At 66.9% G+C, this 56,463-nt stretch carries 58 protein-coding genes (2 of these 58 cut by a window edge); 9 read left to right on the forward strand and 49 right to left on the reverse strand.

Going from position 1 to position 56,463, the window contains the following annotated elements:
* On the reverse strand, positions 1 to 864 hold the 5' portion of the coding sequence (locus ACFQQD_RS00815) for an ABC transporter permease (RefSeq protein ID WP_378085214.1). 168 nt of this gene lie to the left of the window's left edge; only the first 864 of its 1,032 coding nucleotides appear in the window; it begins with the start codon at positions 862 to 864; its stop codon lies beyond the left edge, outside the window.
* Between the two features lie 43 nt (positions 865 to 907).
* The gene (locus tag ACFQQD_RS00820) at positions 908 to 2,500 is read right to left on the reverse strand and encodes an ABC transporter substrate-binding protein (protein WP_378085216.1); all 1,593 of its coding nucleotides are present in this window, start codon (positions 2,498 to 2,500) and stop codon (positions 908 to 910) included.
* 344 nt (positions 2,501 to 2,844) lie between these two features.
* Between ACFQQD_RS00820 and ACFQQD_RS00825 the strand changes: the two genes are divergently transcribed.
* The 3 genes from ACFQQD_RS00825 (at position 2,845) to ACFQQD_RS00835 (ending at position 5,293) form a co-directional block, all read left to right on the forward strand.
* Entirely contained in the window at positions 2,845 to 3,849 is a 1,005-nt protein-coding gene (locus ACFQQD_RS00825) for a 2-hydroxyacid dehydrogenase (protein ID WP_378085218.1), read from the forward strand.
* A 77-nt stretch (positions 3,850 to 3,926) separates the two neighbouring features.
* Positions 3,927 to 4,352 carry a universal stress protein gene (locus tag ACFQQD_RS00830; protein ID WP_378085220.1) on the forward strand — a complete coding sequence of 142 codons (426 nt, stop codon included), beginning with the start codon at positions 3,927 to 3,929 and terminating at the stop codon, positions 4,350 to 4,352.
* Positions 4,353 to 4,450: 98 nt separating this feature from the next.
* The gene (locus ACFQQD_RS00835; RefSeq protein ID WP_378085222.1) at positions 4,451 to 5,293 is read left to right on the forward strand and encodes an IclR family transcriptional regulator; all 843 of its coding nucleotides are present in this window, start codon (positions 4,451 to 4,453) and stop codon (positions 5,291 to 5,293) included.
* Between the two features lie 20 nt (positions 5,294 to 5,313).
* On the opposite strand, the gene guaB is transcribed toward ACFQQD_RS00835, so the two are convergent.
* Both guaB and ACFQQD_RS00845 read right to left on the reverse strand, forming a co-directional pair.
* Positions 5,314 to 6,858, reverse strand: a complete 1,545-nt coding sequence (gene guaB / locus ACFQQD_RS00840; protein ID WP_378085224.1) for an IMP dehydrogenase — start codon at positions 6,856 to 6,858, stop codon at positions 5,314 to 5,316.
* 175 nt (positions 6,859 to 7,033) lie between these two features.
* Positions 7,034 to 7,879 (reverse strand): class E sortase, encoded by an 846-nt coding sequence (locus ACFQQD_RS00845; RefSeq protein WP_378085226.1) that lies wholly within the window; start codon positions 7,877 to 7,879, stop codon positions 7,034 to 7,036.
* Positions 7,880 to 8,063: 184 nt separating this feature from the next.
* On the opposite strand from ACFQQD_RS00845, the gene ACFQQD_RS00850 reads away from it, so the two are divergent.
* Complete coding sequence (locus ACFQQD_RS00850; RefSeq protein WP_378086066.1) at positions 8,064 to 9,440, forward strand: dicarboxylate/amino acid:cation symporter; 1,377 nt, start codon at positions 8,064 to 8,066, stop codon at positions 9,438 to 9,440.
* A gap of 90 nt (positions 9,441 to 9,530) precedes the next feature.
* Here ACFQQD_RS00850 and groL read toward each other — a convergent pair whose 3' ends face one another.
* The 7 genes from groL to ACFQQD_RS00885 form a co-directional block, all read right to left on the reverse strand.
* Positions 9,531 to 11,123, reverse strand: coding sequence for a chaperonin GroEL (groL, locus tag ACFQQD_RS00855; RefSeq protein ID WP_378085228.1), 1,593 nt, complete (start codon positions 11,121 to 11,123; stop codon positions 9,531 to 9,533).
* A 156-nt stretch (positions 11,124 to 11,279) separates the two neighbouring features.
* Positions 11,280 to 11,576 carry a co-chaperone GroES gene (gene groES, locus ACFQQD_RS00860; protein ID WP_378085230.1) on the reverse strand — a complete coding sequence of 99 codons (297 nt, stop codon included), beginning with the start codon at positions 11,574 to 11,576 and terminating at the stop codon, positions 11,280 to 11,282.
* Positions 11,577 to 11,783: 207 nt separating this feature from the next.
* Positions 11,784 to 13,100 carry a hypothetical protein gene (locus ACFQQD_RS00865; RefSeq protein WP_378085233.1) on the reverse strand — a complete coding sequence of 439 codons (1,317 nt, stop codon included), beginning with the start codon at positions 13,098 to 13,100 and terminating at the stop codon, positions 11,784 to 11,786.
* Entirely contained in the window at positions 13,097 to 13,597 is a 501-nt protein-coding gene (locus tag ACFQQD_RS00870) for a hypothetical protein (RefSeq protein ID WP_378085235.1), read from the reverse strand. The genes ACFQQD_RS00865 and ACFQQD_RS00870 overlap by 4 nt, the downstream gene beginning before the upstream one ends.
* A gap of 64 nt (positions 13,598 to 13,661) precedes the next feature.
* Positions 13,662 to 14,990 carry a hypothetical protein gene (locus ACFQQD_RS00875; RefSeq protein ID WP_378085237.1) on the reverse strand — a complete coding sequence of 443 codons (1,329 nt, stop codon included), beginning with the start codon at positions 14,988 to 14,990 and terminating at the stop codon, positions 13,662 to 13,664.
* Positions 14,987 to 15,346 carry a DUF6507 family protein gene (locus ACFQQD_RS00880; protein WP_378085239.1) on the reverse strand — a complete coding sequence of 120 codons (360 nt, stop codon included), beginning with the start codon at positions 15,344 to 15,346 and terminating at the stop codon, positions 14,987 to 14,989. Before ACFQQD_RS00880 ends, ACFQQD_RS00875 begins: the two co-directional genes overlap by 4 nt.
* Before the next feature lie 162 nt (positions 15,347 to 15,508).
* Positions 15,509 to 16,051: a hypothetical protein gene (locus tag ACFQQD_RS00885; RefSeq protein WP_378085241.1), complete on the reverse strand. Its 543-nt coding sequence runs from the start codon at positions 16,049 to 16,051 to the stop codon at positions 15,509 to 15,511.
* A gap of 135 nt (positions 16,052 to 16,186) precedes the next feature.
* On the opposite strand from ACFQQD_RS00885, the gene ACFQQD_RS00890 reads away from it, so the two are divergent.
* From ACFQQD_RS00890 to ACFQQD_RS00900, 3 genes are all read left to right on the forward strand, one after another.
* On the forward strand, positions 16,187 to 16,666 hold the full coding sequence (locus ACFQQD_RS00890; RefSeq protein ID WP_378085243.1) for a MarR family winged helix-turn-helix transcriptional regulator: 480 nt from the start codon (positions 16,187 to 16,189) through the stop codon (positions 16,664 to 16,666).
* Position 16,667: 1 nt separating this feature from the next.
* Entirely contained in the window at positions 16,668 to 17,996 is a 1,329-nt protein-coding gene (locus ACFQQD_RS00895; RefSeq protein WP_378085245.1) for an MFS transporter, read from the forward strand.
* A 147-nt stretch (positions 17,997 to 18,143) separates the two neighbouring features.
* Positions 18,144 to 19,463, forward strand: a complete 1,320-nt coding sequence (locus tag ACFQQD_RS00900; RefSeq protein ID WP_378086068.1) for an SAM-dependent methyltransferase — start codon at positions 18,144 to 18,146, stop codon at positions 19,461 to 19,463.
* A 25-nt stretch (positions 19,464 to 19,488) separates the two neighbouring features.
* Here ACFQQD_RS00900 and ACFQQD_RS00905 read toward each other — a convergent pair whose 3' ends face one another.
* The 5 genes from ACFQQD_RS00905 to ACFQQD_RS00925 form a co-directional block, all read right to left on the reverse strand.
* Complete coding sequence (locus ACFQQD_RS00905; protein ID WP_378085247.1) at positions 19,489 to 20,244, reverse strand: ABC transporter ATP-binding protein; 756 nt, start codon at positions 20,242 to 20,244, stop codon at positions 19,489 to 19,491.
* Positions 20,241 to 21,443 carry an iron chelate uptake ABC transporter family permease subunit gene (locus tag ACFQQD_RS00910; protein WP_378085249.1) on the reverse strand — a complete coding sequence of 401 codons (1,203 nt, stop codon included), beginning with the start codon at positions 21,441 to 21,443 and terminating at the stop codon, positions 20,241 to 20,243. Before ACFQQD_RS00910 ends, ACFQQD_RS00905 begins: the two co-directional genes overlap by 4 nt.
* Positions 21,436 to 22,437 (reverse strand): ABC transporter permease, encoded by a 1,002-nt coding sequence (locus ACFQQD_RS00915; RefSeq protein ID WP_378085251.1) that lies wholly within the window; start codon positions 22,435 to 22,437, stop codon positions 21,436 to 21,438. Before ACFQQD_RS00915 ends, ACFQQD_RS00910 begins: the two co-directional genes overlap by 8 nt.
* A gap of 12 nt (positions 22,438 to 22,449) precedes the next feature.
* Complete coding sequence (locus tag ACFQQD_RS00920) at positions 22,450 to 23,505, reverse strand: siderophore ABC transporter substrate-binding protein (RefSeq protein WP_378085253.1); 1,056 nt, start codon at positions 23,503 to 23,505, stop codon at positions 22,450 to 22,452.
* A 141-nt stretch (positions 23,506 to 23,646) separates the two neighbouring features.
* Positions 23,647 to 25,323 carry a glycoside hydrolase family 3 N-terminal domain-containing protein gene (locus ACFQQD_RS00925; protein ID WP_378086070.1) on the reverse strand — a complete coding sequence of 559 codons (1,677 nt, stop codon included), beginning with the start codon at positions 25,321 to 25,323 and terminating at the stop codon, positions 23,647 to 23,649.
* 391 nt (positions 25,324 to 25,714) lie between these two features.
* On the opposite strand from ACFQQD_RS00925, the gene ACFQQD_RS00930 reads away from it, so the two are divergent.
* The gene (locus tag ACFQQD_RS00930) at positions 25,715 to 26,950 is read left to right on the forward strand and encodes a glutamate--cysteine ligase (protein WP_378085255.1); all 1,236 of its coding nucleotides are present in this window, start codon (positions 25,715 to 25,717) and stop codon (positions 26,948 to 26,950) included.
* A 19-nt stretch (positions 26,951 to 26,969) separates the two neighbouring features.
* Here ACFQQD_RS00930 and ACFQQD_RS00935 read toward each other — a convergent pair whose 3' ends face one another.
* The 9 genes from ACFQQD_RS00935 to ACFQQD_RS00975 form a co-directional block, all read right to left on the reverse strand.
* A complete protein-coding gene (locus tag ACFQQD_RS00935; protein ID WP_378085257.1) occupies positions 26,970 to 28,328 on the reverse strand; it encodes a hypothetical protein in 1,359 nt (452 codons plus the stop codon).
* A complete protein-coding gene (locus ACFQQD_RS00940; protein WP_378085259.1) occupies positions 28,328 to 29,602 on the reverse strand; it encodes a hypothetical protein in 1,275 nt (424 codons plus the stop codon). The genes ACFQQD_RS00935 and ACFQQD_RS00940 overlap by 1 nt, the downstream gene beginning before the upstream one ends.
* Before the next feature lie 174 nt (positions 29,603 to 29,776).
* On the reverse strand, positions 29,777 to 30,295 hold the full coding sequence (locus ACFQQD_RS00945; RefSeq protein WP_378085261.1) for a hypothetical protein: 519 nt from the start codon (positions 30,293 to 30,295) through the stop codon (positions 29,777 to 29,779).
* Positions 30,296 to 30,635: 340 nt separating this feature from the next.
* Complete coding sequence (gene tsaD / locus ACFQQD_RS00950; protein ID WP_378085263.1) at positions 30,636 to 31,802, reverse strand: tRNA (adenosine(37)-N6)-threonylcarbamoyltransferase complex transferase subunit TsaD; 1,167 nt, start codon at positions 31,800 to 31,802, stop codon at positions 30,636 to 30,638.
* A gap of 51 nt (positions 31,803 to 31,853) precedes the next feature.
* Positions 31,854 to 32,180 carry a sensor histidine kinase gene (locus tag ACFQQD_RS00955; RefSeq protein WP_378086072.1) on the reverse strand — a complete coding sequence of 109 codons (327 nt, stop codon included), beginning with the start codon at positions 32,178 to 32,180 and terminating at the stop codon, positions 31,854 to 31,856.
* Between the two features lie 158 nt (positions 32,181 to 32,338).
* Positions 32,339 to 32,677 (reverse strand): hypothetical protein, encoded by a 339-nt coding sequence (locus tag ACFQQD_RS00960; protein ID WP_378085265.1) that lies wholly within the window; start codon positions 32,675 to 32,677, stop codon positions 32,339 to 32,341.
* Between the two features lie 239 nt (positions 32,678 to 32,916).
* Complete coding sequence (locus ACFQQD_RS00965; protein WP_378085267.1) at positions 32,917 to 33,459, reverse strand: hypothetical protein; 543 nt, start codon at positions 33,457 to 33,459, stop codon at positions 32,917 to 32,919.
* Positions 33,460 to 33,486: 27 nt separating this feature from the next.
* Positions 33,487 to 34,566, reverse strand: coding sequence for a hypothetical protein (locus tag ACFQQD_RS00970; protein ID WP_378085270.1), 1,080 nt, complete (start codon positions 34,564 to 34,566; stop codon positions 33,487 to 33,489).
* Entirely contained in the window at positions 34,553 to 36,613 is a 2,061-nt protein-coding gene (locus ACFQQD_RS00975; RefSeq protein WP_378085272.1) for a flagellar biosynthesis protein FlhA, read from the reverse strand. Before ACFQQD_RS00975 ends, ACFQQD_RS00970 begins: the two co-directional genes overlap by 14 nt.
* 369 nt (positions 36,614 to 36,982) lie before the next feature.
* Between ACFQQD_RS00975 and ACFQQD_RS00980 the strand changes: the two genes are divergently transcribed.
* The gene (locus ACFQQD_RS00980) at positions 36,983 to 38,077 is read left to right on the forward strand and encodes a hypothetical protein (RefSeq protein WP_378085274.1); all 1,095 of its coding nucleotides are present in this window, start codon (positions 36,983 to 36,985) and stop codon (positions 38,075 to 38,077) included.
* A 151-nt stretch (positions 38,078 to 38,228) separates the two neighbouring features.
* Here the strand turns inward: ACFQQD_RS00980 and ACFQQD_RS00985 are convergent, their stop codons facing one another.
* The 24 genes from ACFQQD_RS00985 to fliS all read right to left on the reverse strand — a co-directional run.
* Positions 38,229 to 39,341 (reverse strand): flagellar biosynthesis protein FlhB, encoded by a 1,113-nt coding sequence (locus ACFQQD_RS00985; RefSeq protein ID WP_378085276.1) that lies wholly within the window; start codon positions 39,339 to 39,341, stop codon positions 38,229 to 38,231.
* On the reverse strand, positions 39,338 to 40,099 hold the full coding sequence (locus ACFQQD_RS00990; protein ID WP_378085278.1) for a flagellar biosynthetic protein FliR: 762 nt from the start codon (positions 40,097 to 40,099) through the stop codon (positions 39,338 to 39,340). The genes ACFQQD_RS00985 and ACFQQD_RS00990 overlap by 4 nt, the downstream gene beginning before the upstream one ends.
* A gap of 16 nt (positions 40,100 to 40,115) precedes the next feature.
* Entirely contained in the window at positions 40,116 to 40,388 is a 273-nt protein-coding gene (gene fliQ, locus ACFQQD_RS00995; RefSeq protein ID WP_378085280.1) for a flagellar biosynthesis protein FliQ, read from the reverse strand.
* 48 nt (positions 40,389 to 40,436) lie between these two features.
* Positions 40,437 to 41,258: a flagellar type III secretion system pore protein FliP gene (gene fliP, locus ACFQQD_RS01000; RefSeq protein WP_378085282.1), complete on the reverse strand. Its 822-nt coding sequence runs from the start codon at positions 41,256 to 41,258 to the stop codon at positions 40,437 to 40,439.
* A complete protein-coding gene (locus ACFQQD_RS01005; protein ID WP_378085284.1) occupies positions 41,255 to 41,743 on the reverse strand; it encodes a FliO/MopB family protein in 489 nt (162 codons plus the stop codon). Before ACFQQD_RS01005 ends, fliP begins: the two co-directional genes overlap by 4 nt.
* Before the next feature lies 1 nt (position 41,744).
* Positions 41,745 to 42,488, reverse strand: a complete 744-nt coding sequence (locus ACFQQD_RS01010) for a FliM/FliN family flagellar motor switch protein (protein WP_378085286.1) — start codon at positions 42,486 to 42,488, stop codon at positions 41,745 to 41,747.
* Entirely contained in the window at positions 42,485 to 43,396 is a 912-nt protein-coding gene (locus ACFQQD_RS01015) for a flagellar motor switch protein FliM (RefSeq protein ID WP_378085288.1), read from the reverse strand. The genes ACFQQD_RS01010 and ACFQQD_RS01015 overlap by 4 nt, the downstream gene beginning before the upstream one ends.
* 122 nt (positions 43,397 to 43,518) lie before the next feature.
* Positions 43,519 to 44,382 (reverse strand): flagellar motor protein MotB, encoded by an 864-nt coding sequence (locus ACFQQD_RS01020; protein WP_378085290.1) that lies wholly within the window; start codon positions 44,380 to 44,382, stop codon positions 43,519 to 43,521.
* Positions 44,383 to 45,255, reverse strand: coding sequence for a motility protein A (locus ACFQQD_RS01025; RefSeq protein ID WP_378085292.1), 873 nt, complete (start codon positions 45,253 to 45,255; stop codon positions 44,383 to 44,385).
* Between the two features lie 4 nt (positions 45,256 to 45,259).
* Entirely contained in the window at positions 45,260 to 45,520 is a 261-nt protein-coding gene (locus ACFQQD_RS01030) for a flagellar FlbD family protein (protein ID WP_378085294.1), read from the reverse strand.
* 13 nt (positions 45,521 to 45,533) lie between these two features.
* Positions 45,534 to 46,706, reverse strand: a complete 1,173-nt coding sequence (locus ACFQQD_RS01035) for a flagellar hook protein FlgE (protein WP_378085296.1) — start codon at positions 46,704 to 46,706, stop codon at positions 45,534 to 45,536.
* A gap of 59 nt (positions 46,707 to 46,765) precedes the next feature.
* Positions 46,766 to 47,227: a flagellar hook assembly protein FlgD gene (locus ACFQQD_RS01040; RefSeq protein ID WP_378085298.1), complete on the reverse strand. Its 462-nt coding sequence runs from the start codon at positions 47,225 to 47,227 to the stop codon at positions 46,766 to 46,768.
* Positions 47,228 to 47,295: 68 nt separating this feature from the next.
* Positions 47,296 to 48,147 (reverse strand): flagellar hook-length control protein FliK, encoded by an 852-nt coding sequence (locus ACFQQD_RS01045; protein WP_378085300.1) that lies wholly within the window; start codon positions 48,145 to 48,147, stop codon positions 47,296 to 47,298.
* 578 nt (positions 48,148 to 48,725) lie between these two features.
* Entirely contained in the window at positions 48,726 to 49,490 is a 765-nt protein-coding gene (locus tag ACFQQD_RS01050) for a C40 family peptidase (protein WP_378085302.1), read from the reverse strand.
* A 26-nt stretch (positions 49,491 to 49,516) separates the two neighbouring features.
* Positions 49,517 to 49,939 (reverse strand): hypothetical protein, encoded by a 423-nt coding sequence (locus tag ACFQQD_RS01055; protein WP_378085304.1) that lies wholly within the window; start codon positions 49,937 to 49,939, stop codon positions 49,517 to 49,519.
* Positions 49,936 to 51,288, reverse strand: a complete 1,353-nt coding sequence (locus tag ACFQQD_RS01060) for a FliI/YscN family ATPase (protein ID WP_378085306.1) — start codon at positions 51,286 to 51,288, stop codon at positions 49,936 to 49,938. The genes ACFQQD_RS01055 and ACFQQD_RS01060 overlap by 4 nt, the downstream gene beginning before the upstream one ends.
* The gene (locus tag ACFQQD_RS01065; protein ID WP_378085308.1) at positions 51,285 to 52,025 is read right to left on the reverse strand and encodes a FliH/SctL family protein; all 741 of its coding nucleotides are present in this window, start codon (positions 52,023 to 52,025) and stop codon (positions 51,285 to 51,287) included. The genes ACFQQD_RS01060 and ACFQQD_RS01065 overlap by 4 nt, the downstream gene beginning before the upstream one ends.
* The gene (gene fliG, locus ACFQQD_RS01070; RefSeq protein ID WP_378085310.1) at positions 52,018 to 53,034 is read right to left on the reverse strand and encodes a flagellar motor switch protein FliG; all 1,017 of its coding nucleotides are present in this window, start codon (positions 53,032 to 53,034) and stop codon (positions 52,018 to 52,020) included. Before fliG ends, ACFQQD_RS01065 begins: the two co-directional genes overlap by 8 nt.
* A complete protein-coding gene (gene fliF, locus ACFQQD_RS01075) occupies positions 53,031 to 54,722 on the reverse strand; it encodes a flagellar basal-body MS-ring/collar protein FliF (protein WP_378085312.1) in 1,692 nt (563 codons plus the stop codon). Before fliF ends, fliG begins: the two co-directional genes overlap by 4 nt.
* Entirely contained in the window at positions 54,719 to 55,063 is a 345-nt protein-coding gene (locus tag ACFQQD_RS01080; RefSeq protein ID WP_378085314.1) for a flagellar hook-basal body complex protein FliE, read from the reverse strand. Before ACFQQD_RS01080 ends, fliF begins: the two co-directional genes overlap by 4 nt.
* Entirely contained in the window at positions 55,063 to 55,458 is a 396-nt protein-coding gene (locus ACFQQD_RS01085; protein WP_378085316.1) for a flagellar basal body rod protein FlgC, read from the reverse strand. The genes ACFQQD_RS01080 and ACFQQD_RS01085 overlap by 1 nt, the downstream gene beginning before the upstream one ends.
* A complete protein-coding gene (locus ACFQQD_RS01090) occupies positions 55,458 to 55,793 on the reverse strand; it encodes a flagellar basal body rod protein FlgB (protein ID WP_378085318.1) in 336 nt (111 codons plus the stop codon). The genes ACFQQD_RS01085 and ACFQQD_RS01090 overlap by 1 nt, the downstream gene beginning before the upstream one ends.
* A 209-nt stretch (positions 55,794 to 56,002) precedes the next feature.
* Positions 56,003 to 56,350, reverse strand: coding sequence for a hypothetical protein (locus ACFQQD_RS01095; protein ID WP_378085320.1), 348 nt, complete (start codon positions 56,348 to 56,350; stop codon positions 56,003 to 56,005).
* On the reverse strand, positions 56,347 to 56,463 hold the final stretch of the coding sequence (gene fliS, locus ACFQQD_RS01100; RefSeq protein WP_378085322.1) for a flagellar export chaperone FliS. 276 nt of this gene lie beyond the right edge of the window; the window shows 117 of its 393 coding nt (coding positions 277-393); the start codon falls outside the window, past its right edge; it ends in the stop codon at positions 56,347 to 56,349. Before fliS ends, ACFQQD_RS01095 begins: the two co-directional genes overlap by 4 nt.

Consider the following 56,463-nt stretch of genomic DNA (forward strand, 5'->3'; position numbering starts at 1 on the left):
GTTCAGGATGAAGATCGCGATGGCGGTCAGCAGCACACACGCCTGGAGGACGGCGAAGTCGCGCTGGAGGATCGAGTCGATCATCAGCTTGCCGATCCCGGGCCAGCCGAAGATCGTCTCCACGACGACGGCGCCGTTGACGAGGCTGACGGTCAGGTCTCCGGCCACGGTCAGCGCGGGGGCGGCCGCGTTGCGCAGCGCGTGACGGGTGACCACGCGGGTCTGCGAGGCCCCCTTGGACCGCGCCAATTTGATGTACGGCTCGGACAGGGCCGACACCATGGCACCGCGGATCACTTGAACCAGAGCGCCGAAGGGTCTCATGGCCAAGGTGGCGATGGGCAGCACCCATGCCTCAGCGCCGGAGACCCCCGAGGTCGGCACCCAGCCCAGCGTGATCGCGAAGATCCAGATGCCGACGATGGCCAGCCAGAAGTCCGGGATCGACGCGGCGGCCATCGACACGAAGCTCGCAATGCGGTCGACGATGCCGTTGGGTCGCAGTGCCGCCCAGCTGCCGACGATCACGGCGAGCACGATCGCCACGAGGATGGTCATCGCTGCCAGTTGCAGCGTGGCCGGAAAGGCCCGCAGCGCCATGGCTCCGGCCGCCTCTCCCGTCCGCAGCGAGGTGCCGAAATCGAGCTGGAGGACGCCGCCGAAGTAGTCGGCCATCTGCACCCACAGGGGCTGGTCCAGGCCGTTGCGAGCGATGAAGTCGGCTCGCATCTGCTCGGTGGCGTTCAGGGGCAGATAGAGCGCGGCCGGGTTGCCCGTCATCCGGGCCAGGGCGAAAACGCCCACCACGACCACCACGAGAGGCAGCGCGCTGGAGATGATGCGCTTGCGAAGATACGTCAGCATGGGTCCTCCCTCGGGTCCCGGGGATACGGAAAGTGCATCGGGACTACTGCGCCGGGGTGACCTCGGAGAGCCGCAGCTCGTCGCCCGAGGAGGAGTTCGGCTCGTAGTTCACCGCATCCGAGATGCCGAGCATGCCGGTCTGGTGGGCGAGGTGGGCGTACTGGACGACCTCCTCGTTCTGGTACTCGAAGATGTCCTGGTAGGCCTCGGCGCGGGCCTCGCCGCTCTCCTTGCCCGCGGCCGTGATCATCTCGTCGAACTCCTTGGTGCCGAAGGCGCTCTGGGCACCGTCGGAGAGCATGTACTGGTCCACGGTGAAGGCGGCGTCACCGGCCTGGTTGCCGTGCTGTGTCAGATGCAGGATGGCGCCCTCGTCCTCCACGAACGGCCGAACCTGATACTTCAGATGCTGGCTGGTCTCCATCATCTTCAGGTTGACGTTGAGTCCGGCCTGGGCCAACTGCTCTCGCAGGACCTGACCCAACTCGTCGACCTTCGGAAACTGGGCCGAGCGCACGATCAAGCTGATCGGAGCGGAGGTGTCCACGCCGTCGGCCTTGGCCTCCTCGACGAGCTTCTTGGCCTTCTCGGGATCGTAGGGCCATCCCTCCAGCGAGTCGTTGTGGCCGACGACGCCTTCCGGAACCAACTGAGCGGCCACGGTGTCCCGGCCGCCATAGAGGCTGGCCACGATGCCCTCCTTGTCCACGGCATAGTTGACGGCCTGACGGACGCGGAGGTCATTGAAGGGCTCGGACTCGGCGTGCATGCGCAGGGCGATGGTCTCGTTGTTGGGGTAATCCACGCCGAGCTCGCCGATGCTGTCCTCCGGGCTCAGCCCGGTGGCGATCTCCGCCTCGCCGGAGGTGACCATGGCGGCCCGGACCGAGGATTCCTCGCGCCACTGGTACTGGGCCTTCGGGAAGGCCGGGGCGTCTCCCCAGTACTCTTCGAAGGCGGATACCTCGATGTTCTGCCCGGCGTTCCAGGCGTCCAGCTGGTACGGGCCGGTACCGATCGGTTCGCGGACCTTCTCGGTGTCGGAGGTCTCGGCGGGGACGATCTCCAGGAACGACAAGCGCAGCGGCAGAATCGGGTCCGGCTCCGCGGAGGTCACCTCGAGTGTCTGATCATCCACGACCTCGACCTCCAGATCATCGTCGCCGAAGACATAGCCCTCCACGTTGCAGCCCAGATCCGAGTTCACCGCGCGCTCGATGGTGTGGGCGGCATCCTCCGCGGTGAACTCCGAGCCGTCGTGGAAGGTCACCCCGTCGCGCAAGGTGAACGTCCAGGTGGTGTCGTCCTCCGAGGACCACTCGGTGGCGAGCTTGGGCTCGAGGTCACCCGAGGTGGGGTTTCGCTCCACGAGCGGTTCGGTGATGGTGGAGCGGTCCACCACGCCGGTGCTCGTGAGGTTGGCCTCGCACGGCTCCAGCGTCGGCGGTTCTTGCTGGAGCACCACCCGCAACGTGTCCGGAGTGCCGCCGTCACTGGAGCCTCCTCCGGCGGCGTTCTCGGAGTTGGCGACGCCACAGCCCGAGAGGATCAGTCCGGCGCCCGCCGTGAGGGCCAGGGCGGCAAGCGGCAGACGGCGGTGTCCGGCGCGGGTGGTCGCAGTGTGGTGATCACGCATGATGGTCTTCCTTCGAAACGGTGGGCGGGAATCGGTGGGCGAATGGACAACAGCAACCGTGAGGCCGGATTCCGGGAGGCCCGGGTCCCGCCGGTCTACGGATGTAGACGCTGACGTTGAGGTAAAGACCAGCCTGTGATGCCCATCACGGCCCGTCAAGGCTTTCGACAGTCCGATCTTCTCCGGCGGCATGGCGCGGCGGGACAGAACGGCCTCAAAGCATCCCGACGACGGCCGGACTTCCGCATGATTCCGCGGCCGAAGAGGAGTTCATACTCTTGAGGTATTGATCAATGCGTTCTGCGTGTTGGACGCCGCCCACACCACATTCCTAGGGTCAGGTCATGATCACTGACACCTCGTCCGCTGTGAACGCTGCCGCCGACCCTCACACCGCCGGCAGTACGGCGACGCACATCGTGCGCGTCGGGCCGGTGAACCCCCACGTCGCGCAGGTCCTCGACGAGGAGTTCCGGGCTCTGGTGTTACCGACGGACCCGGCCGAACAGAGCGATTTTCTGCAGGAGCACGCCGAGCAGATCCGCATCGCCGTCTGCTCCGGCCGGTTCGGCGTGGGGACAGAGCTCATGCGTGCCCTTCCCTCGCTGGAGGCCATCGTCAACTTCGGCGTGGGCTATGACGCGACGGACGCGCGTCAGGCCGCTGAACGCGGGATCGCCGTGAGCAACACCCCGGACGTCCTCAATGACTGCGTGGCGGACACGGCCCTCGCCCTGTATCTGGACACCTTGCGCCGCTTCACCGCCTCCGACCGGTTCGTCCGCGCGGGACGCTGGTCTTCCGGAGAGGGATTCCCGCTCACCACTCGCGCGAGCGGCCGCACCGTCGGCATTCTCGGTCTCGGCCGCATCGGCGCGGCCATTGCCCAGCGGCTGGAAGCCCTCGGCTGCACGATCCACTATCACAATCGGCGCGAACGCCCGGAGAGCGGATTCACCTATCACTCCTCCGTCCGGGAGTTGGCCCAGGCTGTCGACGTCCTGGTCGTCGCGGCCTCTGGTGGACCGGACAGCGCCGGCCTCGTGGGCGAGGCGGAGTTGGCAGCCCTCGGGCCCGAGGGCCATCTGGTCAACATTGCTCGCGGAACGGTGGTGGACGAACCGGCACTCGTCTCGGCGCTGTCCAACGGCACCATCGCCGGTGCAGGCCTCGATGTCTACGCCCACGAACCACAGGTCCCAGAGACGCTGCTGGGTCTGGACAATGTGGTCGTCCTGCCGCACGTGGGCAGCGGCACTCGCGAGACCCGGGCGGACATGGCCGAGCTGACCCTGGCCAATCTGCGTCAGTTCCTCCGGGACGGCACCCTCATCACACCCATCGGCTGATCGTTCACTCTGTCCGTTCTCGCCGCATCCATCCGCGCCAGACCCGTCCGCTGACCGTTGCCCCTCCGGAGGAATGTATGAACATCGTCGTCGCCATGACCGCCAGCCCTGAAGCCCGCGCCGCGGCGCTCGCGGCGATCGATGAGGCAGCCCTGCGCGGAGCCGACGTCGTGCTGATGCCGGAGCCCGGCACCGTCAGTCACCACACTGCTTCGGAACCTGCCACCGGAACTGCCACTGATCCCGTTTCCGACCCGGAACTGGCCGGCCACGCCGCCGCACACGGCGTCACCCTGCGCCAGGACCCGGTTCCTGACGGCACCGACTTCGGAGACGCCCTCATCGACGCGTCCTACCTCGCGGACACGGCCATGGTGGTGATCGGCCTGCGCCGCCGCTCCCCCGTGGGCAAACTGTTCCTCGGGTCGACCTCTCAGCGGATCCTGCTCGAGGCCGGATGTCCGGTGCACGCGGTGAAGGTCAGCGTCGGGGCTCGCCGCTGAGCGTTGCTGAGCATTCGTGCACGGACTCGGGCCCATGCCGGGCCACGAGTTCTCGCACAGGGCCGTTCTAGGATGGGCCCACCCGTGGAAGGAAGGCGATGAACAGACCCCGCAACACGGCTGTGGATCACGTTGAGGACGTCGCTGAGGACGTCGCTGCACCGCCGTCGCCGTCAGGAGTCCGCGAAGTGAAGTCCGCTGCCCGGACCGTGGAGGTCCTGGAGCTTCTGGCCGAGCGCGGCAACATGCCGGTGACGATCCGCGACCTCTGCGAGCGGATGGGCGCGCCCCGCAGCAGTGTGTACGCCCTGCTGCGCACCCTCGTCGACGCCGGCTGGGTGCGGACGGATCCGCAGAACACCGAGTACAGCATCGGCATCCGGGCACTGCTGGCCGGGACCACCTACCTGGACACCGATTCCACACTCAAGGTGGTCCGGCCGATCCTGGCGTCCGTGGGGAAGTACCTCGACGCCACGGTCAACTTCGGTCGCCTCGACGGCCGGGACATCGTCTACCTCGCGACCTGGGAGGCTCCGGGCCGCGAGCGGGCCGCCCCACGCGTCGGACGACGGCTTCCGGCCCACGCCACCGCGATCGGACAGGCCGTGCTCAGCGCACTCGACCGGCCGGAGACGGGGCTGGTCCCGCCGTTCGAACGGCTCACCTCCCACACGATCACGGATCCGACCGAGCTGCGGCGCGTGTTGCGGGTGGCCCGCGAGCGCGGGTACGCCCGCGAGGACGGACAGAACACCGCGGGCATCGCCTGCGTGGCTGTTCCCATGCCCCAGACGACCACCCCCGACGACGGCGCCGAGCGCACCTTCGACGGCCTGTCCGTCTCCTTCACCGCACCCACACTGACCGCGTCCCGGGTGCGGGAAACCGCCGTGGTGTTGCAGCAGGCCGCCCGTCAGGTGGCCGACGCACTGGGCTAGTCAGCGCTAGTCAGCGTTAGTCAGCGCGAACGGTAGTTCGGTGCCTCGACGGTCATCATGATGTCGTGCGGGTGCGACTCCTTCAGCCCGGCCGGGGTGACGCGCACGAAGCGGCCGTTCTGCTTGAGCTCGGCGACGGTGCGGGCCCCGGTGTAGAACATGGTCTGCCGCAAGCCGCCCACCAACTGGTGCACCACGGCCGAGAGGGGCCCGCGGTACGGGACCTGGCCCTCGATCCCCTCCGGGATCAGCTTCTCGTCATCCGGCACATCGGCCTGGAAGTACCGGTCCTTGGAGTAGGAACGGTTGCCGGACCGCGTCTGCATGGCCCCCAGGGAACCCATGCCGCGGTAGGCCTTGAACTGCTTGCCCTGATAGAACACCAGGTCGCCAGGGGATTCGGCCGTGCCGGCCAGCAGCGAGCCCAGCATCACGGAATCGGCCCCGGCGACGAGCGCCTTGCCGATGTCCCCGGAATGCTGCAGGCCGCCGTCGGCGATCAGCGGAACGCCTGCGGGAATGGTGGCCTTGGCCGCCTCGTAGATGGCGGTCACCTGCGGAACCCCGACGCCGGCCACCACACGGGTGGTGCAGATCGAGCCCGGTCCCACGCCCACCTTGACGGCGTCAGCACCGGCGTCGACGATCGCCTTGGCTCCGGCGTAGGTGGCCGCCTGACCACCGATGACGTCCACGTGGGCCGAGGCGGGATCCTTCTTCAGGGTGGCGATCATGTCCAGCACCCCCTGAGTGTGACCGTTGGCGGTGTCCACCACGAGCACGTCCGCACCGGCCTCGACGAGAGCCATGGCCCGTTCGAAGCCGTCGCCGAAGAAGCCCACGGCGCCGCCGACGCGCAGCCGTCCCTCCTCGTCCTTGGTGGCATCCGGGTACTGGTCGGCCTTGTCGAAGTCCTTGACAGTGATCAGCCCGCGCAGCTTGTTCTGCGCGTCCACGAGGGGAAGCTTCTCGATCCGGTGCTCGGAGAGCAGGCGCACCGTCTCGTCGCGGGAGATGCCCTCCCGCGCGGTCACCAACGGCATTCTCGTCATGGCCGATTCCACGGTGCGCTGGCCGAACTCGGCTTCCGGGATGAACCGGGTGTCCCGGTTGGTGATGATGCCCAACAGCGTGTTGGAGCTGTCCACCACGGGCAGACCGGAGACTCGGTAACGGGCACAGAGGTCGTCCAGCTCGGCGAGCGTGGCGTCCGGTCCCACGGTCAGCGGATCGGTGATCATGCCGGACTCGGAGCGCTTGACGCGGTCGATGTGCGCGGCCTGCTCCTCGATGGACAGGTTGCGGTGAACGATGCCGAGACCGCCCTGCCGGGCCAGGGAGACCGCCAGCGGCGCCTCGGTGACGGTGTCCATGGCGGCCGAGGCGATCGGGGTCTTCAGCGTGATGCGCTTGGTCAGCCGGGTGGAGGTGTCCGCATCGGCCGGAATGACGTCCGTGGCACCGGGCAGCAGCAGGACGTCGTCATACGTCAGGCCGACAAAGCCGAAGGGATCGGCGGCGGTGGCCACCGGTTCATCCGAGGGACCGGAAATCTGTGCACTCACGGGCGAAGGGCCTTTCAGTCAGCGGGGTTGTCACCAGTCTAGGCCCGCCACGGGCGGGTGGACCGCTGGGAGTAGTCGCTGTGAAACACCGACGGGGGCCCGGTCTATTCCGGACGTGGTGCGAGCCACATCTGCGGGTCACCTCTGCGAGTCCGGCACCTCCTGTGGGGTCCGGCTAGGCGAGGGCCGGCGGTATCCCCTCGGACTTCGGCGTCCAATAGTCCGCCTCTGCCCAGACGATGTACCGGTCGGTGATGCCGAAGATCGGGTCGCAGGTCGTCAGGGTGAGGTAGCGACCCTCCGTCGCTCCCTCGAACGGAGGAACGGGATCGAGTACCTCGGACTGCTCGGGCTTCACGATGTCCCGGGCCACCACCCGGTAGACCAGGTAGGCATCCCGGGACTCCACCACGAGGGCATCGCCGTCCTGCAGCTCGTGCACCTTGCGCAAAGGCTTGCCGTGGGTGGTGCGATGGCCGGCGACGCCGGCATTGCCGACAGCGCCGATGGCCTGCGTGCTCTCATAATGACCGACCTGCCCGGTGTCCAGGACCTCATCGCTGTCACTGGAACCGATCGGGACCTCATAGTCGGATCCCCACCGCGGCACATGCAACAGGCCCAGGGTGGAATCTCCCTCGACCACGGGGAAGTCCTCCCGATGCTCGGTCCCGATGCTCACCTCGGCACCCGAGGTCCCTCCGGGGCTGGCGCCGACTTCTCCGCCGAGCTGGTCATCACCCTGAGCGGCGCGCCAGTCGGCGGCGATCTGAGACCGTTCCGACTCGGCGAAGAGGTCCGTCACGAACAACTCCCAGACGGCATAGCCGCCTCCGATGACGCCGAGGGCGATGAGCACGGCCCCGACGACGGACAGGGCCCCCGGCCGACGCCGGGTTCTCCCGGCGCCGGCGCCCGCACCCCTGCGGCCGGGCCGACGTCGTCCCGCATCTGTCTCGTCTGTTGCATCCGCAGCGCGCGGACCCTCGCCCGCGGGCGGTCGCTCCAGGGTGCCGGTCATACTCCGAGATTACCCGGGTGTTCGCTCCACCACAGAGGCTCGAGGCCCGGATCACCGTTCTGTCATCTGACGCAACACCGTTCGTCGTCTGTGGTATAGAGCGGATACCCTTCTGCTGGTGAAATCCTCCACCACTGACTCCTCCACCGACTCCCCCACAGCCCAGCGGCGACTGCCCGGCTGGATGACCAACTTTGGCGTCCAGATCCTCGCGGCCCTCGCACTCGGCCTCATTCTGGGTCTTCTGGCCCGCAGCACCGGCCACACGGCCGAATCGCCGAATGGCCTCGGAAGCACCCTGGAGGTCATCGGCTCCAGCTACGTCTCGCTGTTGCGCGCCGCCGTGGTGCCGCTGGTGTTCTTCGCCGTGGTCGCCTCGATCGCCAATCTGGCCCAGGTGACCAATGCCGCGCGACTGGCCGCCAAGACGCTGCTCTGGTTCGCCGTCACCGCCCTGATCGCCGTGGTCATCGGCATCATCCTGGGTGCGGTTCTGCAGCCGGGCGTCGGAACCGGCCAGCAGGCTCCGGCCGAATACGACGGCAAGACCGGCAGCTGGTGGGCCTTCCTCCAGGGCCTGATCCCGTCCAACTTCCTGGGGCTTTCCGCCAGCACCTCCACCGCCGACGACGGCTCGATGTCCACCGACGTGAGCTTCAACATCCTGCAGATCCTGGTCATCTCGATTGCTGTGGGCGTGGCCGCACTCAAGCTCGGCGAGAAGGCCAAGCCCTTCCTCGACTTGTCGGCCTCCATGCTCGAGGTCATCCAGAAGGTGCTGTGGTGGATCATCCGCATCGCCCCGATCGGCACCGTCGGCCTGATCGGCAACGCCGTGGCGTCCTACGGCTGGGACACCATGGGCACCCTGGCGAAGTTCGTCGTGGCGATCTACCTCGGACTGGCCATCGTGCTGCTGGTGGTCTACCCGGTGCTGACAAAGCTCCACGGGCTGTCCATCCGCCAGTACTTCACGGGCATGTGGCCGGCCTTCCAGCTGGGCTTCGTGTCCCGCTCCTCCATCGGCACCCTGCCGGTGACCCAGCGGGTGGCCGAGCGCAATTTCGGTGTCCCGCGGGCCTACGCCTCCTTCGCCGTGCCGCTCGGAGCCACCACGAAGATGGACGGCTGCGCTGCCATCTATCCGGCCATCGCTGCCCTGTTCGTGGCCCAGTTCTTCGGCATCGACCTGGCCTGGAGCGACTACCTCCTGATCATCCTCGTCTCCGTCCTGGGTTCGGCCGCCACCGCGGGCACCACCGGCGGAGTCGTCATGCTGACGCTGACCCTGTCCACGCTGGGACTGCCGCTGGCCGGCGTCGGGCTGCTGTTGGCCGTGGACCCGATCGTGGACATGGGCCGCACCGGCGTGAACGTGGTGGGTCAGGCCCTGGTCCCCACGCTCGTGTCCAAGCAGGAGGGGCTGCTGGACGAGAAGCGGTACAACGCTCCGCGCTCCGGCGCCAACCTGCTGGCCGATGACGAGGCCCCGCTCGAGACCAACGACGACGGCGGCGCCGGCACCGGCGCCGACCGCGGTCAGGACTCGGTCCGCGTCTGACTTCGGTCTTCCAAAGAAAAAGGGCCCGGGAAGCGGTTGCTTCCCGGGCCCTTTTCGCATCTCTAGGACGCGGTCACTGCTGACGAGTGTTTAGCTCTCGTCGTCCTCGGTCTTGTCCGCCACCAGAGTCTCGGTGGTCAGGACCAGTGCGGCGATGGACGCCGCGTTGGCCAGAGCCGAGCGGGTGACCTTGACCGGGTCGATGACGCCGTCGGCCAGCAGGTCGCCGTACTCGCCGGTCTTGGCGTTGAAGCCGTGGTTGGGCTCCAGCTCCGCCACTCGGGAGGTCACGACGTAGCCGTCCTCGCCGGCGTTCTGGGCGATCCAGCGCAGCGGCTCCACGAGAGCCTTGCGCACGATGCCCACACCGAAGGCCGCATCAGCGGTGAGGCCCTTGACGGCCTCGTCATCGTCCAGAGCGGACAGAGCGTTGATCAGCGCGGTTCCGCCGCCGGCCACGATGCCCTCTTCCAGCGCCGCACGGGTGGAGGACACGGCGTCCTCGATGCGGTGCTTGGCCTCCTTGAGCTCGACCTCGGTGGCAGCGCCGACCTTGATCACGCCCACACCGCCGGCCAGCTTGGCCAGGCGCTCCTGCAGCTTCTCGCGGTCCCAGTCGGAATCCGTGTTCTCGATCTCGGACTTGATCTGCGCCACGCGGCCGGACACCTCATCGGCGGAGCCTGCGCCCTCGACGATGGTGGTGTTGTCCTTGGTGACGGTCACGCGGCGAGCGGAGCCGAGCACCTCGAGGCCGACCTGGTCCAGCTTCATGCCGAGATCCGGGGAGACCACCTGGGCGCCGGTCAGGGTCGCGATGTCCTGCATCATGGCCTTGCGGCGGTCGCCGAAGCCCGGAGCCTTGACGGCCACGACGTTCAGGGTGCCGCGGATCTTGTTGACCACCAGCGTGGACAGGGCTTCGCCCTCGACGTCCTCGGCGATGATGAACAGCGGCTTGGAGGACTCCAGCACCTTCTCCAGCAGCGGCAGGAACTCCTGCACGTTGGAGATCTTCCCGGAGTTCAGCAGGATGTACGGGTTCTCCAGCACGGCTTCCTGACGCTCGGCGTCGGTCACCATGTACGGGGACAGGTAGCCCTTGTCGAACTGCATGCCCTCGGTGATCACCAGCTCGGTGGAGGTGGTGGAGGACTCCTCAATGGTGATGACGCCGTCCGTGCCGACGGTGTCGAACGCGCGAGCCAGCAGCTCGCCGATCTCGTCCGACTGAGCGGAGATACCGGCGACGGCGGCCACCTGGTTACCGGAGACCTCGACGGCGTTCTCGGCCAGGCGCTTCTCGATCGCGCTGACCGCGGCCTCGATGCCGCGCTTGATCTCGTTCGGGGCGGCGCCGGCGGCCACCTGGCGCATGCCCTCGTTCACCAGGGCCTGGGCCAGGACGGTGGCGGTGGTGGTGCCGTCACCGGCGACGTCGTTGGTCTTGGTGGCCACTTCCTTGGCCAGCTGGGCGCCCATGTTCTCGTACGGGTCGTCCAGCTCGACGTCACGGGCGATGGTCACGCCGTCGTTAGTGATGGTGGGGGCGCCCCAGGACTTGTCCAGGACCACGTTGCGGCCCTTGGGGCCCAGAGTGACCTTGACGGTATCGGCCAACTTGTCGATACCTGCCTGCAGTGCGCGGCGGGCCTCATCGTTGAAGGCAAGCTGCTTCGCCATGTACGAAGCTCCTTTCGGTTAAGGAAAGCAAAAGAATCAAAAAGGAAGGTGATGGTGCACGGACGAGATCAGGCCCGGCCGGCTCGGTGCCGGGCCGGGCCTGAACACGTCAGCCGGGGACTGCGTCCGCATGCGGGACGGTCGCCCGGATCAGAGTCACTTGGTGACAGTGGCCAGCACGTCGCGGGCGGACAGCACGAGGAACTCCTCGCCGCCGACCTTGACCTCGGTGCCGCCGTACTTGGAGTACAGGACCACGTCGCCCTCGGCGACGTCGACGGGGATGCGATTCCCCTTGTCGTCGACACGGCCGGCGCCGACGGCCACGACCTTGCCTTCCTGCGGCTTTTCCTTAGCGGTATCCGGGATCACCAGACCGGAAGCGGTGGTCTGCTCGGCTTCCAACGGACGGACAACAATACGATCCTCAAGGGGCTTGATGGAGACAGACACGTCTGTACTCTCCTTCTTTCGGGATGGGCCGGGGCCGTAGAGTCGGGCCGGCCGGCGTCGATGGATTCTGTTGTGCGCCGGAGGCTGGCCAACCGTCGTCGCGGGTGCCGGATGGCAGGTCCTTCAGGCTTAGCACCCGGTGCCCCGGAGTGCCAGAAACGACTCTATGCGGGCTTTAGCACTCGGTCAAGGCGAGTGCCAGAAGCCTCAGCGAACCTGGGCCAGAATCCCGATCTCCCGGACCAACGTGGTCCAGACGTACCCCGAGGGCTCGGCGAGCAGATGCATGCGCCCGTCCCGCACCCCGCGGATCCTCACCTGTCCGGCGGCACCCGCCCCTAGCCACGACAGCTCGCGCTCCAGGCCGGGCATCACGACCCGCCAGGCGAACCACGGCTCGGCCCACAGTCGCAACAGCGCGTCGTCGGCACCCTCCGGGGGCCCGATCTGCGGTCCGTGGTCCAGGCGGGCCTGGAAGCGGTCCAGGTCGATCTGATCCTCCCCGGTCACCACGGTCCAGGCTGGACCCACCCCGGCCCAGGCGGCGATGGCCAGGGGCACCGACTCCTCACGGATCACGTCCACCTGCACGGATCCTGCGGGTACGGCATGACTGGTGTCGTCGTGGACCAGTTGCGCATGAGAGGCCCGAGACGCCACGGTGGCCCCTCCACCGCCGAACCACACGTCCAGTTGGGTGACCTCACCGCGATGGACGCCTTCGACGCGAATCGTCTGCCGGGACTGGGCCACCGGGAGGGTCAGCAGTCGAAACGCCTCCGTGAAGGTCCCGTCCGGATCCATGAGTCCGGTGGCCACCAGCTCGGCTGCCTCCCGATGCGCCGAGTAGGCCTGGGATCGATTCATGGACGGCTGGCCGATGTGGTCGAGAACGAGCCGGAAAGCCGCGTCCGAGAGAACCGGGCCCACGGGAGTGTAGGGCTGGGCGGCGGACACCCGGTCCAGCGTCTCGACGTCCAATCCAGACCGCGCCGCGAGGAACCCGTCCCTGGTGGGTTCCCGCACCGGCTCCGGCATGGGCCCATCCGCCACGGCAGAGTCCGTCAGCAGGGTGTGGTCCAGGACGGCTCGGAAGAGGGGCTCCATGTCCTCGAGCTGGCCGACCGTGCACTGGGCCGTGATCTCGACCGCATGGGCACCGGCGAGCGCGAGCCAGCGCTCCGCGACGATGGTGTGCACGCCGGCATCATAGGCGTACACCTGGCCTCGTGCCAGACGGCCGTGGATCTCTCCCCGATCATGGGCGAGTAGCCGCGCTCCGGGCATGCCACCGATCACTCCGGCGACCGCTTGCGCCCCGAGTGCCGGCAGTGACGCGGAGGTCGGCATCGAGCGCACCACGATCGTCGGGTGGAAGGTCGCCTCGTCCACGTAGGGATGGCGCATGACGAGCAGCTCCGATCCTTCGTCCACCTCCACCCAGTCCGGTGGCCGCGGCACGGAGGCTGCACCCTGAGTGAGGAGCGGCCACGTGGACGGGACATTGGGATCGATGTCGCTCACCGGCCCGGGCCCTCCGAGTCCGATCCATCGATGCCTCCGGCATCACCACCGTCCGCGCGGGACTGAGCGTCGAGACGGGGTGGGGCCTCATCACGGGGCACGCCGAGCCGGCCATAGAGGGCTCCGCCCGGCCGCATCGCCTGTGAGAAGGTGTCCTCGCCCCGGCGCATCTCGTCCTGGGTCTCTTTGACCCACTGTGGCAACAGGAAGCGTGGCATCCAGAACATCCCGATGATGCCGATCAGCATCGAGACGAAAAGCACCGCGGCGAAGACGAGGAACAGCAGCGGCGGCATGGCGTCGCCAACGAGGGGCAGAAAGACCGCCAGGAGGATCATCACACCGATGTACCCGCCGGCCAGGCCCGGCCACCCCGGAAGGAAGGACTTGAGCATGAGCCAGCCCTTGTAGTGGCCGGTGTAGGCGAGGACTCCGCTGGCCACGAGCAGCACGCCCAGGCCCACGGCGATGGCGAAGCCGAGAGGGTTGGATTCCATTGGCCCTACCGTACCCGGTGCCACTGATCACAGCAGGCCAGGCACCCCGTCACTGCGGCGCTCCTCATCCGAAGATCGAGTCCCAGGCGTCCGACACCGCACCGCCGAAGTCCTCGGCCACGTCCGAACCCTTGTCCCAGACCCACTGGGCGCCGTCCTTGACGACGTCATTGAATCCGGTGTTCTCCGCGATCCAACCGATACCCATACCCACGCCGAAGCCGACGACGGTGCCGATCGGCCCGCCGATGAACGTGCCCACGGCGGCACCGGCCGCCCCGTAGCCGAAGTCGAGGGCCACCTGGGTGGTCCCTTGGACGGCGGACATCTCCTGTGCCCTGGCCTGGATCTGTTCAGTGGACCAGTCGGGGTGTTCCATGGCCAGCTCGACGAGCGCCTTATCGTACTCCGACTTGTACGTCAGTCCGGCGGTGACCAGCGTGGCGAGGGGCCCGGCCACCCGAAGGGTCTTCGTCCAGTTATTCCCGTGGCGCAGGGCGTCCTCGAAGTCCAGCAGCCGCCCCTTGACGTCCCAGAACCTCGGCCCGCCGCGGGAATAGCGGTCCGGGTTGAGGTCCACCCGTTCCCGGTAGGCCGGAATATGGCGGTAGGCCCACTCGTTGACGGGGGTCTGCAGGCCCACCCATGACGTGCGAGTACCGGTCTGTTGCACTGTGCGGTGCTCGTAGCGGTAGCCGGAGACCTCCCGACTCGTGACGAACGGCGCGCGGGTCACGTTGCCATCCGCGTCGACGACCCAGTCGGCACTCGGTGCGGTGGTGGTGTAGTCCCAAATGGGGACCTGGTGGCGCTCGACGACGTTGTAGGTGAAGTTCACCCGGTCGAACTCCGTCATCTTCGCAACGGACACCGCCGTACCCGCGGTGAGCCCAGGCGGCGTGAGGCCATCGCTCACGAGAGCGTCGACCGTGATGGCCTCGAGTTTGCCGGAGCACTCCTCAGCCTTGGTGACGAGGTCACCGACCACGGTATTGATGTACTCCTGGACCGAGGTCTCGGTGTAGATGCCCGTGGGTTCGTCGCCGGCGTCGACCAGTCGGTTATGCTCGTCGATCCGGCCGTAGGCCGTGGTGCGTCGCACCTGGAGCACACGGACGTCCTCGGCGAAGTCGCCGATGACGTCTTTGGTCTTCTCAGCGGTGGCCTTGACGACCTCACCGTGCGCGGTGACCAGGTCGTAGAAGTTCAGGACGCGGTCCGTGGCCGTCGACTCGTCCATGGAGAAGTGGGCAGAGAGCCCCTTCCATTCGTTCTCGCAGTCCTCCACACCGTCCTTGAATTCACCCGCCTTCGTGGCGAGGTCTGCGGCGGCCGTCTCCATATCAGCCGGGAGGGGCCAGTCCGTCAATCCGGTCGTATCGAAAGTGGTCACTCGTCCTCCACCACCATGGCGTCGTCGATCTCCAGGTCCGGCGACTGGTGCATGGTCGCGTGCGAGGCCTCCATCATGTTGATGTCCCCGTCCTCGAATGCGGTGACGGCTGACCTCATGCCGCTGTTGCCATTCGCAATTCTGACCTCGGCTGCCTCTGCCTGGACGGCCAGCATGTCGTTCCACACCGAGGTGAGCGCCGTCGTCACGGCCCGCATCTTCGCCGCCTCGATGAGGGACTCCATGTGACCATGTGCCGTCTCGCGGATGGTCGGCAGGTCCTCTGCCTGAGTCTCCACTCGGTTCACGACCCCACGGGCTCCCGCGGGATCGATGTCATAGCCGGTCAGGGACACCGTTCAAGCCTCCAGATCGTGGACGATGGGACTCCGTCAAGTTATCCGATGAGGCGGGGCAGTGCGATGGGGAGTTCTCCCCATGCAGCCCCACGTCGTCGCGCTCTCTTGCTCGCTGCCCTCTGGCCGCATCTCGGCGAGAAGGCGCTTCGGCATGGTTCCTCAGCCGTGTTTGCGTGCCCAGAAGATCCCGAGCGCCGCCACGCACAGTCCCACAAACGCCACGCCCAGGGCGATCAGCGGCCCCGACAGGGGAACCCACACCACGTCTCGGCGCACGGCGCCGGCGGCCTCGGAATCCGAGAGCATGTCCCCGCCGCCGAGCGTGAAGGTGCCGGCCACAAAGATCTGGGCGATGACAGTGATGATGAGGACCAAGGCCGCCACCACACCCACGGCCATCGAGGCGTAGAGCAGGATCTTGCACCACAGCGGGGCTGTCGCCGCCTGCTCGGAGGCACGGGAGCCGCGCCCGACGTCGCCACGCGTCCCGCGAGCGCCCCTGGCGCCCGCCGTCTCGGGGGCCCCATCCTCGGCGAAGTCATGCTCGACCTCGTTCTCACCGGCCCCTGAATGGTCGTCCTCGAACCGGCCGAAGAAGTCAAAGCCGGGCTCGCCGTCCCAGTCATGGTCAGGGTCCAGATGATCCTGATAGCGGCGCGCGGAGTCCGTCGACGGCGAACGCGGGGCGGGGTGCTGAGGCATGGTTCCAGCCTACCGCCGAGCTCCACTCCCGGTCCTCCACCCGAGGCGGTCGGCGATGCTCAGCCGACGTCGGCGACGGCGACCGGTGAGTTAGTGCATAGCTCGGGTATATAGATTGGCTATATAGTTGCCTGCATGCCCTCTCCTTCGGATTCCCACGGCGACTTGGCCGCCCGGCTCATCGCCGCCGGCAGCAGTTTTGCCCGCACCGGTTCCCAGCTCTCGGGCAATCGCAGATCGTTGGTCTCCCTGCGCGTGTTGTCCAACCTGTTCCAGGACGGGGGACTGCGGGTGGGCGAGTTGGCTCAACGCGAGCAGATCGCCCAGCCCTCCATGACCACGGCCGTGAACCGCCTCGAAGCGGACGGCCTGGTCACCAGACGTCCTGATCCGGAGGACGCCCGAGCCGCCGACGTGCAGATCACCGACGCGGGCATCGCCGAACTGATGGCCTTCCGCGCGCGCGCCTCCGAGACCTACCGAGACGCCATCAATGAACTCGACCAGGACGACCGGGAAGCCCTGGATCGCGCCGCCGAGTTGATGGAGTCGCTCGTGCGTCGCTTGAAGACGGCGTCCGCCGATACATCCACCGCCACCACAGGTCAGGAGTGACATGACCCAGACCGACCACCAGCACGCCAGCCAACCTGCCGGTCAGCAGGCCCGGTCCGCGCCACACGGACAGCCGCACGATGATCAGCAGGAGCGACCGCCGCTGTGGCGGCAGCCGGCCTCCGTCTGGGCCATCGCCTTCGCGTGCGCGGTGTCCTTCATGGGCATCGGCATGGTGGACCCCATCCTGCCGGCCATCAGCCATTCGCTGTCCGCGACGCCGTCACAGACCATGTTGCTGTTCACGTCTTACCTGTTGATCACTGCGGTGGCGATGTTTTTCGCGGGCTTCATCTCTTCACGACTGGGCGTGAAGCGCACCTTGTTGCTGGGCCTGGCGCTGATCGTGTTGTTCTCCGCTCTGGCCGGTGGCTCCCAGACCGTGGACCAGATCATCGGCTTCCGTGCCGGCTGGGGACTCGGCAACGCCCTGTTCATCTCCACCGCCCTGGCCGCCATCGTCGGGGCGGCCAGTGGTGGCAGCGCCCAGGCGATCGTCCTCTATGAGTCCGCACTCGGCATCGGCATGGCCCTGGGCCCCCTGCTCGGCGGACTGCTCGGGGATGTCTCCTGGCGGGGCCCCTTCTTCGGCACCGCGGTGCTGATGGCCATCGGCGCCATCGCCATCGTCGCCCTGCTGCGCACACCGACCGCGACGCCGCCAAAGGTGCCTTTCACCGCCGGGCTGGTCGCTCTGGGCCGGCCCGCGCTGTTGGTGCTGGCCGGCGTCGCGCTGTTCTACAACTTCGGGTTCTTCACCCTCCTGGCCTACTCTCCCTACCCCCTGGAGACGGCGGCCGCCGAGGCCGGATTCACGTTCGGCGCCCATGAGCTCGGGCTGGTGTTCTTCGGTTGGGGCGTCATGCTGGCCATCGCCTCGGTGTTCCTGGCCCCGATCCTCACCCGACGGTTCGGGTTGATGCCCGTGCTGTTCACCATGCTGGGAGCGTTGGCGCTCACGCTGGCCGTGATGGGTCTGGCGGTGACGTCCCTGGCCACGGTGATCGTCGCCGTCGTGGTGGCTGGATTGTTCCTCGGCGTGCTCAACACCGCGCTGACGGAAACGGTCATGGAGGCCACGGACCTTCCGCGCAACGTCGCCTCCTCCACTTATTCCGGCGTGCGTTTCCTCGGCGGGGCCATCGCCCCGGCGGTCTCCGGCGGATTGGCTGCCATGGGAGCCGGCGTGCCGTATTGGTGCGGCGCCGCTGCCGTGGTGGTCGCCATCGTGGTGCTGATCATCGGACGGCAGAACCTGCGCCACATCGGCCGTCCGCACGCCACCGCGGCCGAAGAGGCCCAAGCCATCACCGCCGGCGACGACGCCTGATCTCGGGACGTCGCCCGGTACCGTGGAGACGTGCCTACTCCCCCTTCTTCCCCGTCGTCGTCCTCGTCGTCGTCCTCGTCGTTGTCCTCTGCCGGCAGTCCCGGCGAACCGGTAACCGCGCAGCCGGCGAGTCAGGACGACACGGCCCTGGCACCGGTGCTCACTCCGGAGGGATGGCGCCTGCTGAACTCGCTGGAGGGTTACCGGGAGTCGGAGGCCTTGACGTTGTCCACGCGGTTGCGAGCAGAGGGCCACTCCCCTGAGCTCGTCTCCGCCGTGCTGACCCAGTCGAAGCTCCGGTCCCAGGCCGCCACCAAGTTCGGGCCTTTCGCGGACCACATGGTCTTCACCCGAGCCGGGCTGGAACAGGCCACCCGGATGAACATCGCCGCACTGCACGCCGGTCGGTTCGCCGCGGCCGGAGTGACATCGGTGGCGGATCTCGGCTGCGGGCTGGGAGCGGATTCGATGGCCTTGGCCGCCCTCGAGCTGAAGGTGACGGCGGTGGAACGGGACGAGACCGTCGCTGCCGCGGCCACCATCAACCTCATGCCGTTCCCCGACGCCACCGTGGTGTGCGCCGACGCGCAGCGGTGGGTCTCTGATGTGCTGTCCAACCCGGCCGGCGACTCAGGCTCTGGCACGAGCACCCGCCCCGAGGGTTTCTGGTTGGACCCGGCCCGACGGGTGGTCTCCACCTCCGGCTCGGCCCGCGTCTTCGACCCGGAGGCCTTCTCGCCACCGTTGTCCTTCGTCGAGGGATTGGCCGACGACGGCGCGCCGGTCGGCGTCAAGCTCGGCCCGGCCCTGCCGCATGAGTCCGTGCCGGCCGAGTGCGAGGCGCAGTGGATCTCGGTCGATGGGTCCCTCACCGAGGCGGTGCTGTGGTTCAACGACCTCGCCCGTCCCCAGGTGCGCCGTGCCGCCCTGGTCCTCACCACGACGGCGGCTCCCCCTGACGGGGCCGCGGCCGCACAGGCCGCCTCACCCACGGCCGAGCTGGCCTCCGCCGCCGACTTCGGTGACTCGCCGGAGGTGGCCGTGGCCGGCGTCGAGGGTCTGACGGGGTATCTCTATGAGCCGGACGCCGCCGTCATTCGGGCGGGGCTGGTGGCGGATCTGGTGGACCGGGAGTTTGCTGCGGTCAACGGACGACTGCTGGATGAGCATATTGCCTACTTCTGCGCCGACGAGCCGGTGGCCACTCCCTTCGCCACCGGTTACCGGGTGTTGACGGTGATGCCGTACAAGGTCAAGGGGCTGCGGCGCTGGGTCAGCGAGACCGGCGTCGGGCGCCTGGACATCAAGAAGCGCGGCGTCGACGTCACGCCCGAGGAACTGCGCCGACTGCTGATGAGCGGACAGGGCAAGGCCAAGAGCCGCTCGGGCCGGCACGCCACCCTGGTGTTGACGCGTATCGGTGAGGAGCGCGTGGCTGTGGAGGTCGAGCCCCTCCCCACGCGCTGAGCTCCCCCCTCCCCACGTTGAGCCGTCAGTAGTAGACGGCCAGGCGGCTTTCGGGGCCGTCGATCACGCGGACGTCCGTGGAGAACACCCGCGTGAGGACCTCGTCGGTGATGATCTGCTCCGGCGTGCCGAACTCGGTCACCGCGCCGTCGTTCATGGCGAGGATCCAGTCGGCGTAGCGGGAGGCGAAGTTGATGTCGTGCAGCACGATCACCACGGTGCGGCCGAGCTCGTCGGCAGCCCGGCGCAACTGCTTCATCATCTGGACTGAGTGCTGCATGTCCAGGTTGTTCAGCGGCTCGTCCAGCAGGACATAGTCGGTGTTCTGCGCCAGCACCATGGCCACGTAGGCGCGTTGTCGCTGCCCTCCGGAGAGCTGATCCAGGTAGCGGTTCTCCAGCGGGCCGAGGTTCAGGAAGTCGATCGCCTCGGAGATGTACTCCTCGTCCACTGCGGTCAGCCGACCCTTCGAATACGGAAACCGGCCGAAGCCCACGAGCTGCCGGACCGTCAGCCGGGTGACGAAGTGATTCTCCTGGCGCAGGATCGAGAGGATCTTGGCCACCGCCTTGGACGGGGCGTTGACGATGTCCTGTCCGGCCACCTCGATGCGGCCCGAGTCGACCTTGAGCAGCCGGCCGATCATGGTGAGGATGGTCGACTTGCCGGCGCCGTTCGGGCCGACCAACGCGGTGATCCCGCCCTGGGGCAGTTGCACGGAGACCGGACCGATCCGCGTGTCCTCGCCATAGTCTTTGGTGACGCCCTCGAGTGTGATCACAGTCGACCCTTTCGCATGATGACGACCAGGAACACCAGACCGCCGACCAGCTCGATGATCACGGTCACCGCCCCGGCCGCGTAGAAGATGTTGCGCAGCACGAAGTACGCACCGGACAGGATCGTGTAGCCGATCAGGACGGCCACGGGCAGGATGAGCCGGTGGTCATAGGTGTCCGTGAACTGGTAGGCCAGCGTCGCCACGAGGAACCCCAGGAAGGTCATCGGCCCGACCAGAGAGGTAGTCATGGCCATCAGCACCGAGACCAGGGTCAGCACGATCAGCGTCTCGCGCCGATGGTTCAGCCCCAGATTGTTGGTGGCGTCCGCGCCGAGGGCCAGGACGTTGAGCCGGCGCGTCCGGAACCACAACAGGGCCCCCGACACCAGCATGATCGGGATGGCATAGGGCAAGTACTCGGTCTGGGCGTTGGAGATGTTGCCGAAGAGCCGTGCCGTGAGCACATCGAACTCGTTGGGATCCAGCACCCGCTGCATGAAGGTGGACAATGCGCCCAGCCCGCCACCGAGCACCACGCCGACGAGCAGCATGATGTGCATGTTGCCGAAGCGCCCGGACAGCAACCAGCTGTAGAGCAGCACCGCGAAGACCACCATCAGCCCGGCCTGCAGGAAGAACTGCTGCACGCCGACCACCATGGTCACCCCGGCCACACCGAAGAAGAACACCGCCGCGGTCTGCACCAGCGTGTACAGCGACTCGAAGCCCATGATCGAGGGCGTGATGATTCGGTTGTTCGTGACGGTCTGGAAACTCACGGTCGCGAAGGCCTGGCACGTGGCCACGACCAGCATCACCACGATGCTCTCCACCCGCATGCCGGCGATCAGCCAGAACCCCTCGGTCCCGAACTCCATCGGATTGTCCCAGGCCAGATTGCCCACGGTCGCCGCCAGCGCGAGCACCACGAGCACACCCACCAGCACGAGATAGCGCACCAGGTGTTTGCGCTCGCCGAACGGTCCGGAGTGACGCTTCGGCGTGGCCCGCGTCGTTCGCGCCGGTCGACCACTGCCGGACCGGGCACCGGATTCGGTCAGGCCATCAGGAGCGGGACGAACAGCGAAACCGGATGTCCCGACGTCGGGCGCGGCCGTGTCCGGCACCTCACCTTCAGCGGTGGCCGGCAGCTCTGGCGAGGCGGTGGACCGGGTCCGGGGAACGGTGGTCTCAGACATGCTTGCGCCTCCTGACGAGCAGACCGATGAAGACGGCGGCGCCGACAATGCCGAGGATCAAGGACACGGGGACCTCGAACGGCATGATCACGGTGCGGCCGATGATGTCGCAGACGGTCACCACCCAGACCCCCACCAAGCAGACCCAGGGCAGGTTGGTGCGCAGATTGTCGCCGCGGAACAGGGACACTACGTTGGGCACGATCAGGCCGAGGAAGGGCAGGGAACCGATGACCACGGTGGTCACGCCGGTGACGATGGCGATCATGGCCACACCGCTGAGCAGGATCATCGTGTAGTTCAGGCCCACGTTTGTGGCGATGTCCTTGCCGAGTCCGGCCACGGTGAACCGGTCGGCCAGGATGAAGATCAGCACGGCGATCGCCAGCACGATGAACAGCAGTTCGTAGCGCCCGCGGACCACGCCGGTGAAACTGCCGGCGAACCAGATGCCCAGTTGCTGCAGCATCTCCGTCTGCAGGGCGATGTACGTGGAGAACGCCCCGACCACCGCACCGAGCATAATCCCGATGATCGGCACGATCAGGGACGACTTCAGCGTGACCCGCTGCAGGAACAGGAAGAACACCATGGTGCCGATGAAGGCGAACAACACGGCGCCGAGCATCCGGTCGACGATGGAGGCGTTCGGGACCACGATCATCGTCAGCAGCAGCCCCAGTCCGGCCCACTCGGTGGTGCCGGTGGTCGTCGGCTCCACGAATCGGTTCTGCGTCATCAACTGCATGACCAGTCCGGACATGGCCATCGCGGCCCCGGCCAGCACGAGCGCGATGGTCCGCGGGACCCGCGTGATGAAGAACATCTCCCAGCCGCCCTCGGCGCTGGCAATGTCATAGACGCCCACGAACAGGGAGACGGCCACCAGTCCGAGGGTCAGCACCACGCCGAGCAGCAGCGGCCAGACGGCGCCGCGGGACGACCGTTCACCCCGCCGAGGCACGGCGGAGTGAACGGTCGTGGTGTCGGTCATGTGGAGCGGGCCTTACTCGGCGTCGAAGGCGTCGGCCAGCTTGTTGAGGAACGTCGTGTAGTTCTGGATGTCCTCGTGGACGTAGAAGTCCTCCGGCAGGTACACGATGTTGCCCTCTTCCACGGCGGTGACGTTCTGCAGGGCCTCGGACTCCTCGATGAGTTCGGCGGCCGGCTGGTAGCCCTCCTCCTCGGAAGTGGAGATGGCGGCATCGCGGTCCATCACCAGGATCCAGTCCGGGTTGGCCTCGGCAATGGCCTCCACCGAGATGTCATCACCCTGGTGGTTGGTGGAGCCGTCCCGCTCGAGGGCCGGAGTCAGCTCGAGCATGTCGAACACCGGGCCGATGGCCCGTCCGGTGGACGGTGCCGCATAGGAGAGGTCACCACCGGTGGCAATGAGCCCGACGACGGTCTCGTCCTCGTCGTAGGCCTCGGCGGCTCGGTCGATGGACGAGTCGAAGTCGCTGATCAGCTTCTCGGCCTCGGCCTGCTTGCCGAAGATGTCCCCGAGCAGCGTGGTCAGGCGACGCAGTTCCTCGTCCAGCGGCTTGCCTTCGACCACGTTGGTGTCCACGAAGGCGGCGTCACCGATCAGCGGCTTGATGTCTTCCGTGAGCCCCGAGAAGCGCTGGCCGTTGAGCACGAGATCCGGCTTGGCCTCCACGAAGCCCTCCATGTCCGGCTCGCGGTGGGTTCCCAGGTCGATGATGGAGTCGTCCGAGGGGTAGTCCACGGTGTCCTCGTTCATCAGCGCCAGCGGGGCCGCTGCCAGCGAGACACCCCAGTTCTCCAGCGTGCGGAAGATGCGATTGTCGGTGGCGATGATCGACTCTGCGGGCGTCTGCACGGTCACTTCGCTGTCGGCCATGTCCGTGACCTTCACCGGTCCGGACTGGGTGGAGGCGCTGGCAGAGGAACTGGAGGAGCCGGCGGAGGCGCTGGCGGAAGCGGACGGGCTCGCGGACTCCCCGGTGGAGCCGGCGTTCGCCCCGCCACAGGCGGTCAGTGCGAGAGCTGCGGAGGAGACGAGAGCCACCAGGCCGAGGCGTCGGTGTGTGGTCTGCATGCGAGTGGTACTCCTTGGGGAAGGGAACGGCGTGACCGCCGGATCCGACGTTTGGTAAGCCTTACCTTAGCCGATTAGGTCACGTGCGTGATCCGTTATTGCGCTCACATGTCGGTGTGTGACAGCGCGCACACCAGTGGACTACGGCGAGCACCCGGTTCCGGCTGGCCACTCCCCCACCTCGACTGGCAGCGCACCCGGCGCCTCGGCCTGCCCCGTGAGCACCTGCACCAAGACCGCGAAGGCCCCGGGAGTCCGTCCGTAGAGGGCGATCAACGCGCCGTCGGCGGGCACGGAGGACCGGGCCAGTCCGAACGGCGCATCCAGAGCCACGACGACGTCGCCCTCCCCGGCCTCGCGGGCCGATCCCAGCAGGTGCACGACGGGTCCGGACCCCACGGTCAACCCCGCCGACTCGGCAGCCTCGGCGAGCCGTGCCCGATCTGCAGCGGTTCCCCCGGTGATCTGCAGCGAGTCGGTGACCTGCGGCTCGCCACACGTGCCGTCGACCATCGTCACTCCCGCCTCGGAGACCTCCTGAGACGTCTGCTCCGGGTCGGCCTCGTCGGCGGAATCGGCCGAGCCGCCGGCACCGGCAGCGTCACCAGCACCGGCGACTCCCGCCTGCGCGAGTTCCTCCGGTGATGCCGCGGCCAACTCCTCCTGCAGCTGGTCACGCCACATCAGCATGGTGACCACGCGTTCGGCAGCCTCGGTCAAACGGTCCTCCGGGACCTCCCCGGTGTCCACCGCCTCGACCACTGCATCCCGTGCTCCCGGCAACGACGACGGCATCAGCAGCAGGTCCGCCCCGGCGGCGAGCGCCTGTACGGGTGCCTCGTCCGGCCCATACCGCTCCACCAGCGCGCCCATGTTCAGCGCGTCGGTGACCACCACGCCGTCGTAGCCGCCCGGTCCCAGGTCACGCAGTGCCTCGTACGCCGCCGGAGACACCGACGACGGCACGTCCGGTTCCAGCTCCGGCACGATGATGTGCCCCATCATCACCATCGGGGTATACGCAGAACCGTCGGAGTCAGCAGAGACATTAGAGCCGTCAGCATCAGCAGAGCCCAGCAGCGCCTCGAGCGGCATCCAGTCCCGCCCGGACAGCTCCTCCACCGAGGACTCCTGCACGGGCGCGGTCACGTGCGAGTCACTGGTGACGGAACCATGCCCGGGGAAATGCTTGGGAGCCGGAAGCACACCGGCCTGCAGCAACCCCGTGGTGGCGGCCCGGCCCAGGGTGGCCACCAGCTCCGGGTCGGAGGAGAAGGACCGGGCGCCGATGGTCGGGTCGGTCTCGCCGACGGTGACGTCCACGCTCGGGGCGAAGTCCAGCGTGAACCCCAGATCCGCCAGTTGCGAGCCCATCTGAGCATGGCCCCGGGTCGTCAGTTGCTCCGAGTCAGCCGTTCCCTCAGCTCCATCAGCCCCACCAGCAGCACCCGTCGCGGCAGCCCCGTAGCTCATCAGCGTCGGCCACTCGGTCAACGGCTCCTGCACTCGGGCCACCAGCCCGCCCTCTTGATCCACGCCGATGACGCCCGACCAGTCGCGCTCGGCGGAGAGGGCCTGCTGGGTCTCCTGGAGCCGGGCTTTGAGCGAATCGACATCGTTCGTGCCGTCGGCAGCGGTCGGGACGGCGTCGCCCATGACGATGACGCCGCCCAGGTTCAGTTCCTCGATCGACGCCGGATCGGTCCCCTCCTTCCCGAGCTGGCCGACGAGGATCTGCCCGGCTTTCTCGGCGGTGTCCATCTCGGCCACGGCCTCGGCGGCGGCCTCGGCGGTCTCCTCGGACGGTCCGCTCAACACCGTCTCCAGTGGGCTCAGCGGTTGGTGGTCCGCACTCGGTGACGCCTCCGAGCCGGAGTTCGGACCGCCGTTCGCCCCGTTCGTCCCGTTCGTTGCGTCAGTTGCGTCGGGTGAGGACGGTGAGGTGGTGCAGGCAGTGGCCGTCAACGCCAGTGTGGCCACCACGGCCAGAGCCGGAAATACCGCAGCATGTCGGCGATCATCGGACCGGCGAGGCGTGCGGGTGGAACCGGTGGAACGGAGGAGGAGCGGACGGGGCAGGGATATCACCCCGCCATCGTATGACCGTCGTGCGGTTCGGCCTTCAGTGACAGCCACCGTGTGACAGCCCTGGCCCGAGAACTGGCCCTAGGATTGGAGCGCCGTCCCCACCGTTCGACAGGAGTCCCCGATGCACCTGCCTTTCGCGCAGTCCGGACAGTCCAGCCTGGGCCTGGAATGGGAACTGGCGTTGGTGGACGCCACCGACGGCACACTGAAGCCGGTCGCCGATCAGGTGCTGGCCGGCGTCGCGGATCAGGCCGGTCTCCATCTCGGTCAGGAGCACCCGCAGGTCAAGCAGGAACTGCTGCTGAACACCGTGGAGCTGGTGACCGATGTCTGCACCACCGTGTCCGAGGGTGTGGCCCAACTGCGCGACGCGGCCCGGAAGGTCCAGGACGTCACGAACGCCATGGATGTGGAGCTGTACTGCCAGGGCTCGCACCCGTTCGCCCAGCCCACCGACGAACTGGTCACCCCCGCCGATCGCTACGGCAAACTGATCGACCGCACCCAGTGGTGGGGCCGGCAGATGCTGATCTATGGGGTCCATGTCCATGTGGGACTGGACGATGTGGCCAAGGCGATGCCCGTCGTGGACGGTCTGGTCAATTACGTGCCGCACTTTCTGGCCCTGTCCGCCTCGAGTCCCTTCTGGGCCGGCGTGGACACCGGCTACCAGTCTCAGCGCACCCTGATGTTCCAGCAGCTGCCGACGGCCGGATTGCCGTTTCAGTTCCGTGAGTGGTCCGGCTTCGAACAGTGCGTGGCCGACCTGACCAAGACCGGGGTGATCGACGACGTCACCGAGTGCCGCTGGGATGTCCGCGCTGTCCCGCGGCTGGGCACCGTGGAGATGCGGGTCTGTGACGGGGTGGCCACGCTCGAGGAGATCTCGGCCATCGCAGCGCTGACGCAGTGTCTGGTGCAGGACTTCTCGGACACCCTCGAGGCCGGCGGCACCATCCCCACCATGCCGCCGTGGCACGTGCAGGAGAACAAGTGGCGTGCGGCCCGCTACGGCATGGACGCGATCATCATTCTGGACGCCGACGGCGAGGAGACGCTGGTGTCCGATCATCTGCGCACCGAGCTGGAACGCCTGGCTCCGGTCGCCGAGCGGCTGGGATGCTCGGATGAGCTGGCCGGCGTCGCGGACATCCTGGCCGGTGGCGGCGCGGCCGCGCATCAGCGGCGGGTGGCGGAGGCGGTGCGACATGACGGCACCGCGGAACTGGCCCAGGGCGTCGCCGGCGGGGCGGGCCCGCAAACGGTCGCCGCAGTGCAGGCCAACGACGGCGGCGCTCCCCTGCGTGCCGTGGTTCAGGACGCGGTGGCTCGGACGCGGATGTCCATCGGTGGGTAATGGCGCAGGGCCCAGCCGATTACGCCGTCGATGTGGCGCGGTCCCGTAAGTTCCGCTGGTACGGTCCGGGAACGAAGCCCGCCAACTCGGGCATCAAGAAGGTGAAGAGTTGGGAGCCTTGGATAGGCCGGACGACTACCTCCCCGTCGCCAGCCTGCGTCGCCAGGTAGTTTCCCTCGTGGCCGGCCGTGAGCACCATGACCGGTGGAACGGACTCGGCCGTGTCCAGTCGATCGGTCTCGACCATCCACAGACTGAACTGCTCGGTCTCCCACAGGCGCTTCCACTGGGGGTCGGTCGCCACGGTGGCAGGCAAGGGCTGGCGTGGATCAGCAGAGCGCCGAATCAGGTCCTCCAGGGAAACGCGCTCTACCGCGAGCTTGGTGGAGAACGACGGAACAATTCCCATGGCGCGAAACATCATCTCGCTGCCTCGCGTCGCCGGGATCATGCCGAGCCAGTGGGCCGACGTCGGCCCCGGGGCGATGACAACGCTGACGTCCCGTCGCCGGTACAGCTGCAACCGAACCTCGCGGCCTGACTCTCCGAAGCCGATCAACCGAGACGTGCCATCGGGCTCCTGGAGCGTGCCTGCCACGCTCGAGGCCCACGCTCGCCAGTGCAGACCGTCCGGATCCACCAAGCCTGAGTCGACTGCCAGCTGGGTGGTCTCGGACTGCAACCGCCCCCAGGAGCTGCCAGCGGGATGCGAGTGCAGCAAGTTGAGGAGCGCCGTGGGGACGGGCGCCAACGGCACCGTCTCCCATCCGGGAGCCAGGCCGGAAGGAGTGACTTGCGTGGGCGCCGTCACGGTGACGGCGTCGGCCGCCTCATCTGCCTGCGCTGCAGACTGCACGAGGACTTCTTCCTCGGGATCGCCTCGGCCGACTGACGGGCTCCAATCGCCCGGAATCCGACCGACGAGGGAGTCGAGGATCGAATCCATGAGGGGAAGGTCTTCCAGTCCGATGACCGCAGTTGCGCACACGCTGGGATCGGCCGTCCAGACGTCCGGGCGGCGGGAGCCGGTTTCGCTCCAGGACGGCCAAAGCAGCCACCGGATCTCCGCTACGGCGCTGTCGCCGTGGATGGACGCGATGCGGAGAAAGCGCAATCCTGACCATGAACCGTCTCGCCAGTGGTCCACGCCTACGGTCCAGGTGCCCTGAGGGGCCGCGGGACTGCCGAAAGCCCGGTGGCCTGTTGGGCGACGGAGGTCATCGCGCAGGTCGAGGTTGGCGCTGCTGACGAGGCCGTCACCCCAGCGGTAGACCATCAGCGTCGGCCGGACAGCTCGGCCCTCAATGCGTGGAAGCAAGCCGACATCCGTGCCCGGCAGCGCGACACTCGTCCACCGGGCGGGCAAGTCCAAGGCCATCAGCCGATTTCCCCGTTGGCGTAGGCTTCTTGGCGTTCTTCCTCGGTCCACGTTTGGTCGAAGACCTCATCGACGGCCGCAGTCGCCACTTGTCCAGCGCCCCACGAAACCAGCGTCACGAGCACCCATCCGGGCACACCGGTCCACGGGATAGCGGCGGTGGCAGCCATGTCGGTTCCCGTCGTGGCCAGGAAGGTGACGAGTTCCTCGGCGATGTATCGTCGCGTCTGCTCGGTGACCTGTTCATCAGACAACAGCGGGTTCTGTTCTGAGAATTGTTGCTCAAACTTGCTCGTGTCCCAGCCTGTTTGGACGAGGGTGGTGATCGTTGTGACGTTGGCGGTGAACAGTTTCTTGTTGGTGGGCGAGAGGTCCGCGGACTTTGCGGCCGCGTTGAGGATCGCCTTTTTCGGCATGCCCGTGATGGTGCCCGCTGCGACACTGATGCCTTGCGCCGAGAGGTACTCCCGCATCGTCGGAGGATTACTCGAGTACGAGCCGTCCGGCGCCGTGACGTTGGGCATCGGCACGTTGCCGTAGGTGTCGTCCTCTGCGATGGCCAGCTGCACGGCATAGGTCAGATAGGGATCCTCTGCCGATCCAGAGCGGACTAATTCCCCGTCAGCGTTGTAGGACCACTTCACCCCGTCGGAGTCCATGTAGTCATACGGAAGATCATCCAGCGGAACGGATTCGGCGATAGCGCGATAGTCCTCCTCGGTCAGTCCCTCCATTCCGCCGAAGAAGTTGCTGTTCTGCAGTACGGATGCGAGTTCATCCGGGGAGTCCATGGGGTTGAGGGCAGCTGGCCGATTGACGTAGGCCAGTTCCGACAGTTCCTCCATATCGACGCCGGAAACCGTGTCAGCGAAGGTGTTCCGCGCCGACTCGATGGTCTCGTACAAGTCGATGGCCTGCTGCTGATGTTCGGTGCGTTCCGACTCGAGGGTTTCGAAGTGACTCTCCGGCGTCTCTCCGTGCCGTTCGACGTAGTCGTCTTCAGTCCATTCGCCTGAGTAGACCTTGTTCTTGTCCCGGTCGTACTGATAAAAGCGGGTCAGCCATCCTCGGGCCCAATAGTCGTACGGCTCCTTGACACCGCTCTTGGCTTGGACGTCCGTATCGAACGTCGAGGCGGCCGACGCCAGAATGTCGGCTCCATGCAGCAGCCCACCGAGTTTCTCGGCCACCGGCGTCATGGCGCTGAAAACGGCCTCTTGATCCGCGCCGCCATAGACATCGCGGAATCGAGTCCACTGCGAGACGATGCGCATGAGGACATCGTGGGTTTTCTGGACTTTCTCCTGAATACCCTCGCCACCGGCGACGACACGGGAGGACGGCGGCAGTGGCACAGCCCAAGAGACAAACCCGTCGTGGTAGGCGGAAACGATGTTATCGACCGGTGAACCTTCCAGCCATTTGACGCCTTCGTATCTCATCGGTTCCTATCCATCATTGCTCTGCTCGGTGGTATGCGCCGTGGTGTAAGGAGTGACGTTGTAGTCGCTCGGGGTATTGGAGTCCGATTCCGGAGCGTACTGAACCGCACCGTTCTCAGCGTCACCTGGCACGGGTTTCGATGAATCGACGTCACCTTCGGAACCACCAGAGCGCATCTCCGGGTACTGCGCTTCCCGCCCGGAGCTCTCGGCGGCCATGGCCGCATCTCCGGAGACGTAGTAGTTCACCACATCTTGCATGGCGGAAAGACAGTTCTCGATCTCGGTGATGATCGCGTCGTACTGCGGGAGCAACTCTTCGTCGTAGAACTTATTGATCGCCTGATTGGCACTTTCAGCACTGGACTGGATGAGGTCAGTCTCTTCTGAGGCATAGAGCCCGACGTCCATGGAATCCAGGTCGACGTCATGACCCGTGAAATGCGTATTCTCCGTGTCAAGAATGGTGTACAAGTCGTCGATCACGGCTTGGCAACCGTCCAAGTCGAGCCAGTAATCAGTCATCTGATTCCCCTTCGGTGTCGAAACCAGCCTACAAATACTGGATCGAAGTCGATATGGGGACTTCTACCCATACACGCGAGTCCGCAATCCTCGGCAGAGGTCATCCGGAAACAGCCCGACACCACGGGTGAACGGCGTGATACAGCGCCAGTCCAGAAACCGGCTCGAGGTGCAGTCCGGATGTCGAGTCTGCAACCTCTTCCGCGCTTTCAGCGACCGATAGACGGTAATCGCCGTAACCGTCGACGGTGTAAACCTGCATAGCTGGTCGATCGGTGTCGACGGCTCACGGTACGCCCGTGAACGGCATAGGCCGATGGGCACAACTACCCATGCCTTCTCAGGCCACCAGCGAGACGCTCTCCACGGGCTGTCCGGGGTCAGCGGCGAAATCCAGACCGCTGGGTGCGACGCCGTCGGCCACGAGCTGCGCGCCGAGGGCGGCCACCATGGCCCCGTTGTCTGTGCACAGTTTCACCGGTGGCACGGTCAGCCCGACGCCGGCCGCCTCGCATCGCTCGGACAGGAGGGAACGCAGACGAGAGTTGGCGGCCACTCCCCCGCCGAGCAGCAGGTGGTCGATCCCGTGTTCGGTGCAGGCACGCACCGCCTTGGCGGTGATCACGTCCGCCACCGCCTCTTGGAAGGACGCGGCGATGTCCGCCGTCGGGATGTCTGTTTCCGGCACGCCGGCGGCTTCGAACTGTTCGACGCAGCGAGCGACGGCCGTCTTCAGCCCGGAAAAGGACCAGTTGTGCCGGTGTTTGCCGGGCTTTTCTGCCGTGCCGACGAACTTCGGCGCGCTCAAGCCACGGGGGAAGCGAAAAGCGGTGGGATCGCCCTCGCGAGCGAGACGGTCGATGACGGGACCGCCCGGATATCCCGCGCCGAGCAGCCGGGCGACCTTGTCGTACGCTTCGCCGGCGGCGTCGTCGATGGTGGAGCCCAGCAGGGTGACGTCCGAGGTGAGTCGATCGACCTTCAGCATCTCGGTGTGACCGCCCGAGACCAGCAGTGCGCCGAGGTTCTCAGGCTGGCTCGTATCCTCCTCCACGATGGCCTTCACGGCGTCGAGCATCCCGACGCCGACGTGGGCCACCAGATGGTTGATCCCATAGAGCGGCTTGCCGGTGGCCAGGGCCAGGGCCTTGGCTCCGGCCACGCCGACCATGAGGGCACCGGCCAGTCCGGGTCCGGAGGTCACCGCGATGGCATCGAGGTCTTCCAGGCGCACCCCTGCCGTGTCGAGGGCCTGCTGCAGGGTGGGAGTGAACTCTTCCAGATGGGCACGGGCCGCGATCTCGGGGATGACGCCGCCGAAGCGCACGTGCTCGGCCATGGATGAGGCGACGGCATTCGCCAGCAGTTCGGTGCCACGGACGATGCCGAAACCCGTCTCATCGCACGAGGTCTCGATGCCCAGAACCAGCGGGGCGGCGGACCGGTCGGCGCTCAAATCCGCGGGGATCGATCCGGAATCGAGGCGGGGTGCGGCGGAGTCGGGCATGGAGTCCAGTCTAGAACTGCTCCCTCTTAGCGCACGTCACCGCTTCGGGTCTCACTCGCCGGGGGTCTCCGGTGGACCGCCCACCGGGATGCGGACTGAGAAGACCGACCCGGCCCCCGGCTCGGATGACACCTCGATCTCGCCGCCGTGTGCGCGGACGAAGCCTTGAGTGATGGCCAACCCCAAGCCTGTCCCCGGAATGGCTGCCCGGCGCACGTGTTCGGAGCGGTAGAAATTCGTGAAGAGCTTTGCCTTCTCCGATGCAGCCAGGCCGATCCCCGTGTCCGCCACCTCGAGTTCCGCCCACTCGCCCGGGCCATCGTCGACGGTCCGGAGGGAGACGGTGACCGCACCGCCGTCGGGCGTGTATTTGGCCAGGGCAGTGGAGAACTACGGTCACTCCGGTCATCAACGGTGTGCCAGGCACGGGAACTTCCATGGTGTTCACCGTTGACGCCCGCGGAACCGTGACCGTATACGCCCCGCATTGTGCTGAATGATCTGCGTGCTTGATGCCCCGAAATGACCGGTGAGTCTCAGACGGTCGGGACTGGATACCAATTCTGGTCGGCCGACATCCCACCCTGTGCGTCAACGACCGGAAACACCAGGTTCTCGAGATCAACCCAGGTGCCGTCGTCCCGCAGAATATGCCAAGGGCCGTCGGGATCCATCGGCGCCAGCACTGATCCGACACTCGCCAGCAGGTCGCCGTCACCGCGGCGGAAGACCTCCGCGATCAAGCCACTGACGCGAACGGTGCCGGCACCGGAAACGACAGCATCTTCCAGGACACCGGTGATGTCCACGGTGATGCCGGACAGGACCGTGAGGACTCCGGAGACGGAGCCTGAGAAGCGGGCGGAAGCAGTCACGGTACCGTCGAGAATCTTCACTCCACCCGATGGGGCACCCGCGTTTTTCCACATGCGTCCACGCTATTCAGCAGGCAGTGGCGCGACCAGCAGCAAGGATGGGGATGCCTCCCCATTGACGGAACCGATCGTTGCTGATATGCACGCCTAGATCGAAGTAGCACGAAGTGTCTGGTTCTTCTGCTGGAATCGACACTTCGTGCTACTTCGATGTGTCAGCTACGCAGTGCGAGCGAGGACTAAGAAGCGGGCTCAGCGGGATCCTGGCCGGCTTGGTCGTCGGATCTGCCATGGACGGTGACGGCCCAGGACGCGTAAGCACTTAGCGCAGTGATCTCCCGTCGCCAGGCCTTCCCATCCTCTCGGTCGAACAGCCAAGCCGGTGCCCCGAGTTCCAGTGCTGAGGCGGCCATTTGCGCCTGCGGTACCGTTTCGGCCAACGTGTACAACTCACGGACTCGGCCCCGGTACCGTCGGGTACGCCTAGCCAGTCCGAGCTTGCCGGCCTTCCATTCCCGCGCGGCCCGTTCAGACAGCGCTTCCATGAGTTCCAGAAGCACGTCCTCCACGGCATCCAGTAGGCACTCCGGACCGGTGTGGTCGAGGCGGTACTGCCCAGCAATGTCCTGCCACGTCTCGGTGGCCGCACCGGGAGCATCGTCGGCGGCATGGAAATCGTGCACCATGGGCTCCTGGGATTCCTGAGTTCCTGCTGGATTCATACCCTGAAACATGCGCAGAATCACCGCGGCGGCGGTCAGTTCCGGACGACTGCGCATCACCCCGCGTGACGATGGCGGCAGCTCCGCTCACTGTGGGCGAGAACGTTCTGCTGATTCTGGGGTTTCAGCGGACACAGGGGACGGGACGTGGGACGGGAGGCTCACCGGGTAGCCGAGGTCGTGAACAGTGCCGGGGCTGGTGGTCCACACGCGCGACACCGAGACCAACGACGCCGGCTCGATCACCTTGGTCACCCGCCGAACCCACGCCTGGGTGTCGGCGTGCTTGCGTGAGGGATCAACCGCCAGTATCAGCGTCATCGGCTCATAGCGCCTCAGTCCTTCGGCCAGCCGCTCGACGTCGGACCCGTCCCCCAGCCCGTAGCACACGACCATCGACCCGGCCTGGCCACCGTTGAGGACACCTGCGGCGGACCATTTGTGGTGATCGGACTGCTCGGCGGCTTCGACGGCGTCGTCGATCAATCCAGCGAACACCAAGCGGATTCCGCCGGCCGTTGCCTGATGTACCGGCTCGTTCGGCGTGGCCGTTCCGGCCGAAGCACCGTCCGGGTTTTCTGAAGCACCGTCCGGTGCTGCGCGCTCCAACAGACCTTGCAGCTGAGGATCCTCGGTCGCGAACATCTCGTGCGTGAATTCCGGACCCAGTTGACGATCACCGTGTACCGGGTCGGCGCTCTCCATGTGGTCGACTCGGTCGCTGCTGTCCCTGTTCCCGCCGCTGCCATCCCTGGTCCCCGGATTTCTCGGAGCATCGCTCAAGAGACCATATGCAGAGTTCAGGTCAGGGCCGGACTGCAATGCCGCCGTCGGGATGGAACCGGGCTTCCATGCGGGTATCTCTTTGACGGTGGCGGGGTTGAAGCCGGCAACGCCGCCGGCGGGGCGCTGACTGACGATGCGGCCGGTGACCGGGCCGGCGTCGTGCGTCTGAGGAGCCGCGCCCGAGACGCCGCCGGCGCGCGTCTGATACTGGCCGGGTGAGCCGTCGGGGTGTGCATCGGCCCGATAGCTCGTATGAGTCTGGCCGGCCACATCTTCGCGGATGCTGTAGATCGAGTATGTGGTGCCGGGCGGAAAATACCGTTCGGCCTCGGCTGCGAGCTCCGGCAGCGTCTGTGCCGTGACGCTCCTACGCCAGCGCACGCTCGCCGCCCACGGTCGCCGCGGTCCTCACCTGCAAGCCGGGCTGGGAGGACGCCTCGGTGTACGACAGCACGGCGACGTCCACGGACCAGGAATCCAGCTTGCGGGCGAGATCGGCTCGCAGTGCCTCGCCGCACACGAGCACGGGCTGCTCGCCTTCGGCTACTCGGGCGGCCACTGCCGAGCGAACACCGTCCGCTAGGCGGTTGAACACCTCCAGTGAACCGGTGATCGTGGAACCTTCGGGTCCGGTGCGCAGACCTTCCAACAGACCCTGTTCGAACAATGGATCCAGGGTGATGGCGGTCAGTACCCCGTCCTGGCTGGCCCGTTCGGCAATCACTGGAGCGAGCGCCACGCGGCAGGACTCGACCAAGTGTTCGACCACCTTGGAGGTTCCGGCACGCTGGGCGATCGTCTCGAGGATGCGGACCAGGTCATTGATGGGCACACCCTCGGCGAGTAGCCCCTGCAGTACCTGGTGGACCGTGGAGGCGGGCACCAATGCGGGCACCACATCCTCCACGGTTTCCGGTGAATCGGCCGCGATCGCGTCGAGCATCATCTGTACATCGGCGCGGGAAAGGAGGCGGGAGGCGTGGCGCTCGATCACGGAGGCCAGCTGAGTGGTGACCACTGTGGTGCGGTCAAAGACAGCCGACCCGGCCATCTCGGCAGTCGTCCGCATCTCCTCGGGGATCCATTTGCCGTCGAGTCCGAAGACCGCCTCACGGGTTGGAGCACCGGGTAGGGCCGCGAGGTCACCACCGAGGGCGAGTAGCCTCCGGGCCGGGGCCTGTCCCTCGGCTGCCGACGTCCCGGCAATCAGGATGCGATACGTTCCCGACGGCAGTTCGACATTGTCCCGCGTGCGGACCTGCGGGACGACGAATCCCAACGACAGTGCCATTTGTTCGCGGACACCGCGAATACGTGCGACGAGGTCGTCCGGCGAGCCGTTGGCCAGATCCACGATGTCGGTGGCGAGGTGGACTTCCACCGGAGAGGTGCGCATGCGCTGGAGGAGTTCCTGACCGGGGTCGGTTTCCGGTCCAGCTGCGGCCTCACCGGCGGCCTTCTGTGTTTCAGCCTCTGCCTCTCTCTTCACCCGGGCTTTGCCGGCGGCGCGGCCCGCCAGGATGAGAGCCACGCCGAGTGCGGCGAAGGTGAGTAGTGGCATACCCGGGATGAGGCCCATGGCGATGGCTGCCACGCCGGCCACAACCAGCGGAGTGGAGAACTGTGACAACTGCCTCGACGTGGAGGTGCCGAGATCCTCGTCAGCAGTGGACCTGGTGACGATCATGCCCGTGGCAGTGGCCATCAGCACCGACGGGATGATGGTGACCAGCCCGTCGCCGATGGACAACAGGGCGTACGTCTCCAACGACTCCATCAGTTCCATGCCATGCATGGCCATACCGACCACCACGCCGCCGACGAGGTTGATCACGAGGATGATGATGCCCGCGATGGCGTCGCCCTTGACGAACTTGGAGGCACCGTCCATGGCACCGTAGAAGTCTGCCTCCGCGGTGACCTCGGTGCGCCGGGTGCGGGCCTGGTCTTCGGTGATCAGCCCGGCGGAGAGATCGGCGTCGATGGCCATCTGCTTGCCCGGCATGGCGTCCAAGGTGAACCGGGCGCCGACTTCGGAGACGCGTTCGGCGCCTTTGGTGATCACCACGAATTGGATGATCATCAGGATCAGGAACACCACGAAGCCGATGATCATGTTGCCGCCCACAGCCACCTGACCGAAGGCGTCGATTACCTGGCCGGCGTGGGCCTCCCCGAGGACGAGCCGGGTAGAGGCCACGTTGATGCCCAGTCGGAGCATCGTTGCGGCTAGCAGCAGGGACGGGAAGATCGAGAAGTCCAGTGGTCGCCGGACGAACATGGTGTTCAACAGGATCACCAGCGCCAACGAGATGGACACGACAATCAGCAGATCCAACAGGGGCGCCGGAACCGGCACGATGAGCAGCAACACGATCAACACGAAACCGATCGGCATCGCCAGCGGCTTGAGCGTCGCCAGGTTCACAGGTGCCTGCCTTCTTCGTTCGGTTCGCTGTTCCACATGGTGGTCTGGGCGACTTCCGAGACTCTCTATGCAGTTGAACTGTGCACGGGCGTCCGATTGATGCGCTTCCTTGCGGCGAGCCGCGTCGATCTGCATCGACCCCTGCATCGACCCCTGCATCGAGGTTGCACGATGTGTCGAATCCGAGCCGGAATTTCGACACATCGTGCTACCTCGATTCGGAGTGGTGCAGAGGGTGGGTGGTGCAGAGGGTGGGTGGTGCAGAGATGGGTAGTGTCTGCTCCTGCACAGAGGGCCAATCTCCTCGATCCATCCACCGTGGAACCGTCCAGAACCCCACTCGGAGACGCGGCGCCGGTCAATGGAAGGATGAGCCCACGCCGCCGACAGTCCACGCCGGACGTCTTCACCATCGACAAGGCCCGCGAACTTCGCCTGACGAACTACCGGCTCTACCGGAGCGGGCTGAAGATTCCGTATTCGGGCCTCCGGATCAATTCCGCCGCGGAGAGCATCATGAAAGAACCCTCTGCTCAGCGGAGCCACCAGCCGAGCCACCTACAGAACCACCAACCGGACCACCAGCAGAGTGCCCAACAAACTGCCCAGCAGACGGATCCGACACCGCGCGAGTACAGCAACGCCGAGCTGGGCCGCATGCTGGCGCTTCGTGACCCGTCTTTGGTCATCAGCCACCAGACGGCCGCCGAAACCTGGGGAATATGGCTTCCCTCGCGGATGCGAACAACCCGCCTACACCTTTCCCGCGTCCGGGGTGAGGGAAGCATGCCCCGGTACCTGGGCGCCGTCGGCCATTTCGTCCACAAGGCCCGTGACACTGACCTGAGGACCATCGACGATGTCAGAATCACGTCACCGGAATGGACGTGGACCGAACTGGCCTCACAGGGACTGACCGTTCACGAACTGGTGGCCGCCGGGGACGCTCTGTTGCAACGGGCGGATGGACCACCCCGGCCCATGGGTGTCCTCGGGCAGAATCCCTTGTCGTCGAGGGAGATCCTCCGCGAACTCGTGGAACGGCGCCGCGGTGTGCCCGGCATCCGGAATCTCCGGATCGCGCTGGAGCTGCTGCGAGAACGAGTGGACTCTGAACGCGAATCCCGGCTCAGAACCAGGTTGGTGGACAGCGGGTGGCCAGAGCCGGACGTCAATCCCCGGTTGCGATTCGACGATGGCTGGGAGGCACTCCCGGACCTGGCCTATCGGTTGTGGCGGATCGCTCTGCAGTACGAGGGTGAGCACCACTTCTCTCAGGCCAAGCAGTACCGGTCGGACATGAATCGGGACGAACAACTGAGGATGCGCGACTGGCAGACACTGCGGGTCGATTCGAGCGTGTTCACCGCCAGAGGGTGGCGAAGCTTCACTGACCGCTTGGCCAAGGCCATCGAGCAGCAGACCCAGCAGCTCAGTCCCATGGAGTTCCGAGTGATCGAGTGAACGAGTGGAGTAGTGGAACAACTGCCATCGAGGTAGCACGATCTGTCGACCGGGGACGGAGGACTCGACAAATGGTGCTACTTCGATGCGGGGGGTCAGGGGGCGGGCGCGGGGCGGAGGATCGGGCACGGCCGGTGAGGGCCACACACTGCTACTCAGTCGCCAACGCAGGCAGCGGGATGTCAGCCAGTGAGTGGATGCGGCCCTTCCGCCGCCGATGCACGCGGGCATCCAGCTTCAGAGTGAAGGCGATGACCACGGCCACCGCCCCGTAGAGCTCCGGAGGCACCGGCGCCCCGACCCGGCAGTGCCGGTGCATCATCCAGGCCAGCTCAATGTTCTTGATCAGCGGTACCTCGGCGGCCTCAGCTCGTTCGCGGATGCGGGCTGCGACCTCACCCTTGCCGGCGGCCACCACCACCGGGGCGGCGTCACCGGGCTGGTAGCGCACTGCCACCGCCACGTGCACCGGGTTCACCACCACGGCATCGGCGCTGGAGACGTCCGCGATCATCCGGTTGCGAGACAGCGAGAGTTGCCGCGAGCGCCGCTGAGACTTCACCTGCGGGTCGCCCTCGGCGCTCTTGTGTTCACGCTTGGCCTCGTCCTTGGTCACGCGGGTCTGCTTGCGATTGCGCTTCGAGACCACGAACACGTCAGCGGCGGCCATCACCAGTCCGGCCAGCACGGAGAACCACAGCAACTGCAGGGCCGCTGTGGTGATCACCCCCGTCACGGCCTCCAAGGGCAGCAGTCCGGCGCCCATCAGTCCACTGGCCACAGCCTGGATCATCCAATACATCAGCAAGCCCACCGCAGCCGATTTCAGCAGGGCTTTCGCCGCGTTCCACCATGCTTGAGGACCGAAGATCTTCTTGGCGGCGGCAACCGGACTGAAATGGTCGAATTTCGGGGCCAGTGATCGGAACGTCACCGGCCCCTGAAGGAACGGTGTGACCACAGCGGCCAGCATCGCCACGGCCAACAAGGGCAGGATGACGACGCCCAGCGACTCCCCCGCATGGATCAGTACCTGAAGGGCCACCTTCGGGTCGGCCTCCTGGGCTGCGCGGGTGAGCTGAAATAGACTGTCCGTCGCGGCCCCCTGAGCGGCGATCAGGGTCGTCGGGATCATCACGGCCACCGCCGCCACCACCACCCACGCCGACACGTCTGCCGAACGTCCGAGTTTGCCCTTCTTCCGGACATCGCGCATCTGCCGTTCGGACGCCTGTTCAGTGCGCTCACCGGCCTCGGACGTCATGGCCCGACCTCCCGCAGCAACTCCACCGCGGAGTCAGTCAACTGCCCGACGGCCATCGGCAGCGCCCCGAACACCATCCCGCCGAAGGCGAGCGTCACCAGGATCTTCAGCGGGAAGCCCAGTGAGAAGGCGTTCAGCGTCGGTGCCACCCGGGTCAGCAGTCCCAGCCCGATGTCGGCCAGGAACAGGACCGCGATCAACGGCGCCGCGATCTGGGCAGCGGCAGCGAACATCCCCGTGAAGGCGGCACCGGCGGCCTCGGCGGCAGAGGGCATGTCCGGGAACTCGCCCAGAGCCACCGCGTCGAAGGAGGTGCCGAACCCGAGGAACAGAGGGATGTGGGCGCCGGCGGCGAGCATCATGGCGATCATCCCGTGCTGGAACAGCCGGGTGAACTGCGCTCCGTTGACCATGGAGCCCGGGTCATACACCGTGGCCATCTGGAATCCCGAGGCCAGGTCGATCAACGATCCCGCCGAGGCCACGGCCGCGAACGCGACCATCACGAGGACACCGAGCACGGCGCCCGTCGCCGCCTCCGCGGTACCGGCGGCCAGCAGCGCCCCGGCGCCCAGGCCGCCGTCGGGAATCTCCACACGTCCGGTGAAGGGCAGGGCCAGACCGGCCGCGACGAGCCCCTTGACCCGCCACGGAAAGGAGTTGTTTGAGAACGGCGGCGCAATGCCAATGAACAGCGTGGTCCGCAGCAGCACCAGCAGGTAGGCCTGCAGCCACGCCATGTCCAGCGTCACGTCCATGTCCGCACCGACCCGTCTAGCCGTTGATCAGGTGGGGGATCTGGCTGAAACACCACTGGGTGAACGTGACCATCTCCTGGATCATCCAGAATCCGGCCAACGCCAGGACGATGGCCACCGCGATCGCCTTCGGCACGAAGGACAGAGTGATCTCCTGCACTTGAGTAGCCGACTGCAGCAGACCGATCCCGAGGCCGACCGCCAACGCGGTTAACAACAACGGTGCCGAGAGCTTGGCAGCTGTCAGCAGGGACTGGACTCCCAGGTCCACCACGGCGTTCTGGTCCATCTCCGCCTCCTCTCCACTACGTGACTCACAACTACGCGACTCACCCGATTAGTACGTGCCCACGAGCGAGCTGATGATCAGTCCCCAGCCGTCCACGAGCACGAACAGCAGGATCTTGAACGGCAGGGACACCATGACCGGCGGAAGCATCATCATGCCCATGGACATCAGAGCCGAGGACACCACCAGGTCGATGATGAGAAACGGCACGAAGATCACGAAGCCGATGATGAATGCGGCCCGCAATTCCGAGATGACGAACGCCGGCACCAAGGTGGCCAGTGGTGTGTCCGCTGGAGTCTGCGGATTCTCCAGATCGGCGGAGCGGGTCATCAGGGCGATGTCCTCCTCCCGTGTGAGGGGCAGCATCCATTCGCGCAGGGGGCCCTGGGCCTGATCCACGGCCTCGGTGAAGACGGTCTGACCGTCGACGTAGGGAGTGATCGCCACATCGATGATCTCGGAGATCACCGGCTGCATGATGAACACCGTCAGGATCAGAGCGATCCCGGCGAGCACCTGAGTGGGCGGGGTGGTGTTCAAGCCCAGGGCGTTGCGGGTCATCGAGAGCACCACGAAGACCTTGGTGAAGGACGTGCACATCAGCACCAGTGACGGCGCCACCATGAGCACACCGATGCCCAGCAGGGTCAGGACCGAGGAGGACGGTTCGCCATCGGGCCCGTTGATCTCAATGGACAGCCCGTTGTCCCCACCGTTGCCGCCACCATCGGTGCCGGGTGCGGGGTCGAGCGTGTCGGCGGCCGCGGGTGACGCGCCCACCACGGTCAACAGCCAAAGCCCGACGACGGCCAGCAGCACTCCGGCCAGCACCGGTAGGACGGTCGTCGTCCGGGAAGAGGATCTCACGGTCGGGCGTCTTCTGTAGAGGCAGAGCCGGCCCTGCGGCCCAGCCCCGTCCACTGGGTCCCCGTCTGCAGGGCTGTGAGCATGGCGGCGAAGCTGCCGGACTCCCGTGGTGCGCGATGTTCCGGCCGGCCCGCCGGGGATCCGAAAGACCGACTCATCGACGAGGCAGGGCCGGACGGCGACGCGCGTCGCGGCGCGATGGAGGGCGTTGCACGGTCCGGCACCGCGGAGGTCACACGCTCCGGGGCGGCCCAGGTGTCGAGCGTGTGGGCGCCACCATCGGTGAAGGCCACGAGGTGGCGGCGACCATTGGTCTCCACGACCACGAGGTTCTGGGTCCGGGACACCGACTGACGCGAGATGACGTGCAGTGCGTCGTCACCACCGGAGCTGAAGCGTCGACGGGCCAGTCGGGCGGACAGAAACAGCGCGAGTGCGACGATGCCCAGGGACAGCACGACCTGGATGATCTGGCCGAACTCCATCTCAGCCCAGAACCTCTGCGTTCTCGTCCCGGATGGACGTGATCTTCACGGCGAAGTCCAGATCCTGGACCACCACCTCTCCGGAGGCGAGCAGGCGTCCGTTGACCAGGACGTCGGCGGGGGCGCCGGCAGCCCGGTCGAGCTCGAGCACCTGCCCGGGCTTGATCCGCAGCAGTTCAGCGACGGTCAGGGTGGTGCGGCCGATGACCACGGACAGTTCCATGTCCACGCCGCGAATCCGGTGGACGTTGCGCAAGAAGTCCTCGTCCACGCTGGTGTCTCGGGAGGGACGATCGTACGAGGCGCCTTCGTGCACGGCCATCACGAGGGCGTCCGTGCCGTCCACGGTCACCACGAAGAGCCTCGGTGCACTCTCGTGGGGACTCGCGACGAACGGCGTGCTGCCAGCAGGCGCCGGTTCCACGGTGGAGGGTCCGACGGCACCGGCAGTGGACAACCCTGAGTCCACGGCCGGTTTGAGCGCCGCGGCAGGCTCGTCGGCCACGAGGTCCGGCAACTGGGCGCTGGCCGTCAGGGCGAGAGTGATGCTGCCGGGCCAGCCGACGGAGCGGAAGACCAGCGGCTGTCCGGTAGCAGGCAGCTGTTCCGCCGAATCCACCGACCGGGTCTCGATCTGACCGGCCAGCGGGAGGGCGGCCGCGGTGGCGGAGACGATCCCGGTGACCGTGTCCATGCCGTTCGGGTGCGTGTGCCCACCGATCGGCGGGAGATTCGCTTCGGTCACTGGTCCAACTCCGTTTCAACGATCTTCATGTACTTGCGGGATCCGTCCACCACGTTCACCGCGGAGCCCAGATGGTGGCCGTCCACGGTGACGTTGAAGGGACGGTTCGAGGTGTGGGTGAGCGGCAGGACGTCCCCCACCTGCAGCTTGAGCAGGGCCATCGAGTTGATCCGCACCGGGTTGGCCTCGAGCCGGACCTCCACGGGGGTGGCGGTGAGTTGCTCCATGGCGAGCCGGGCGGCATCCTGACCGGTGTCCACGGGATTCGAGGAGCCCAGCTTCGGCAACACGGAGTCCGAGGGCAGAGCCAGGCTGAACGATGCCGGTTCGCCCGACCCGGTGGTGACGGTGAACCCGGCCACGACCATCAGATCGGTGGGCGCGGCGGCCTGGGCGAAGCCCGGGTTGTAGTGCACGGCGAGGTCCGGTACGGGGGCGGCGTCGAGAACACCGGTGAAGGAGTACGCCAGGTCGTCCATGGCGGCGGTGAGGGTGCGTCGGAGAATGCCGATCTCCGTGCCGGTGAGCTTGCGGTGGGCCGGCAGTGACTCGCCGTCGGAACCGAGCATCCGAGACACCCAGTCGGCAGCGGTGCTCACCGGCAGCTGGAGGATGCCGCGGGTCTCGGCCCCGGGCACATGAAGCAGGACCATGCAGGTCAGTGCGGGCAGTGAGGCGGTGTAGGCGTCGTAGGTCGCCAGCGCCGCGGGCAGTGGAGTCACCGTGGCCTTGGTGCGCAGGCGGGTGGCCAGTTGCGATGACCACTGGCGAGCAAAGGTGTCGAAGGCCACGTCCAGGATCCGGGAATGCTCCCGGGCCAGCGTGGTGGGCCGCTGGAAGTCGTAGGGCACCGGCTGTGCGGAAACCACGGTGTGACCGGCGGGGGCCGCCACGGTGACGTCGTCCATACCCACGGGACCTCCTTCGAGCGGACCGGGTAACTGCGGTGTGCGCAGTCCCCTATGCCCGCCGCCGGTGAACGGCCGTCAGATTTGCTGCCCGACGCCGGCCAGCCCGTGGGCGTCTCATCTCACGTCCGAGGAGTGGTCGCCTGGGGCGAACTCCTCCGCGCTTCCGCTTCGGCGGCATCGTCCGGGGTCTTCTGAGTCGTGGCAGGATCGTCACGGGCGTTGACCACGATGTCCACGCGCCGGTTGCGATCCAGATTGTCCCGTTCACCGTCCAGGGGGCGGGTGTCTCCGAAACCGGTGGCCGAGACGCTGGCCGCCGGCAGTCCTTGAGCGTCCACCATGTGCCGCACGACTTGGACGGCACGGTCAGCGGAGAGTTCCCAGTTGGTCTCGTAGTTGCGTGGCTCCAGATAATCGGCGTGACCTTCGACCGAGACGGTGCCTTCCTCAGCCTCAATGACCGGAGTGATGCCGGCCAACAACTCTCGTGCCGAGTCGGACAGGGCCGCGGTGTCCGGGCTGAACAGCGTCTCGCCCGAGAGGATGCGGATGACCAGGGCCCCGTTCACCTGGGCGAACTCGACATCGGCCTCGCGGTTCATGGCCTTCAGGTTGCTCTGCACCCCGGCGCGGATGGCCTCCAGCTTCTCCCGAGCGGTTCGGGGTTCCTGAGCCGGCGGTTCCGGCGGCTGCGTGGCGGTGTCCTCGGGAGGAACCGGATGCGCGGGATCCACGGCGTCTTTGCCCGGTTCCATGATGGGCTGGCCGGCTTGTCGATCATCCAGGTCGGTCAATTTCTGCCCGAATCCGGTGGCCAGTGCGTTCTTGAGCTGGTCGTATTTGCCCGCGTCGATGGACGACATGGAGAACAGCACCACGAACGTCAGGAACAGGACGGTCATCATGTCCAGGTACGAGACGGCCCATCGTTCATCCATCTCGGGCGGGTGATTGCCGTCATGCCGTTTGCGCCGTCGTGCCACCTAGGCCGCCCGGGACTTCCCGGCTTTGCCGGAGGTCGCGCCGGTGCCCACGCGAGTGGTCCCGCTGGAGGAGCCCCCGCCGTCGGGATCTGTGCCCTTGCCGGTCTTGTTGCCCTTGGTGTCCAGCCGGTAGTCCGGCACCAAGGCGTGCAGGCGGTCGTTGAGCGCGGTGGAGTTGACACCGGCCTGGATGGACAGCGCGCCCTCCACCACCAGTTCCATGTTGGACTGTTCCAACTCGCACAGTCGCCGGATGCGGGTGGCGATCGGGTGCCAGAAGAAATTGGCCGTCAGCAAGCCCCAGAGTGTGGCGACGAACGCGGCGGCGATCATGTGGCCGAGCTCGTCCGGCTGCGCCAGATTCTCCATGACGTGGATCAGCGAGGCCACCGTTCCCACAATTCCGATGGTCGGGGCATAGCCGCCCATCTGCGAGAACCAGTTCGAGACCGACATGACCTCGTCGCGGCGGGTGTTCTTCTGTGCCTCCAGCAAGTCGGCCAGCGAGTCCGAGTCCAGTCCGTCGGCCAGCCCGGTGATGGCCGATCGAACCAAGGGGTCCTCGGCTTTCTCTGCCTCGGCTTCCAGTTCCAGCAGGGAACCACCGCGTGCTTTGGCGGAGAGGTCGGCAACCTCGTCAATCACCTCTTTTGGCGGACGGATCTTGCCTTTGACTGCCCACCCGAAGATCCTGCCCACGTTCTTCAGATCGCCGAGCGTGGTGCCCATCAGCGAGACCGCGATCGTGCCGCCGAACACGATGATCATGGGGGCGACGAGGAACAGCGAGGAAATGGCCCCGCCCTCCATGAACACCATCACGAAGAGTGAGGCGAAGGCGGCGATGAGGCCGATGATCATCAAAGGATCCACAGGATTACTCCTCCTGGTCGAGTACGGGTGTCAGGTAACCGGTCCGCTGAACGTGCGTCTCACCGGTTTCCTGGGCGGCATGCCACAGCAGATCCACCCGGTGGTCATTGAGGATCGCCTGGACGGTATCGATGTCCTCACGGGCGGTGTAGGACCGGCCGGTGATCATGGTGACCACGCAATTGGCCCCGTTCGCGCGGATCTCTTCGACGAGGTCGGGGTTGAGCCCGAACCGGTCTCCGCGCAGGGTGGTCAACAAGATCATGGCCGTCGGTCCGCTATCGCTTGAGGTTGGTCAGTTCGGACAGGACTTCGTCCGAGGTGGTCACGATCCGCGCGGAGGCCTGAAAGCCTCTCTGGGCCATGATCAGGTTGGTGAACTCCTTGGACAGGTCCGTATTGGACCCCTCGAGTGTGCCGGCGGCCAGGGCACCGAAGCCCTCGGCGCCGGGAGCACCCAGAGTGGGTTCGCCGGAGTTGGCGGTGGCACGGAAGGCGGAGGAGCCGGCCTTTTCCAGGCCGGCGGGGTTGGCGAACGTCGCGATGGCCACCTGCCCGACGGCGCGCAGGTCGCCATTGGAGAAGGTGCCGTTGATCGTGCCGTCCTGAGCGATGGAGAAGCCCTCGATGGTGCCGGCCGCTGCACCGTCCTGACCCGTGAAGGCGGACGTGTCCATGTCCGCATATCCGGTCAATGCGGACAGGTCCACCGAGATTCCTCCGACGGCCAAGGTGTTCGCCCCGGCCTGGACTCCGTTGGTGAACGACACGGAGCCGTTGCCGGTGGCCCCGTTGGCATCCTGGCCGGCGACTGCCCAGCCGCCGGCCTGGCGGGTGAAGGTCAGCGTCAAGGAACGCCCGTTGCCGGAGCCATCTCGGACGGTCACCTCGCGCACGCGAGTCTCGCCGATCTCGGCATTCTGAGGCAGATTGCCGCCCATCTGCGCCGAGGTGGTGGCGCGAGCCGGGGACGTCGCCAGTGCGTCGATGGTCAACGGGACGGCCGCACCGGTCTGGATGGTGCCGTCGGCACCGGCCAGCCAACCATTGAGTTGGGCGCCGTCGACGGTGACCAGGTTGCCCTCGGCGTCCAGACCGAACCCGCCAGCACGGGTGTAGAGCTGTTCACCGCCCTTGGTCACCATGAAGTACCCCTCGCCGCCAATCATCAGATCCGTGGCCTTGCCGGTGGACATCATGGCGCCGGTGGAGTGGTCAGTCGTGATGGCGGCAGTGCGCACACCGAGACCCACCTGAGCCGGGTTGGTCCCACCGAGTCCCGTGCCGGGAGCCCCGGCGTTCTGGGTCATCTGGGACAGCGTGTCCTGGAACGTGACCGTGGAGGCCTTGAATCCGGAGGTGTTGACATTGGCGATGTTGTTGGCCGTGGTGTCCAGCATCTGCTGGTGCGCACTCATGCCGGAGACTCCGGTGTTCAGTGAACGAAGCATGATGGTGCCTTCCTGTGGAATCGACTGGTGGGATCTTCTGGTGGGTGGGCAGTGGTGACTCAGTCCTCGGCCGTGGCGCGGGCCGCCAGGGCGGTGATCTGACTCAAGGTGACGGTCTGGTCGCCGCCGGCGACCTCCAGCAGGGTTTCCCCGTTCTGGAACAGTGCGCCGGTGACGGTGCCGGTGGCCGGAAGCCCGGTGTCGGACTGAAGCCATTCGACGTCCTGCCCGATCAGCGCCGATGCCGTGGACATGGAGCCGGCAGCGGTCTGGCTCTGCAGGGTCTTCGAGATCCCGTTGAGGGTTTCGGTCATCGACAGCTGTGCCGCCTGCGACACCATCTGGTTGGTGTCCATCGGCGAGGACGGGTCCTGGTTCTGCAATTGCGTGACCAGCAGCTTGAGGAAGACCTCTTCGTTCATTTCCTGGGCTGGTCCGGCGGCGGCCTCGCGTGCTTGGCGTGCGGTGTCCAGCGTGATGGTCGGTGCTCCGGTGGCTACCGGGGTGATCGGCTCGGGCATCCGTGGCTCCTTCAAATTGGTTCCGTTGAGTGGCGAGGTGGCTGATGGTCTATGCATGCAGTGGCGGATCAGGCGTAGACGTCCAAGCCGCCTGGATCGTGGTCGCGATCGGTGCCGTGCTCCGCAGATCCGCCGGGCTCACCCGGACTCGCCATGGCACCATCAGCGGTGGTCGCGGTGCTGGCCGTCCCGACGTCATCTTTCTCCGGTTCGTGTCCCTGGCCGGTGCGGTCATTCAAAGAGGCACCGGCGCCGTGATGGCCGGCACCCTGGTTGCTGGCGTTGGCGTCCCGGCCGCCGGCATCTCGGCTTCCGGTGGACAAGTCGAGCGTGGCGCCAGTGTGCGCTGACGCCAGTTCCCGGCGCAGTTCACCGAGGACCAAGCGCAGGTTCTCCCGCCCGGCGTCAGTCCCCGCGGCGATCTCCAGGCGCACGACGCCGTCACGATGGGTGGCCTCCAGGGTCACCGGCCCCAGTGACTCGGGGCTGATGCGGATGACCATCACCTGCGTGCCGTCTGGGCGAGTGACAGCCTGGCCGGCCACCTGTGCGATGGGCGTGGAGAGTTGTTGCACCGTCCAGGCACGCACCGTCGGGCCGGGCGAGGCAACCGGCGGGGGCGGCACCACCGGAGCCACTGCAGAACCGGCAGTCGCCGCAGCGCCGGGAGTCGTCGTAGAGCCGGGAGTCGCTGCAGCTGATTCACCCGACTCCACTGCGGGAGCCACCGCCACGGCGGCAGGAGTGCCCGACGCGGCAGCGGTGGTCGGCGCAGTGGTCAATGCAGTGGTCGGCGCGGTGGACGATGCAGTGGACGGCGGGCTTGCTCCGACGACCACGGACTGGATCGGCGAGGATTTGATCGTCGTGGGCTGAACACGGTGCGCCGGATGGTGCAGCGGGTCGAACGTCGTGCTCACGACCTGATGCACTCCACTCACGACCGTCTGTTCGGTTGCGCTGGATGGTTCAGTTGCCCTGGATGTCAGAGTCATCGGTGCTGTGACTGATGACTGCTCTGTCGCCGGCACTGGATGCTCCGAGCCGGTGGCCATGACATCCTCCGAACCCGTGTGGGAGGCGTCATCTGGACCGGGTAGGGGTCCTCCACCGAGGGTGGGAAGATCACCCTCGTCAGGAAGACCAGCGTGGTCGGACGAGTGGTCGGCCGCCTGGTCGGACGCGGCGTGTCCGTCCACCGAGACTGGCCTGAAGAACTCCCGACCGGCGCGAACCGGTGTGAAACCCTCGGGCAACCGGGACGAATCGTCCGGATTCGCACCCTGAGCTGGGCTGCCCTGGGATGGACCACGCTGAGACGGACTGCCGTGAACGGGACTGCCCTGAGACGGACCGCCCTGAGACGGACCGCCCTGAGCCTGTTTAGCCGACGCATGTCGCAGGCTGTTCGCGAAGCCGCCGCTGGGACCGGACGAACGCGGGCCGCGTGACGGGTCCGGCGTCGGGCCGGGGTTGAGCGAGCTGACCGATGAGGTGATCACGACAGTGCTCCGGCCACTTGCTCGAAGGCGGCGCGAGTGGCACCGGATTCAGTGGTGACACCGGAGGCGGCGCCCGCTCCGGACGGCACCACGCGGCGGATGGTGTCGATGTCATCCCAGGAGAACAGCGATCGGATGGACACGGTCTCCCCCGGCCGGGGCGCGTGTAGGATTTTGTTTCCGCCGAGGAAGATGGCGATGTGGGAGCCGTTGCGCATGCCCAACAGATCGCCCGGTCGTGCCTCGGCCAAGGAACCGATCTCCGTGCCGACCTTGGCCTGATCGCGAGCCACCCTCGGCATGCTGACCCCGAGTTCAGCCATGACGTGCTTGACCAGTCCGGAGCAGTCGAAACCCTGAGACGGTGAGTTTCCGCCCCAGGTGTAGCGGACGCCGAGATGCTTCCGGGCAGTCTCGACGATCGAGTCCCCGAAGTCGCTGCCGGCACCTCCCCGTGTGCTGGTCGAGCTGACCGGACTGCCCGTGGTCGTGGTCGTGGCGCCAGGGACCGACACCGCAATGGCATCCGGCGTGGACGTGGATCCGGTACCGGCAGAGGTTCCGCTGCCGTCCGCTGACGCCGGATTGAGCGCCTCCTCCACCATCGCCGCAAAGGGATCCTCCTGGCCGGAGGACTCGGCCGACAACACCGATCCGCCGGAACCGATGATGCCGCCGGCACCGGCGACTCTGGTGACTCCGCCGGCCACCCAGACCTGCTGCGGGGACAGGCTTAACAGAGTGGACTCGATCTGCGCCATTCGCCCTTCAACCGCTGCGAGGCCCATCACGACTCCCTCTGCCCAGGGTTCCGGTGATGACGCGTCGAGGTCAGATCGTCGATCAGCAGCTGCTCGGACCGCGCCTCGAGTTCGCGCATTCGCGTGTCATGGCGTTCCTTGAGCAATTCCACGCTGCGACGGGCTTGGCGCGCCAGTTTCAGCGCTTGCTCGGCGGCCTCCACCTCACCGTCGGCGACCTCTCGGGCGGCACGGATCTCGGCAAGCTGGTGCGCCGCGCTGGCCCGGGCGATGCCTGCGGCAGACAGTACGGACTGACCGCCCAGGTCCTCGAGCAGCGCCCGTTCCTCGACGGCTCGGCGTTGTTCCCCGCGAGCGGACTGCTGGGCTTGGCTGAGGGTGGCCATGGCCTGGTCTTCCTGGGTTCGGCGGACTCTCAGCAGGGAGGCAAGTTTGAATCCGGCCATCACGCGGCCCGCCTCTCGGCGTCCAGGCGAGCGGCGAGTCCGCCCACACGCGCCCATGCCTCAGCCAGGGGCGTCGAGTCGTCCATGTCCTGACGCAGAAACCCGTCGAGTTCACCGCGAGCGGCCAGGGCTGCATCGGCGAGGGGCCGCGTGCCGGGAACGTAGGCGCCGACGTCGATCAGATCCTGCACATCCCGCTGTTCGGCCAGGGCCCGGCGCACGGTCGTGATGTTCGCTCGGTCCGCGGCGGACGTCACGGCCGAGGCACAGCGAGACAGCGAGGCGAGGACGTCAATGGAGGGATAGTGCCCGGCCACCGCGAGCGCGCGATCCAGCACCAAGTGACCGTCCAGGATGGATCGGGCGGAGTCGGCCACCGGGTCATTGTGGTCGTCACCGTCCACCAGCACCGTGTAGATCCCGGTGACCGAACCGTCCCGGTCGGTTCCGGCGCGCTCCAGCAGTTGGGCCAGCAGAGAGAACGTGGATGGCGGATAGCCGCGGGTGGCCGGCGGTTCCCCGGCGGAGAGCCCGATCTCCCGTTGTGCCAGTGCCACGCGTGTGAGGGAGTCCATCATCAGCACGGCGTGGCGGCCTTCGTCTCGAAAATGCTCGGCGATCCGGGTCGCTGTGAAGGCGGCCTTGCGGCGCATCATGGCCGGTTCATCGCCGGTGGCCACCACGACCACGGAGCGGGCCAGCCCTTCGGGCCCGAGGTCGTCCTCGATGAAACCACGGACCTCCCGGCCTCGTTCGCCGACCAGCGCGATGACGGACACCTCAGCGTCAGTGCCGCGGGCGATCATGGACAGCAACGACGACTTGCCCACGCCCGAGCCGGCGAACAAGCCGATGCGTTGACCACGGCCGAGAGCAGTGAAGGTGTCCACTGCGCGCACGCCGGTGCCGAGCTGACGGTTCACGGGGGCTCGGCGGAGAGCGTGCGGGGCCGAATGGTGTCCCGGGACGAGCAGGGTGTCGTGGATGGGTCCTTTGCCGTCGAGAGGCCGCCCCAGGGCGTCGATGACCCGCCCGATGAGTCCCTGACCCACCGGAACCTGGCCTCCACGGCTTCGGCGTTCCACGGGCGTTCCGGCCGCGGGAGACCAACCGTCGGCCAGCGGCATGACGGTGGCCTCAGTGCGGTTGACCGCCACGACTTCCGCTTCGGTGCGAGTTGGCCCCCGACCGACGGTCACCACGTCTCCGACGGCGACGGCGAGCCCCCCGATGACGGCGCGCAGTCCCTGCGACGAGACCACCGTTCCGCGAGCCACCGGCGCGGTGAGTCCGCGGAGGGAATCGGCGTGCCGAGTCATGATCCGAGACAGGACGGGCGTCGGGCGGTTCATCGGGCCACCTCCCCGCTGAACACAGCCGTCGATCCGTCAGCCGGCTCAGCAGCCCGTCCAACAGCCGGCTCAGCAGCAGAGCCCCTCCGGAGACGTGCCGCATAGTCGCCGACGCGCGCCAGCGCGTCCTCGAGTCCGGCCTCCAGCCAACCGTCGTCGTATTCGGCCACGGCGCCGCCCGGCGGGAGCGTGTGGTCCTCCTGGAGCACGACGCCGGCCGGCGGCTGGCCGGCCTGCGTCACCACGCGGACGGCCGCGGGATGTAACCGAATGGTGTGCACCGGGGACGGCGTAGGGGTGCTGAGGGCGCGGTGAATCGCTGAGCGCGCGGCGACGGAGGCATCGGAGAGTTCTGCGTCCAAGATGATCTCGGCCACCTGGCAGGCGACCTCGAAGATGGTGTCTTCAGCATTGTCCAAGGCGTGGACCATGGAGGCGGACAGTTCGACTGCCGCGCGCTCCAGGGAGGTCAGGGCCTGCTCGGTTCGCTCGCGAGTGGAACGCATCAATCGCTCGTGCTCGGCCTGACGGGCGTCCTCCAGCGCGTCGGCGTGCCCCTGGGCCGCCTTGAGTCCGTCGACGTACCCCCGGGCGCGGCCCTCGATCACGGCGGCGTCCACCACGGGTGAGGAGACCACGGTAGCGGGCACGGCACGATACTCAGGTCGGTATCCGGGCTGGCCTCCAGAACGGGTCTCGTGCTGACCGGGGTGGCCATGGGCGATCAGCTCAGACATACTCGTCCTCCTGCGAGTGCAGATCTAGCTCGCCTTCGGCCTCGAGTGCCCGCACTTGGCGGACCACCTCTCCGCGCGCTTCCTCCACCTCGGAGGCGCGCAGTCGCGGGGTGGACTGGATCTCCTCGTCGAGAGCGACCACGTTGCGCGAGGACATGTTGGCGCGGATCTTCTCTTCCAGCGCCGGGTCGGCACCGCGCATGGCGCGGGCCAGGACATCGGTGCGCACGCTGCGCAGCACCAGCTGCAACGCCCTGCCGTCCAACCGGCTGAGGTCCGTGAAGGTGAACATGAGATTCCGGACCTCCTCGCCGAGCTCCGGGTCGGTGGCGCTCATGTACTCCAGCACGCCCCGCTCGGTCGCCGAGTCAGCCCGGTTGACGATCTCCACCAGCGACTGGACTCCCCCGACATTGGCCTGCTCCCGTGCCGTAGCCACTGACGACACCCGCGTCTTGAGAATCTCGGCGGTGGCCTGGACGGCATCCGTGGACGGGGACCCCATCGTGGCGATGCGGAACGCCACCCCGTTGCGGACCTGCTCGTCCAGACCGGACAACACGGCCGAGGCGGTCCGCGGATCCAGGTTGGACAGCACCACCGCCATGATCTGCGGAGTCTCCTCGCGAACCAGAGCCAGGATCTGACTGGCGTCCATGGTGTCGAGGAATTCGAAGGCCCGGCCGGCCAGCACGCCTTCGGCACGGTCCATGACATCTCCGGCCTGGTCCTCACCGAAGGCCCCGGAGATCAGCTGACGGGCCAGCAGAGCACCGCCCCGGGCGGGAACCCGGCCCGAGTCCACCATGACGGCCAACTCGGACATGACCGCGTCCACCATCTCCGGCGTGGCGGTCTTCATCCGCATGATCTCGGCGGAGACCTCATGCGCCTCGTCCTGAGTGAAGTGGGACATCACCTGCGAGGCCACGGCCGGTTCCAGATCCATCAAGAGGACTGCGACCTTCTGGACACCGCTGAGGGTACCGATCCGGGAAACGTGCTTCACGCCAGCTCCTTCGTTTCCATCATCGAGCGCATCATCTCCGCGGTCCGTGCCGGGTCTTCGGCGGCGGCCCGGTGGACCCGTTCAGCCGGGCTGAGCTCGGTCGGCGTCGAGAGGACTGCTCCCAGTGCCTGGGTCTCCGGCCCGGTCGCGGCAGGACCCGACGTTCCTGATGTGGCGCCGGCCGGGTGCTCGATAGCCGGAATCTGGCCGGTGTCCGGGCCACTGGAACGGTCCAGCAGCGCCGGCAGCGGAGAGGTCTCCCCGAGGTCCTCCAGAGTCTCCACCGTCCGTCGGCGGCGCAGGATCAGCCACACGACGAAGGCCACGATCAACAGGAGGCCGACGACCCCGTAGAGGAGCAGATCCCGGATCAGCGCGTCGCGGGCGGCCTCCGCCTCAGCCGCTGCGGCCGCATCCAGAGCCTCCTGCGCTTCGGTGGCGGCGACGGTGGAGAAGGGGATGATCTCCACGGTGACGGTGTCCCCACGAGCCGCGTCGATCCCGGCGGCCGTGGAGACCAGGTCGGTGACCTGCTCATCGGTCAGACCGGCAGCCGCCGCGGCGTCCACGGCCACGGCGACCGTTTGACGTTCGACGTCTCCGGCCGGCGTCGTGGTGGAGGTGGTGGTCTTGTCCACGGCATTGGTGCGGGATTCGGACTCGGAGGTGTACTCGCCGTTGCCGCCGGCGTCGGCCTCCGTGTTGGCGACGTTGTCCGGGCCGAGCACGCCGGTCCCGGCGGGCATGCCGCCGCCGGTGTAGTCCTCCGTGGTGGCATCCTCAGTGAGGGCTTTGACTCCTCCTTCCGGGTCGAAGAACTCCTCAGAGACGGTCTCAGACGTGGACCGGGCGGTCTGGACGGTCGCGGCGACGGTGGAGTTGCCCGGGCCCACCAGGTTGTCCAGGACTTTCTGGACGTTGGCGTTGACGGCGGCGGAGCGCTCCTGATCCCCACCGCTGGTGTCCAGGGGCCCCTCCCCGACGGCGGACAGGACCTTGCCGGTCGAATCGACGACGGCCACGTTGGTGGCATCCATGCCCTCCACCGAGGCGCTGGCCAGGTGGACCACGGCCTGGACCTGCTGGGTACTGAGACCACCACGCAGGGTAGAGAGGAACACCGAGGCGGTCGGCTCACCCTGCTCGGCGGCGAAGACGGTCTCCTCGGGGAGGGCGAGCTTCACGGAGGCTTGCTCCACCCCCTCCATCTGTCCGATCGTCGCGGCGAGTTCCCCCTCGAGCGCGCGTTTGTACGTGGTGTCCTGCTGGAACTCTGACGAGGTGATGCCCACCTCGTCGAGGAGGTTGTACCCGGTGCCCCCGCCGGAGGGCAGTCCGGCTGCGGCGGCGGCCAGGCGCTGGTCGTAGACGTCGTCGTCCGGAACCAGGATGGTGGTGCCGCCGTCGGAGAGTTCGTACTCGACACCAGCGGACTTCAGCTGGTCGACGACGGCGGCCGCGTCAGACGAGGACAGACCGGTGAACAGCGGGGACAGCGTGGGCTTGGACATCTGGACGGCGGCGAAGATGCCACCCGCCACCAACAGCACGGCCAGCAGCGAGGCGATGAGGCGCTGCCCCAAGGACATCTCGGACAACCGGTCGGCGATCCCCCGGAACCAGCCGCCGGCACCGCCGGCCGAACGCCGGCCAGACGGCAGCGCGGCTGGACTGCTCATGCTGCTCATGCCTGGATCCTCATGAGTTCGTTGAAGGCCTGCAGTCCGCTGTTGCGCAGCGAGACCATCAGGTCCATCGTCGCTGAGGCCTCGGCGGCGGCGATGGTGGCCTGGTGGATGTCCTCAAGGTCACCGGTCACCGCCTTCAGGCTCAGGGTGTCACGTTCGCCCTGGACGGCCTGCAGCGCGTCGACCTGACCGGCGAGCTGGGCCCCGAAGGAGCCCCCCGCCGGGTGAATGTCGGTGGTGGGCGGAACGCCCGGCAGCGGGGCCGACGTCGGGAGGCTGGGTTGGACGGCCGGAGACAGAGCCGAGAGGGCCGCCACGGAGTTGAGCGCGTCAAGAGGCATCAGTTGCGTCCGATCTCGATGCCGGCCTGGTACACGGTCTTGGCCTTGTCCACGACCTGAGAGGCCAGGGAGTAGGAGCGCTGGGCCATGATCAGGTTGCCCATCTCCACGCCCATGTCCACGTCCGGCCGGCGGACGTAGCCCTCCTCATTGGCCTCCGGGTGGTCCGGCTCATAGGAGAGGACGCCCTCGGCGTCGCCGTACTGGACACCGGTGACCTGCACTCCCTGACTGGCCTCGTTGGGGGCGACTTCGAGGTAGCGAGCACGGAAGGCGTCACCGTCCGCGGAGGTGACCGTGTTCATGTTGGCCAGATTGTCGGCGGTGGCGTCGATCCAGCGGCGGTTGGTGGACATCGAGGTGCCGGCGATGCCGATCGCTTCGAATGATGGCATCAGGAGGTCCTCGCAGCCGTGGAGACTCCGGAGAGCTTGGACTTGATGGCCTGAGAGGCGAACTGGTAGCTCAGCACCGTGGCCTCGTTGGAGAGCACCTCGGTGTCCGCGTTGACGTTGTTGCCGTTCAGTCGGGTGGGTTCGAGGGAGGGTCTCTCGGCCGGAGCCACCCGCCCGTTCCCCTCCGCGATCGAGTGAGCGAGCTGCTCCTCGAACTGGACCTTGGTGGCCTGAAACAGCGGAGTGTTGACATTGGCGAGGTTGTTCGCGATGGCACGCTGACGCGCCGCCAACCCGTCCAGGGCTGACTCCAGAGCATTGACTGTCACGGACAACTGTCTCCCCTTCCCACAGACCCACGGACCCGAGGCCGGGCCGTGAAGTGCACTCGTCGTTCTCACCTGCCCTCATGGACATGCGCAGAACTCCGGACGCGGGCGACCCTTTCGGGACGCCACGGACATCCCTATGCACGCCAGGCTCAGACGGGGGCGCATTTTGTGTGCGGGGCCGGCCGGCCAGACGAATCGGTCAGGCGAATCGATCAGGCGCCGGTGTCGAGGTAAGCGGGGGTGCTGCCACGGTGGGGTTGGGTCATGCGAGTGGCCTGAGCAGTGGCCTGGAGAGAGGCGGCGACGCCGGATCGCTCGGTGTGCAAAGCACCCAGGGCGTCGGCGAGGCGGGCGTTGAGTTCCTCGAGCCGACGTCGGACACGCTCCGGCGGGGTACCGGCCGGGCGGCTTTCCAGGGTCGTGGGGAACGGGGGCTGGTGGCCGGCATCGAGCCAGTCCTCGAGGTCGTTCGCCAGTTTCTCCCACGCCAGCTCGGCAAGGACGGCGTCGGTGGTGGCAGGGGATTCGTCGGGGGATACAGAATTCGCCGCTGTACTCACGATGGTGTTCCTGAGGTTCGGGCCGCCTGGGTGAAGGCCTCGGCCACCGGGGTGAGCAGGTCCAGGGCGCTGGCGACGCCGGCCGGATCCGAGTCCCGGTTGGCTGCGGCAAT

The sequence above is a fragment of the Citricoccus sp. GCM10030269 genome (assembly GCF_042665635.1).
Taxonomy (GTDB): domain Bacteria; phylum Actinomycetota; class Actinomycetes; order Actinomycetales; family Micrococcaceae; genus Citricoccus.

Excerpts from the sequence above, each read along its gene's own strand:
- ACFQQD_RS00820 (WP_378085216.1), bottom strand. The coding sequence starts at position 2,500 with ATGCGTGATCACCACACTGCGACCACCCGCGCCGGACACCGCCGTCTG.
- ACFQQD_RS00825 (WP_378085218.1), top strand. The coding sequence starts at position 2,845 with ATGATCACTGACACCTCGTCCGCTGTGAACGCTGCCGCCGACCCTCAC.
- ACFQQD_RS00830 (WP_378085220.1), top strand. The coding sequence starts at position 3,927 with ATGAACATCGTCGTCGCCATGACCGCCAGCCCTGAAGCCCGCGCCGCG.
- ACFQQD_RS00835 (WP_378085222.1), top strand. The coding sequence starts at position 4,451 with ATGAACAGACCCCGCAACACGGCTGTGGATCACGTTGAGGACGTCGCT.
- ACFQQD_RS00845 (WP_378085226.1), bottom strand. The coding sequence starts at position 7,879 with ATGACCGGCACCCTGGAGCGACCGCCCGCGGGCGAGGGTCCGCGCGCT.
- ACFQQD_RS00850 (WP_378086066.1), top strand. The coding sequence starts at position 8,064 with ATGACCAACTTTGGCGTCCAGATCCTCGCGGCCCTCGCACTCGGCCTC.
- groL (WP_378085228.1), bottom strand. The coding sequence starts at position 11,123 with ATGGCGAAGCAGCTTGCCTTCAACGATGAGGCCCGCCGCGCACTGCAG.
- ACFQQD_RS00870 (WP_378085235.1), bottom strand. The coding sequence starts at position 13,597 with ATGGAATCCAACCCTCTCGGCTTCGCCATCGCCGTGGGCCTGGGCGTG.
- ACFQQD_RS00885 (WP_378085241.1), bottom strand. The coding sequence starts at position 16,051 with ATGCCTCAGCACCCCGCCCCGCGTTCGCCGTCGACGGACTCCGCGCGC.
- ACFQQD_RS00890 (WP_378085243.1), top strand. The coding sequence starts at position 16,187 with ATGCCCTCTCCTTCGGATTCCCACGGCGACTTGGCCGCCCGGCTCATC.
- ACFQQD_RS00895 (WP_378085245.1), top strand. The coding sequence starts at position 16,668 with ATGACCCAGACCGACCACCAGCACGCCAGCCAACCTGCCGGTCAGCAG.
- ACFQQD_RS00910 (WP_378085249.1), bottom strand. The coding sequence starts at position 21,443 with ATGTCTGAGACCACCGTTCCCCGGACCCGGTCCACCGCCTCGCCAGAG.
- ACFQQD_RS00915 (WP_378085251.1), bottom strand. The coding sequence starts at position 22,437 with ATGACCGACACCACGACCGTTCACTCCGCCGTGCCTCGGCGGGGTGAA.
- ACFQQD_RS00920 (WP_378085253.1), bottom strand. The coding sequence starts at position 23,505 with ATGCAGACCACACACCGACGCCTCGGCCTGGTGGCTCTCGTCTCCTCC.
- ACFQQD_RS00930 (WP_378085255.1), top strand. The coding sequence starts at position 25,715 with ATGCACCTGCCTTTCGCGCAGTCCGGACAGTCCAGCCTGGGCCTGGAA.
- ACFQQD_RS00935 (WP_378085257.1), bottom strand. The coding sequence starts at position 28,328 with ATGGCCTTGGACTTGCCCGCCCGGTGGACGAGTGTCGCGCTGCCGGGC.
- ACFQQD_RS00940 (WP_378085259.1), bottom strand. The coding sequence starts at position 29,602 with ATGCGCATCGTCTCGCAGTGGACTCGATTCCGCGATGTCTATGGCGGC.
- ACFQQD_RS00945 (WP_378085261.1), bottom strand. The coding sequence starts at position 30,295 with ATGACTGATTACTGGCTCGACTTGGACGGTTGCCAAGCCGTGATCGAC.
- tsaD (WP_378085263.1), bottom strand. The coding sequence starts at position 31,802 with ATGCCCGACTCCGCCGCACCCCGCCTCGATTCCGGATCGATCCCCGCG.
- ACFQQD_RS00980 (WP_378085274.1), top strand. The coding sequence starts at position 36,983 with ATGAGCCCACGCCGCCGACAGTCCACGCCGGACGTCTTCACCATCGAC.
- ACFQQD_RS00985 (WP_378085276.1), bottom strand. The coding sequence starts at position 39,341 with ATGACGTCCGAGGCCGGTGAGCGCACTGAACAGGCGTCCGAACGGCAG.
- ACFQQD_RS00990 (WP_378085278.1), bottom strand. The coding sequence starts at position 40,099 with ATGGACGTGACGCTGGACATGGCGTGGCTGCAGGCCTACCTGCTGGTG.
- fliQ (WP_378085280.1), bottom strand. The coding sequence starts at position 40,388 with ATGGACCAGAACGCCGTGGTGGACCTGGGAGTCCAGTCCCTGCTGACA.
- ACFQQD_RS01005 (WP_378085284.1), bottom strand. The coding sequence starts at position 41,743 with ATGGAGTTCGGCCAGATCATCCAGGTCGTGCTGTCCCTGGGCATCGTC.
- ACFQQD_RS01015 (WP_378085288.1), bottom strand. The coding sequence starts at position 43,396 with ATGGACGACGTCACCGTGGCGGCCCCCGCCGGTCACACCGTGGTTTCC.
- ACFQQD_RS01030 (WP_378085294.1), bottom strand. The coding sequence starts at position 45,520 with ATGATCTTGTTGACCACCCTGCGCGGAGACCGGTTCGGGCTCAACCCC.
- ACFQQD_RS01035 (WP_378085296.1), bottom strand. The coding sequence starts at position 46,706 with ATGCTTCGTTCACTGAACACCGGAGTCTCCGGCATGAGTGCGCACCAG.
- ACFQQD_RS01040 (WP_378085298.1), bottom strand. The coding sequence starts at position 47,227 with ATGCCCGAGCCGATCACCCCGGTAGCCACCGGAGCACCGACCATCACG.
- ACFQQD_RS01050 (WP_378085302.1), bottom strand. The coding sequence starts at position 49,490 with ATGGCGCAGATCGAGTCCACTCTGTTAAGCCTGTCCCCGCAGCAGGTC.
- ACFQQD_RS01060 (WP_378085306.1), bottom strand. The coding sequence starts at position 51,288 with ATGAACCGCCCGACGCCCGTCCTGTCTCGGATCATGACTCGGCACGCC.
- ACFQQD_RS01065 (WP_378085308.1), bottom strand. The coding sequence starts at position 52,025 with ATGTCTGAGCTGATCGCCCATGGCCACCCCGGTCAGCACGAGACCCGT.
- fliF (WP_378085312.1), bottom strand. The coding sequence starts at position 54,722 with ATGAGCAGCATGAGCAGTCCAGCCGCGCTGCCGTCTGGCCGGCGTTCG.
- ACFQQD_RS01080 (WP_378085314.1), bottom strand. The coding sequence starts at position 55,063 with ATGCCTCTTGACGCGCTCAACTCCGTGGCGGCCCTCTCGGCTCTGTCT.
- ACFQQD_RS01085 (WP_378085316.1), bottom strand. The coding sequence starts at position 55,458 with ATGCCATCATTCGAAGCGATCGGCATCGCCGGCACCTCGATGTCCACC.